This is a genomic window from Streptomonospora sp. PA3 (assembly GCF_009728995.1).
GTDB lineage: Bacteria > Actinomycetota > Actinomycetes > Streptosporangiales > Streptosporangiaceae > Streptomonospora.
Genome location: NZ_VTZW01000020.1, coordinates 115,343 through 173,013, shown reverse-complemented (window position 1 = coordinate 173,013; position 57,671 = coordinate 115,343). Strand labels below are relative to the sequence as shown.

Genomic DNA, 57,671 nt, shown 5'->3' with positions numbered 1-57,671 from the left:
GCTTGGGCCCGAGCCGCCGCGCCCGGTCCCGCGGCATCCCTCTCGGGCGGCGCCGGCACTCCCGCGTCCGCCGAACCCCGCTTCCGGATCACCGACGAGCGCATCCAGGAGTCGAGCGGCCTGGCCGCGTCCCGCCGGCACGACGGCGTCTACTGGACCCACAACGACAGCGGCTCCTACGGGCCGCAGATCTACGCCGTCGACGAGCAGGGCCGGACCGTGGCCACCGTCACACTCGCCGGCGCCGGAGTTCAGGCGCGCGACTGGGAGGCGATCGCACTCGGCCCGGGCGAAGGCGGCGAGCCCGCCGTCTACGTCGGCGACATCGGCGACAATTTCCAGGGCGGCTGGCCCAGCATCCGCGTCTACCGCTTCCCCGAGCCGCGCGACCTCTCCGACACGACGGTGCGGGCCGCCACGTTCACCTTCGTCTACGAGGACGGCGGCCGCGACGCCGAAGCGATGATGGTCGACCCCCGCGACGGCCGCGTCTACATCGTCAGCAAGGAGGTCGCCGCCGGCGTCTACGCGGCGCCCGAGCGGCTCGACCCCGAGCAGGCCAACACCCTCACGCGCGTGGACTCCGCCCCGCTGTACGCCACCGGTGCCGCGTTCTCGCCTGACGGCGCCTACTACGCCGTGCGCACGTACTGGGCGGCGACGGTCTACGACGCCTCGCAGGGGGTGCGCGGCCGCATCGTCGAGCGGGTGCCGCTGCCGGAGTCCGACCAGGGCGAGTCGCTGGCCTTCTCCCACGACGGGCGCTCCCTGCTCGCGGGCACCGAGGGGCCGGGCAGCCCGGTCTGGAGCATGCCGCTCGACCCGGGGCACGCGACCGGCGGGTCCGGCGCGCCCGAGGCGACGCCCGGCGACGGCGAAGGCGCCGCCGGCTCGGGCGGCGCAGCGTCGGGCGGGGCCGGCGGCGAGTCGGGGACCGGAGCGGCGGTGCTGATCTGGACCGGGGCGGGCCTGGCCGCGGTGGTGATCGCCGGCATCGCGCTGCTGGCCCGCCGCAGCTGAGCCGCCGACGTTTTCCACAGTCTTCACGGCTGTTGTCCACAAGAATTCGCCGTTCCTGTGGATAACTCTGTCCAGGGGTGAGTTTATGCAGCGTAGGGGCTATGTCGGTGGTGTGGGTATGCGGGGTGAAAGGCTGCGCACGCGCCGCGTATCGCTGTTCCGCCCACAACCGCCCACAACCGCCCGCAACGGCCGAAAGCCGCGCCCGCGCCGGGTCGGCTTACAGCCCGGCCACGTCGGCGAGCACGGCGGCCTGGGCGAGCTCGGCGTCGCCCGCCGGGCCGTCGCCGATGTTGAAGCGGTCGAACGCCGACTCCACCGCCCGCGCCATCGACCAGGCCGTCAGCCGGTCGGCGGGCTCGCCGAGGATCTCGGCGGCGAGGCCGAAGCGGCGGCGCAGCGCCGGGCGCGGGTCGATCAACCGCAGCGGGGGATCGACCTGCATGATCAGCGGCCACACGTCGTAGCCGGGATCGCCGACCATGGGCTTGGGGTCGATGGCCAGCCACGGGGCGCGCCGGGCGGCGAGGATGTTGCCCGGGTTGATGTCGCCGTGCAGCACCACGCTCCGCTTCGCCGTGCGCGGCAGCGAGCCCAGCAGGTCCACCGCGGTGCGCACCAGGTGCGCATCGGCGCCGGGGCGCAGCCGGGGCCAGCGCTGGGCGACCAGCCCCGACCAGTCGTCGGTGACCTCCTGCAGGGGCTCCAGGTCCATGCCCGGCGCCGGCTCCCTGCTCCACAGCCGCGCCAGCACCTCCAGCCCCGCGGTGAGCAGGTCCTCGGGCTCGCCGGCCGCGTCGCGCAGGGCGCCGCCCGGCTCGCAGGCCTCGAGCAGCAGCCCGAACCCGTCGGGGGTGGAGCGCAGCAGCCGCACGGTCCCCGCGCCGTCCCAGAACCGCAGCGCCTCGGCCTCGCCGCGGGCCTCGCGGTGGGGGAAGGAGACCTTGAGCACGGCGTGCTCGCCGGACGCGGTGCGCGCCGGAGCCGCCCAGGAGCAGCTGCCGCCCTTGAACGGGGACTCCAGCTCCAGGTCCCAGGCATCCTGCAGCGCGGCGAGCGTGTCCGGCAGCGACTCCAGCCACTCCCGCCCGCCGTTGAGCGCCTCGACGTTGCGCGCGACGGGTGCGGGCAGCGGCTCGGGCGCCGCGTCGCCGTGGCGAATGCTCCTCATGCCTCTTCCAGGTAGATCTCGCGGGCCAGGAAGGCGTGGCGCGAGTGGTCGGTGAACACGCCGTCGACCCCGGCGGCGAAGAACGCCTCGTACTCGGCGGCGAACCCGCCGAAGTCGCCGGGGCCGCCCCCGCTGCGCAGATCGGTCGGCAGGAAGCGGTTCTCGCTGCGGAAGGTCCAGGGGTGGACGAGCAGGCCGGCCGCGTGGGCGTCGCCGACCAGCGAGGTGGGCTCACCGAGGTTGCCCTCGTCGTCGCGGGGGACCACCAGGTCCTTGGCCGGGCCGATGGCCTCGGCGAACTCCGCGACCTGCGCCAGCCCATCGGGGGTGAGGAAGGGCCGCCAGTGCTCCTCGGTGCCCAGCAGGAAGACGCGGGGCACGCCCGCGTCGGCGAGCTTGCGCAGGCTGTCGCTCTCGAAGGACTGCAGGAACACCGGAAGCTCGGGCTCGGGCCCGGCCAGCCCGTTGTCCAGCAGCGCGGCCAGCAGGGGCGGCTCCAGGTCCAGGCCCAGGCCGGAGTGGTAGGCCGGGTGCTTGGTCTCGGGGTAGACCCCGATGCGCCGGCCCAGTTCCTTGGTCATCCGCTTGGCCAGGTCGATGATCTCCTGGAGCGTGGGGATCTCGTAGGCGCCGTCGTGCGCCGCGTTGTCCGGGCGGATGTCGGGGATGCGCTCGGTGGCGCGCAGTGCCTTCAGCTCGTCGAGGGTGAAGTCGTGGGCGAACCAGCCGGTGTACTCCCGGCCGTCGACGGTGCGGGTGGTGCGGCGGTCGGCGAACTCGGGCCGGTCGGCGACGTCGGTCGTGCCGCCGATCTCGGCCTCGTGCCGGGCCACCAGCACGCCGTCGGCCGTGGCGACCAGGTCGATCTCCATGAAGTCGCCGCCCACGCGGGCTCCCAGCTCATAGGAGGCCAGCGTGTGCTCGGGGCGGTGCCCGGACGCGCCCCGATGCGAGATGATCTTGAGCTCGGGCTCCTGCTTGTTTCTGCGCACAGCCGCATCCGTTCTCGATCGCCGCGCCGCCGCGGCACCCGCTCGCAAGTGATGGCCTGCCCGGACGCCGCGTCCGGGCAGGCCATCAGGTGTACCGTGTCGCGTCCGATCGCGCGAACCGGCCGCACCCGCGCCGCAGGGCGCACGTGCGGACCGGCGCGCGCCGGTCGCCGCTTAGGCCAGCTTGCCCACGACGTGCTCGATGCACTCGGTGAGCGCCCGCACGTCGTCGGGCTCCACCGCCGGGAACATGCCGATGCGCAGCTGGTTGCGGCCCAGCTTGCGGTAGGGCTCGGTGTCGACGATCCCGTTGGCCCGCAGGGTGGCGGCCACGGCGGCGGCGTCGACGCTGTCGGCGAAGTCGATCGTGCCCACCACCTGGGAGCGCTGCGCGGGCTCGGCCACGAAGGGGGAGGCGTAGTCGACCTTCTCCGCCCAGGAGTACAGCACCGACGAGGACTCCGCGGTGCGGGCGACGGTCCAGTCCAGGCCGCCCCGCTCGTTCATCCACTCGACCTGCTCGGCGAGCAGCATCAGCGTGGCCACGGCGGGCGTGTTGTAGGTCTGGTCCTTGCGGGAGTTGTCGACGGCGGTGGTCAGGGAGAAGAACTCGGGGATGTAGCGCCCGCCCTCGGCGATCTCGGTGACGCGGGCCAGCGCCTTGGGCGACATGATCGCCACCCACAGCCCGCCGTCGGAGGCGAAGCACTTCTGCGGGGCGAAGTAGTAGACGTCGGTCTCGGAGATGTCGACCGGCAGGCCGCCGGCCCCGCTGGTGGCGTCGACCATCACCAGCGCGTCCTCGGCGGCGCCGGGCACCCGGCGGATGGGCATGGCCACGCCGGTGGAGGTCTCGTTGTGCGTCAGCGCATAGGCGTCGACGCCGTCCTCGGCGACGGGCTCGCCGTGGGTGCCGGGGTCGGTGCTGATGACGCTCGGCTCGTCGAGCCACGGGGCGCCCTTGGCCACCTTGACGAACTTCGAGGAGAACTCGCCGAAGGACAGGTGCTGGGACTTGCGGCGCAGCAGTCCGTGGGCGGCGATGTCCCAGAAGGCGGTGGTGCCGCCGTTGCCGAGGACCACCTCGTAGCCCTCGGGCAGGTCGAAAAGCTGCGACAGACCGGATCGCACCCGCGCCACCAAGGACTTGACCGGCTTCTGCCGGTGCGAGGTCCCCATGTAGCCGGCGCCGGACGACGCGAGGGAGGACAGTTGCTCGGGTCGGACCTTCGACGGACCGCAGCCGAAGCGGCCGTCGCTGGGCAGCAGGTTCGCGGGAATCTGAATGTCGGTCACCTGCGCCAGGGTAGTGGCCGACGCGTCGGCGGTGCGGGTAAGGGGGTCGGGTTAGGGGCGTTTGCGCAGCGAGGGCGGCGGTTGAGGGTGCCGCGGGCGGCTGTCAAGGGGTGAAGACGTCGCGGGCGGTGGCGGCGTTTGCGGCGCGTTTGAGCCAGATGTTGAGTTGGTCGAGGTCGGTGCAGGTGAGGACGGTCTCGCGCTGCTCGTCAGTGAGGTGGACCCCCCTGACGTCGAGGACCTGGATGATGGCGTTGGCCTCTCCGCGGGCCTCTCCCTCGGCGATGAATCCCCGCGCGATCTCGCTCTGCCAGCTGTACTGCTCGGTCTGCATCTGTTCCCTCCAGTACCGCGACGCCTCTTTGTCGAGGTGCGCCTCGATGAATTTATGGTACTGCCTCATGTGTTCTTTCGGAACGCTGTCCAGAGCCGCCTGTGTGGCATCCAGAACGCGGTGGTTGTCGTTGTGCATGACAGCGGACAGTACTGACAATCCGGGCAGCCGGCGCGCCTGTTCGATGTCGTCGACCACCGGGGCGTTGTCGGGGCCGAGGACGGATACGTGCAGGCGGAGGCTGTCGTAGACACCGCCGATGGGAGTGCTCGCCCACTCGGCGACCTTGCGGTCGACGCAGATCACCAGCAGATGCACTGGGCAGCCCAGTCGCTCGCGGATCGTGGCGACGTAGAGCGGCCACGTGTAGTGCTTCTCGTCGTCTTTTCCCTGCTGGACCTCGGTGACGATCGCCGTCACCACGGTGCCGTCGTCGGCGCGCAGGACGCTAACCTGGTCCGCCTTGGTCGGCTTGAGCGCGAACGACGTGGAATCGCCGCAGCCGGTATGGGCGTGCGCGTAGTCGGGGAGGTCCATGCCGAACGTGTCTCGCCAGGAGGATCGGGGAGATCTCCGGCTGGTCCTGGAGAAGGAGGACTTGGGCCTCATGGTTGTGTCCGGGCATGGCGTGGACGTTAACCGGATTCGGAACAGGTAGGGAAACTCGCTCTCCGCTTTCCTGTTCCTTTTTTCGGGTTCCGGGTGACTTCAACGAGGCTGTCGCCGGAATCCCATCGGGAGATCAGGTTTTTGTCTCTTTTTGTGACTTCGTCTTTGTGGTGAATCGGGCGAAAGGAAGGATCCGCGATCGCGTCGCCGCGGAGCCTTTTCGGACGTGTGTTCGGGTGTCCGGAGGTGCTGTTCGCCGCCTCACACCCCCTGCGCCAGGGCCTCCCGGGCTCCCGGGACGTCGTGGATGTCGCGGGCGGTGGGGCCGGTGTAGCGGGCGCTGGGGCGGACCAGGCGGCCGGTCTGCTTCTGCTCCAGGATGTGGGCCGCCCAGCCCGCGGTGCGGGCGCAGGTGAACATGGCGGTGAACATCTCGGTCGGGATCTCGGCGCAGTCCAGGACGACCGCAGCCCAGTACTCGACGTTGGTGGCCAGCACCCGGTCGGGCTTGCGCGCGTGCAGCTCCTCCAGGGCGGCATCCTCCAGGGCCGCGGCCGCCTCGAAGCGCGGCGCGCCGAGCTCCTCGGCGGTGCGGCGCAGCACCCGCGCCCGCGGGTCCTCGGCGCGGTAGACCCGGTGGCCGAAGCCCATCAGGCGCTCGCCCCGGTCCAGGGCGCGGGTCACGAAGGTGCGCGCGTCGCCGATGCGCTCGGTCTCGTCGAGCATGTGCAGCACCCGCGCCGGCGCGCCGCCGTGCAGCGGGCCGGACATGGCGCCCACGGCGCCCGACAGGGCCGCCGCGACGTCGGCGCCGGTGGAGGCGATCACCCGGGCGGTGAAGGTCGAGGCGTTCATGCCGTGCTCGGCGGCGGAGGTCCAGTAGGCGTCGACGGCCCTGACGTGCCGCGGGTCGGGTTCGCCGCGCAGCTGGATCATGAACCGCTCGACCACCGAGGAGCCCTCCTCGATGCGGGCGCGTGGCACCTCGGGCAGGTCTCCGCGCGCGGACTGGGCGGTGACCGAGAGCACCGCCGCGGCCGCCCGCGCGAGGTCGTCGCGGGCCTCCTCGTCGTCGGAGTCCAACAGCGGTTTGAAGCCCCACAGCGGGGCCAGGGCCGCCAGCGTGCTCTGCACGTCGACGCGGATGTCGGCGCTGCGCACCACCTGGGCCACCGGCTCGGCGAAGGGCAGTCCGGGGTAGAAGCCGTCGTCGACCAGCAGGCCCCAGACGCGCCCGAAGGCCGTGCGGCCCACCAGGTCCTCGATGTCGACGCCCCGGTAGCGGAGGGCGCCGCCCTCCTTGTCCGGTTCGGCGATCTTGGTCTCGAACGCCACGACTCCTTCGAGCCCGGGTTTGAAGTCCGACATACCGGCGTCCTCCGTAGTGTCGCGGTCCGGCCGGATCCGGGTGAGTCCGGCGGCCCGTGCTGTCAGGTTACGATCGCACGCGGTGCCACTGGTCGGGCGGTTCTCCAGCTAGCGCCTACCCCGCAGACCGTGTGAGGATGCTCCCTTGTGAACGACTGCGATCCGGCGGGGCTGCGGCAGCCCTACGAGGGCCCGCCCCTGCGCAGGGCCGACCTCGCCGCCCACCCGATGGAGCAGTTCCACAGGTGGTTCACCCAGGCCCGCGCCGCGGGGCTGACCGAGCCCAACGCCATGGTCGTGGCCACGGTCGAACCGAGCGGCGCGCCCCGGGCGCGGACCGTCCTGCTCAAGGGCTACGACCGCTCCGGTCTGCGGTTTTTTACCAACTACGGTTCCCGCAAGGGCCGGGCGCTGGACGACGAGCCGCGCGTCTCGGCGGTGTTCCCCTGGCACGCGATGCGCCGCCAGGTGCAGGTCGCGGGCCGTGCCCAGCGCCTCACCGACGCCGAGAACGACGCCTACTTCCACTCCCGGCCGCGCGGTTCGCAGATCGGCGCCTGGGCCAGCGAGCGCCAGTCCCACCGCGTCGCCGACCGCGCCGCGCTGGACGCGCTCTACGCCGAATTCGCGGACGTGTGGTCGGGCGTGGAGGAGATCCCCCGGCCCTCCTACTGGGGCGGCTACCGCATCCTCGTGGAAGAGGTCGAGTTCTGGCAGGGCCGGGCCGACCGGATGCACGACCGCTTCTGCTACACCCTCGCCGCCGGCGGCCCGGCCGAGGGCGATTGGGAGCTGGACCGGCTCGCGCCCTAACCTGGTCCGGGCGGCGAGGGCGATCGCGGACCCGGGTTCCGGTCGCCCCGCCGGGTGTGGTACTCGGCACATTGCGGCGAAGTGGGTTGTCCGTTGCCGGGGTATGATGATGGGCATCGGTGGCCGCTCCCGCGGCCAGGGCGCAGCGGTCGGTTTCCCATCCGGGCATGCTCCGGGGGCAGCCGGAATCCCGTGCGGCCGGTCTGTGTTGAGAGTCTGCCGTCGTCGACTCTCGACGGCCCATGAGGGGAGGGGGAGCCTTGACCGCACACGGGCTTATCGACACGACGGAGATGTACCTGCGTACGATCTTCGAGCTGGAGGAGGAAGGCATCGTGCCCCTGCGGGCGCGCATCGCCGAGCGCCTCCAGCAGAGCGGTCCCACGGTCAGCCAGACCGTCGCCCGCATGGAGCGCGACGGCCTGCTGCGGGTCGAGAACGACCGCCATCTGGTCATGACCGACGAAGGCCGCCGCCTGGCCACCCACGTGATGCGCAAGCACCGCCTGGCCGAGCGGCTGCTGGTCGACGTCATCGGCCTGCCCTGGGAGGACGTCCACGTCGAGGCCTGCCGCTGGGAGCACGTCATCTCCGAGGCCGTCGAGGAGCGCCTCGTCCGCCTGCTCAACGCGCCGTCGGTCTGCCCCCACGGCAACCCCATCCCCGCGCTGGAGGAGCTGGGCCTGGCCGACTACGCCCCCGAGCCCTTCTCCGGCGAGTCCATCGTGCCGATGCTCGACGTCGCCAACGGCACCGAGACCCGGGTGAAGGTCCGGCGCATCAGCGAGCAGCTGCAGAGCGATCCGGAGGTCATGCTGGATCTCAAGCGCGCCGGGGTACAACCCGAGCAGGAAGTGGCTCTCGTCGAGAGCGACAACGGCGTACAGGTGATTGGTGGTACCGGCAAGGATGGCGAGCCCAGCGAACTGTCCCGGCAGATCGCCAGCCACATTTTCGTCACCAAGCCCTGATCGCCCCCGCCCCCTGCGCACGCGGGGGTCGCGGGGCCGAAATGTCACGTTGCTCTGCAGATACCTGCGAGGTCGGGCTATGCTCTGCCAATGGCGCGCGGTTCCCGGCGCGATCGGGGCCGCCGCGCCGGGGCAGAACGGACCGTACGGCGCGGCATCGTGACCGCGGCCGGTGAGGTCGAGGTGGCGGCTGAATGAACCGACGGGGGGAAGCCTTCTACGACGACGACGCCCTCACCGGGGACGCGGTCTTCGAGCAGGCGCAGATCGCCGTCCTCGTGGCCGACCGCGCCAGTCGTCTGCGCTACGTCAACCGCTTCGCGCGCGAGCTTTTCGGACTCCCCGACGACGCCGACCCGCGCGGCATCACGCTGATGGACCTGGGCATCCAGGAGTCCGACCTGGAGCGTGTCAACCAGCTGGCCCGGCGCACGCTGCGGGGCGAGACCTGGGACGGCACCTTCGCCGTCATGCGGCCCGACTCCTCCTGGCTGCACGTGCGCGTGAACGCCGTGCCGATGCGCGACTCCGCCGGCGACGTGCAGGGCTTCGTCGCCTTCGTCGGCGAGGCGCTGCGCAGCGGCCGCGTCGAGGACCTCTACGGCCTGCTGGAGCGCGTCAGCAACCGCCTGGCGGGCTCGCTGGAGTTCGACTCCACCATGAAGGCCGTCGCCGAGATCCTCGTCCCGCAGTTCGCCGACCACTGCTTCATAGACCTCTTCGACCACGACCGCCTCATCCGCCGCACCTCCGTGCACGCCGAGGGCTGGACCCCTCCGCCCGGCACCTGGTTCGACGTCGGCGAGGAGGTCCGCTACCCCGACCGCCACTTCGTCTACACCGCGATGCGGCGCATGGAGACCGTCCTGGTCGGCGACTACTCCTACGCCGCCGAGACCGACGACAAGCGCTCGTCCCGCGTGGCCGAGCAGGTGGGGGTGACCTCGGCCATCGCGGCGCCGCTGCGCGCCCGCGGTGAACTCCTGGGCGTGCTCACGCTCGCCCTGTCCCGGCTGTCCCCGCGCCAGAAGACCCGCTACGGCGACTTCGACCGCGACCTCGTCGGCGCCCTCGCCTCGCGAGTGGCCCTGGCCATCGACAACGCGCGCCTGTTCGAGGAGGAGCGCAGCACCGCGCTGGCCTTCCAGCACAGCCTGCTTCCCCGCTCGTTCCCGCCCTTCGACGGCCTGTCCATCGCCCACCGCTACGTGCCGGCCAAACCGCTGGAGGCGCACGGCCACGGCATCCAGACCCAGGTCGGCGGCGACTTCTACGACGTCATCCCGCTCTCGGCCGGGCGCGTGGGCATCGTCATCGGCGACGTCGAGGGCCGCGGACCGCACGCGGCCGCGGTCATGGGCCAGCTGCGGGCCGCGCTGCGCGCGTTCGCCCAGGCCGACCGCGAACCCGCCGACATCCTGCGCGAACTGGACGAATGGGTGCGCCGGCTGGGCCGGCCCGACGGCTCCGGCGGCACCTGGGTGCCCAGTGTGAGCTGCCTGTACCTGGTCTACGACGCCTGGTCGCGCCAGTTGTCCTATGCCAACGCCGGGCATCAGGCGCCGCTGCTCATCTGCGAAGGCAGCGTGGAGGAACTGGCGCTGGAGGTCTCCGACACCCTGCTGGGGGTCAAGCTCCGCGGCGCCCCCTACGACGACGCCGTCTACCACCAGGCCGAGCTGGAGCTGCCCGCGGGGGCCACCCTGCTGCTCTACACCGACGGCCTGGTCGACCGCCGCCCGATCGGCGGCTCCATCGACGTCCAGCGCTCGCTGGAGCAGCTGCGCACGCGCGTCACGGAGGTCGCCGGCAAGGACGTCGAGCAGATCGCCCAGACCGCCGTCACCGCCGTCCCCGGCGAGATCGACGACGACACCGCGCTGCTGGTCGTGCGCACCCACCCCGGCGAACTCGCCATGGAGGAGGGCTGGTTCATCGCCGAGGCCCCCACCGTCGGCGATGCGCGCCACCTGGCCTCCAGCACGTTCAAGAACTGGGGGATGGACCGCGACCAGGCCGAGCTGGCCTGCCTGCTGGTCTCGGAGATCGTCACCAACGTGGTCATACACGCCACCCCCCACCCCGTGCGCCGCGAGTTCACCGCCGACGGAGTGCGCGACTCCGCGGCGGCGCTCGACCGCGGCGACTTCGGCGACGACGCCGAGGGCGACGACTTCGACGAGGACTGGTCGGACCTGCTGGAGGAGGCCTCCGAGGACGACGGCGAGGGGCCCCAGCCCAGCGAGTTCCTGCTGCGACTGCGCCGGGGCGCCGCCTCGGTGTGGGTCGAGGTCTTCGACCGCGACCTGCGGCTGCCGCGCATCCGCAGCGCCGGCGCCGACGACGAGGGCGGGCGCGGGCTCTACCTCGTCGACCAGCTCGCCACGCGCTGGGGATCGCGGCCCACCCCCGACGGCAAGGCCGTCTGGTTCGAGATCCCGCTGAAGTCGGAGTAGCCCCGGCCGCACCGCCGCCGGGCGGTTCGCCTCAGCGGTTGGACCACGCCCACAGCAGCAGCACGACGAAGATGAAGCACACCACGATGCCGCCCGTGGTCCAGGGGATGTGCATGCGCGGGCGGAGTCTGCGGATGCCCAGTACCAGCAGGATGATCAGGAGTCCGAGGACGATCAGCCCGTCCCACGCGCCGCTCATCGTGACCCTTTCGCCGTGACCCGTCGGAGGGTGGCTACAGGCCCAGCGAGCGCCCCACGATCTCCTTCATGATCTCAGTCGTGCCACCGAAGATCGACTGGATCCTGGCGTCCTGCCATGCCTTCGCCACGGGGTATTCCATCATGTAGCCGTACCCGCCGTGGAGCTGAAGGCACCGGTCGATGAGCCGATTCGCCAACTCCGTCGTCCACCACTTGGCCTTCGCCGCGTCCTCCACGGTCAGCTCGCCGCGGTTGAGCAGGGTGATCGCCCGGTCGACGTAGGTGCGCGCCAGGTCGACCTCGGTGGCCAACTCCGCCAGCACGAATCGGGTGTTCTGGAACTTGCTGATCGGACGTCCGAAAGCGGTGCGGTTCTTGCAGTACTCGATGGTCTCGGCGAGCACCGCCTCGGCCCCGGCGGTGGCCGCGACGGCGATCGACAACCGCTCCTGCGGCAGGTTCTCCATCAGGTGGACGAACCCGCGGTTCTCCTGCCCGATGAGGTTGGCGGTCGGCACGCGCACGTCGGTGAACGACAGCTCGGCGGTGTCCTGGGCCTTCAGCCCGATCTTGTCCAGGTTGCGGCCGCGCTCGAAGCCCGGCGCGCCCCGCTCCACGGCCAGCAGCGACAGCCCGTGCGCCCCGGCGTCGGGATCGGTGCGGGCGACGACGATCACCAGGTCGGCGTTGATCCCGTTGGTGATGAACGTCTTCTGCCCGTTGAGCACGTAGTCGTCGCCGTCGCGCACGGCGGTGGTGCTGATGCCCTGCAGATCGCTGCCCGCGCCCGGCTCGGTCATGGCGATGGCCGTGATCAGCTCGCCGGAGGAGAAGCCGGGCAGCCACCGGCGCCGCTGCTCCGCGGTGGTCAGCCGCACCAGATAGGGCGCGATGACGTCGTTCTGCAGCCCGAATCCCAGCCCGCTGGCGCCGACGCGGCAGATCTCCTCCGAGACCACGGCGTTGAACCGGAAGTCGGTGACCCCCGAGCCGCCGTAGTCCTCGGGGACGCCCAGCCCGAGCAGGCCCATCCCGCCCGCCTTGGTCCACACCTCGCGCGGGACGATGCCGTCCTTCTCCCACTGCCCGTGGTAGGGGACCACCTCGCGCTTGAGGAACTCGGCGACCGACTCGCGGAAGAGGTCGTGCTCGGTCTCGAAGAGCTCCCTGTGCATGGCCGACTCCTTGGTCTTCTAGCAGGCACCGCCGTCCGCGCGCCCGCGCCCCGCGCGCAGCACCACCGTAACCGAACACCATTCGGTCTGGCACCGATGAAAGTTCCGCAAAGTCGGCGGCGCCCCTGCCCGGCGGCGCGGCGGGCGGGGCGGGCGCTGCCTAGGCTGCTGGCCACGATCGATCCCGCACGCAGCATCCCGGGAGCCGAACGGGGGCCTTGGCCGATGGGCAAGCACGCAGTGCACCAGCGCGAGCGCAGGGAGCGGGGTGACGGCGGCGGCGTCGTGGCGGTGATGGCGGCGCTGCTGCTGGCGGTGCTGCCGGCGGGCCTGGACCAGACCGCCGTCGCCGCGACTCTGCCCGCCGTCGTCGGCGACCTCGGCGGGCTGAACCACCTGTCCTGGGTGATCACCTCCTATCTGCTCGCGGTCGCCGCCGGGGTCGCGGTGTGGGACCGGGTCGGCGACCGGTACGGGCGCAAGCGCGTCTTCCTGTGCTGCATCGCCGTCTTCCTCGCCGGATCCGCGCTCTGCGGCGCCGCGCAATCGATGCCGCAGCTGATCGGCTTCCGCGCGCTGCAGGGCATCGGTGCGGGCGGAGTGGTGACCCTGGCCCTGGCCGTCGCCGGCGACGCCGTGCCGCCGCGCGAGCGCGGCCGCTACCAGTCCCTGATCGGAGCCGCGTTCGGCGCGGCCTGCGTCGCCGGGCCGGTGCTGGGCGGGCTGTTCGCGGACCGCCTCACCTGGCGGTGGCTGTTCTACATCAACCTGCCGCTGGGCGCGATCGCCTTCCTCGCTGTGCTGCTGGCCCTGCCCGCCATCCACGCCCGCACCCGGCGCCGCATCGACTACCGGGGCGCCGTCCTGCCGGCGGCCGCCGCCGTGTGCCTTACGGCGGCCGGTGCCTGGGGAGGCCGCTACGGCTGGACGTCGCCGACCGTGCTCGCGCTGGTCGGCGCGGCGGCCCTGCTGGGCGCGCTGTGGTGGCTGAGCGCCTTGCGCACCGCCGAGCCCGCCCTCCCGCCGCGGACGCCGGCCCGCCCGACCGTGGCGGCGGGCGCGGGCGTGCTGGCCTGCGCCGGGTTCGCGATGATGGGGGCGACGGCCTACCTGCCGCTGTTTCTGCAGGCCGTGCAGGGCTACTCGCCGACCGCATCGGGGCTGCACCTGCTGCCCATGGCGCTGGCGATGCCGGCGGCCGCGGTCGCCTCCGGGCGGCTGGCATCGCGCACCGGCCGCTGCAAGCCGCAGGCCGTCGCGGGGACGGCCGCGGTGGCGGCCGCCCTCGGGCTGCTGTCGCCGCTCGGTCCGCAGACCCCGATCGCGCTGATCAGCGTGTCCCTCCTGCTGCTGGGAGGCGGGCTGGGTGCGGCCATGCAGGCGGTGCTCACCGCGATGCGCAGCGCCGCGGGGTTCCCGGGCCTGGGGGCGGCGACCGCGGCCGGCGCCTTCACCCGATCCGCCGGCGCATGCCTGGGCGCCGCGGTCCTCGGTGCGGTGCTCGCCGCACGGCTCGCGCCGGATCTGCGCGAGCGGGCCGAGGACGTCGACCTGCCCCGGGGCCTCTCCGCCGCCCGCCTGGAGGCCGACCCGCGGGCGCTGGACGCGTTGCCGGCGAACGCGCAGGCCGAGCTGCTGCAGCCCTACGCCGCCGCGATCGGCACCGCGTTCCTCTGCGCGGTGCCCGTGGCGCTCGCGGCGGTCGTGCTGGCGCTGCTCCTCAAGGAGACGCCGCTGCGCACCGCGATCTCGGCGCCCGAGCCGGACGAGGTGCTCGCTCCGGCGGCGATTGCGCGCGAGCCGCTGACCCGGGTCGAGAACGCGGCCTACGGTGCGGTCGGCGGCAGGGGGCCGCGGTGGATGTATGAGCGGCTGGCCGCCGCGGCCGGCTTCGGCCTCTCCCCGGCGGCATGCTGGACGATCACCCACATCGCCGCCACGGGCTCGATCACCGGCGCGGACCTGGCGCGGATGTGCCACCGCCCGACCACCGCCCTGGTGCCGCTGCACGAGGAGCTGCACCGCGCGGATCTGCTGTCCGCGGACTCCGAGGCGGCCGGGGGCGTGTGGCGCCTGAACGCCGGCGGGCGGGAGGCGGCCCGGCGGCTCTTCGACGCCCAGGAGGGCGCCGTGCGCGACGCGCTGGCCGGCCTGTCGCCGCGGGAGCACCCGGACCTGGCCGAGGTGGAGCGCCGCGTCGCCCGGAACACGCTCGGCGACGAGGAGGACGCTGAGCTGGCCGCCGAAGGGCCGCAGCTGCGGTACGCCTGACACCGGCGGGCGGCCGGTCCCTCCGCTCCGCCCGGCGAGGGTCGGCCGCGAAGAGCCCCCGGCCCTTGCCTGTGCCCCGAAACCGAATATGGTTCGGTTAAGGATCGACCCGTTGCGGACACCGCAGGCTCCCCAGGAGGGCACAGTGGCTGAGGCATACATCGTCGGGGCCGTCCGGACCCCGGTCGGCACCAAGAAGGGCGCTCTCGCGGGCGTGCACCCCGCTGACCTGGGTGCGCACGTCCTCAAGGAGCTGATGGACCGCACCGGGGCCGACCCGGCGGCGGTCGAGGACGTCGTGATGGGCTGCGTGAGCCAGGTCGGCCCCCAGTCCCTCGACCTGGCGCGCACCGCGTGGCTGTCGGCGGGTCTGCCCGAGACGACCGCGGGCGTCACCATCGACCGCCAGTGCGGCTCCTCCCAGCAGGCCGTGCACTTCGCCGCGCAGGGGGTCATGTCGGGCACCCAGGACCTCGTGGTGGCCTCGGGTGTGGAGAACATGGGCATGGTCCCCATGGGCTCCAACGTCCAGTACGCGATCGACGCCGGCCTGCCCCTGTTCGGCGAGGGCTGGGGCAAGCGCTACGGCGACCAGGAGATCTCCCAGTTCCGCGGCGCGCAGCTGATGGCCGAGAAGTGGGGCTACAGCCGCGAGGACCTGGAGCGCTACTCCCTGGAGAGCCACCGCCGGGCGGCCGCCGCGCGCGACGCGGGCCGCTTCGAGAAGCAGATCGCGCCCCTGGCCGGAGTCACCCAGGACGAGGGCGTGCGCCCCGACACCACCCTGGAGAAGATGGCCGGGCTGGACCCGCTGCGCGAGGGCTGGGCGCTGACGGCCGCCGTGGCCAGCCAGGTCTCGGTGGGTGCCGGCGCGCTGCTGATCGCCTCCGAGCGCGCGGTCAAGCAGCACGGGCTGACACCGCTGGCCCGCATCGTCCAACTGGCCCTGATGGGCGACGACCCCGTGTACATGCTCACCGCACCCATTCCGGCCACCCGCGTGGCACTGCAGAAGGCCGGGCTGGGCATCGACGACATCGACGTCACCGAGATCAATGAGGCCTTCGCCCCGGTGCCGATGGCCTGGATGGACGAGCTCGGCGCCGACCCGGCCAAGACCAACCCCAACGGCGGCGCCATCGCCCTCGGTCACCCCCTGGGCGCCACCGGCGCCGTGCTCATGACCAAGCTCGTGTACGAGCTGGAGCGCACCGGCGGCCGCTACGGCCTGCAGACCATGTGCGAAGGCGGCGGCCAGGCCAACGTCACCATCATCGAGCGGGCCTAGCGCGCGAAGAGCACCGTGCCGCCCGTCCGCGGCGGGCGGGCGGCACCGGGGGTTCAGCGGGGCCGGTTGCGTTCGGCGGTCGCGCGGCGATCCCCCGGCGCGGCGGGCACCGGCCGCTGGCGATGGTCCGTCGGCGGGCGGAGGCGGCGGTCGGCGGCGCAGTAGAGTGGCCGGTGACCTGCGAGCGAGAGGGGGCGGGGTGACGGTCGACGAGCGAGCCGCGGCCGGCGGTGCGGGCGGCTGCGGCGCACCGCGGTTCCGGGACGCCGGCGAGGCGGACGTGCCGGCGCTGGTGGAGCTGGTGAACTCCGCCTACCGCGGCGACGCCTCCCGCCGAGGCTGGACCACCGAGGCCGACCTGATCGGCGGCCAGCGCGTCGACTCCGGGCAGATCGCCGACCTGCTGGCCCGCCCCAAGACCCGGGTGATCCTCGCCGAGCGGGACGAGAGCCTGCTGGCCTGCTGCGAGCTGGCCGACGGCGGCGACGGGACCGCCTACTTCGGCATGTTCGCGGTACGGCCGGGCGCCCAGGGCGGCGGGCTGGGCCGGCGCGTGCTCGCCGAGGCGGAGCGGGTGGCGGCCGCGGAGCTGGGCGCCGCGAGCCTGCGGATGACGGTGCTGCGCCAGCGCTCGGACCTCATCGCCTGGTACGAGCGCCGCGGCTACCGGCGCACCGGCGCCACGACCCCCTTCCCCTACGGCGACGAGCGGTTCGGCCTGCCCAAGCGCGACGACCTGGTCTTCGAGGAACTGGCCAAGCCGCTGGGCGGCTGAGGCCCGCGCCGCACCGTCCCGAGCGGCCGGGAAGCGCAGGATCTTCGGCGGCGGGCGTCCCGCATGTCCGCGGGAAAGCCGGAGACGCGTGCGCCACTACGTCCTGTTGAAGAAGCCGGACACCTCAGCGGCTGCGGCAATGGGGCTGTGACCGCGCTACGCGAGACGCACCCATTGCCGCAACTCGATGGTGGTCGCCCGGGGTGGTACCCGGTGGTTCCTGGAAAGCGGCGCCCGCCGTTCTTAAACACGGCCTAAGCCGGATCGGTGGCCTCAGCCCTCGTAATGCACGCCCGCGGCGAGCCCCAGCCACGCGGCCATGGCCTCCAGCTCGGCGCGGAGTTCGCCGGCGGTCTCGGGCGGCGCGTCATCCTCCAAAGTGGTGCGGCGCACGAGGAGCCGGCCGGTGGGTCGGTCGGCCTTGAGGTCGACACGGGCCACCAGGTCCTCGCCGAGCAGGAATGGCAGCACGTAGTAGCCGTGGACCCGCTTGGCCCGGGGAACGTAGATCTCCAGCCGGTAGCGGAAGCCGAACAGCGCCTCGGTGCGCGACCGCTCCCACACCAGCGAGTCGAACGGGCTCAGCAGGGCGCGGGCACCGACCGCGCGCGGGACGCGGGCGTCGCGGTGCAGAAAGGCGGGCCGCTGCCAGCCGGCGACGCCGACCGGGACGACCTCGCCGGACTCGACCAACTCGGCGAGCGCCGTGCGGGCCTCGGCCGCGCCCAGGCGGAAGTAGTCGCGCAGGCACTGCTCCGTGCCGACTCCGTGGGCCCGCGCCGCGATCGCCATGAGCTCGCGCCGGGCGTCGGCCGGATCGGGGTCGGGGGCGTCGACCACGTCGGCCGGCAGGACGCGCTCGGTCAGGTCGTAGCGCCGTTCGAACTGAGCGGTGCGGCCGTCGGTGGTGATGTCGCCCGACCAGAACAGCAGCTCCAGCGCCCGCTTGACCAGGGACCAGTTCCATCCCCAGTGCTCGCGCGGGCGCGCGGAGTCGTGCTCCAGAGCGGCCTCGATCTGCCGTGCGGTCGCCGGCCCGATGCGTTCGACCTCGGCCCGGACCGCCTTGACCAGGTCGGGGTGGTCGGTGGCCATATGCCGCATGAACCCCCACGCCTCGCTGCGGGCGCGCTCCATGCGCCAGCGCAGCAGCCGGTGGGTGGCGGGCGGGATCAGGCTGGCCTCGTGTGCCCAGTACTCCACGAGCCGACCGCCGCGCCGCGTTGCCGCGCGGTCCAGCAGCGCGGGGTCGTAGCGACCCAGGCGCGCGAAGACCGGCAGGTACTGGCTGCGCGTGAGAACGTTGACGCTGTCGATCTGGATGGCGCCGACCCGGTTGACGACCCGCTGCAGGTGGCGGGCGGTGGGCACGCCGGCAGGAGGGGGATCGGCGAAGCCCTGGGCGGCGAGCGCCACCCGGCGGGCCTGGGCGGCGGAGAGGGTGGAGTCCCGCCGGGGGTGCGGCGGCGCTGATTCGTACACGAGTGCCGAGGCTAGTCGCGACCTGAGACGGTTTGCCACGGCCCGCGGTGCTGCCGGGGCCGCGCGGGGCGGCCGGCGGCGGGGTCAGCCGCCGCCGTGGCGCTCGTGAAGGCGCTGCCACAGCTCCAGGGCCTCGCGTGCGCTGTCGGGTGCGAACTCCTCGGGCGGGTGGTTCGGCGGCAGCCGCGTGGGGAGTTCGGGAGGCGGCACAGGGGCGTCCGGCGCCCCGTCTGGCGCGGTCGGCGCGGGGGCCTGCGGAGCGTCGGGAGGCGGTACCGCGGCGGGAGCCTCGGCCTCCGGGGCGGGCGGCCGCCGCTGGGGGGCCGCGCTGGGAGCCCTCATGCGCACCGGGGGCGCGGTGGCCCGTGCGGGCCTGCCGACGAAATCGCCGAAGCGCTCCGCCGAGGGGTCGATGTCCTCGGCGGTCGCGGCAGGGGCGGTGCCGCCGCCGTGGAGCGCCGTCGCGGCCGTGCCCACGCCGTAGGCGGCCGCGGCCACCATGGCGGCGCCCAGCGCGGCGAGTATCGGCCGCCGCGGGGCGGCGGGGCCGGGAGCGGAGGTGGGCGCCGCCGCGCGGCGGTGTCTCGCGTTCGCGGGCCGGGGCGCGGAGTCGCCGTCGCGGATGGGAGCCGGGGGAGGGGGCGCGGCTGGGCGTGAGGGGAACCACCAGGGCACAGGTGAATTGTGGCAGGGTGTTGCGACATGCGGGCGGAAAGTGACCGATTCCCCGCGCCCCGCGGCGACTCGCCGGAGGCGCGGCGCAGACGCGGCCCCGGGCGGCCCGATCCGGCGACCGGAGGTTCGCGCGGGGTTCCGGCCGAGCGTCAGCCCATCTTGCGGTGGACGTCCTCCTTCTCGGACGGTCCCGGTTCGACCGCCGCGATGAGCGGGCCGGGCGTGGACGGGTCGAGGACGCCCTCCTCCAGCCAGGTGTAGCGGTCGTCCATCACGCGGCGGCTGAGCTTGCCGTCGATGTCGTCGGTGTTGGCCCACAGTGCGGTGAACAGCGAGTCGACCCGAAGCCGGGACTGGCGGCAGAAGGCGTCGGCGAGCTCGTAGGCGCCCTGGCCGCGCTCGGGGAAGTCCTCGCGGTCGCTGTGCGCGCGCACCACCACGGAGCTCATCGCGAACAGCTCGGCGCCGATGTCGACCACCCGGCTGAGGAAGCCCTGCTTGGTCTCCATCCGCCCCTGCCAGCGCGACATCCCGTAGAACGTGGACCGCGCAAGCTTGCGGGCCGCGCGCTCGACGTAGCGCAGGTGCCCGGCCAGCGGGCCGAACTCGCTGTAGGAGCCCGGCCGCTGCCCCTCGCCGACCACCAGAGTGGGCAGCCAGGAGGCGTAGAAGCCGCCGGCCTTGGCGAAGGCGCGGGCCTTGGCCGCGGTGTCGGCCTCCGGGTCGATGATGTCCCCGGCCACGGACAGGTGGGCGTCGACCGCCTCGCGGGCGATGAGCAGATGCATGATCTCCGTGGAACCCTCGAAGATCCGGTTGATCCGCAGGTCGCGCAGGACCTGCTCGGCGGGGACGCCGCGCTCGCCGCGGGCCGCCAGCGACTCGGCGGTCTCGTAGCCGCGCCCGCCGCGCAGCTGCACCAGCTCGTCGGCGACCTGCGAGGCCATCTCCGAGCACCAGAGCTTGGCGATGGCGGCCTCGATGCGGATGTCGTTGCGCTCGTCGTCGGCGAACTGGCTGGCCAGGTCGAGCATGGCGGTCATCGCGTAGGTGGTGGCGGCGATGAAGGAGACCTTCTTGGCGACCTCCTCGTGTTTGCCGACGGGGCGGCCCCACTGGACCCGCTCGCGCGACCACTCGCGGGCGATCTTCGTGCACCACTTGCCCGCACCCACGCACATCGCCGGCAGCGACAGCCGCCCGGTGTTCAGCGTCGACAGCGCGATCCGCAGGCCCTTGCCCTCCTCGCCGATCCGGTTCTCGGCGGGGACGCGGACCCGGTGGAACCGGGTGACGCCGTTCTCCAGGCCGCGCAGGCCCATGAACCTGTTGCGGTTCTCGACCGTGATCCCCTCGGAGTCGCCCTCGACGACGAAGGCCGTGATGCCGCCGCGGTGCCCCTCGCTCTCGGGGACCCGCGCCATCACCACCAGCAGGTCGGCGACCACGCCGTTGGTGGTCCACAGCTTCACGCCGTCCAGCAGGTAGGCCGAGCCGTCCTCGGTCGGCGTCGCGGTACTGCGCAGCCGCGCGGGGTCGCTGCCCACGTCGGGCTCGGTGAGCAGGAACGCGCTGATGTCGGTGGTGGCGCAGCGCGGCAGGAACGCGCGCTTCTGCTCCTCGGTGCCGAACATCCGCAGCGGCTGGGGGACGCCGATCGACTGGTGCGCCGACAGCAGCGCGCCGATGGCGGGCGAGACCGAGCCGACCATCGTGAGCGCGCGGTTGTAGTACAGCTGGCTGAGCCCCAGTCCGCCGTAGGCGCGGGGGATCTTCATGCCGAGCGCGCCCAGCTCCTTGAGGCCGCGCATGACCTCGTCGGGGATGCGCTCCTCGCGCTCGATGCGGGCGGCGTCGACGGTGGAGCAGAACTCGCGCAGCCGCGCGAGGAACTCCTCGCCCTCCCGCACGCTCTCGTCGGCCGGTCGGGGGTAGGGGTGGACCAGGTCCAGCCGGAGCCGGCCCAGGTACAGCTCCTTGCCGAAGCTGGGCTTGCGCCATTCGGTTTCGCGGGCGGCCTCGGCCACGGCGCGGGCCTGCCGCTCGTCGACGTGCTCGGGAGCGGTCTCGCGGTTCACCGCGGTCATGTCTCGGATCACCTCACCAGCACAGCATCGCGCCACGGGTTGGTATGGCCTGCCTCACACTCCTACCCGTGGGTAGCCGCCGTGAAGCATGGCGTCCGACGAGGGCGGTGCGGCGGGCGTGCGGCGGGTCAGTCCTCGCTGTGCAGCGGGATGCGCACGGTCACCGCGGTCCCCTCGCCCGGCACCGAGTGCAGGTCCACGCCGCCGCCGTGCGCGGCGGCGATGGCCTGGACGATGGACAGGCCCAGGCCGCTTCCGCTGCCCGGGGTGCGCGTGCCGCGGTAGAACCGGTCGAAGGCGCGCCGCAGGTCGTCGGGAGCCATCCCGGGGCCGTCGTCGGCCACCTGCAGCACCGCGCTGCCGTCCTCGGCGCCGAGCCTGACGGTCACCCGCGTGCGGGCGGGGGTGTGCTCGCGGACGTTGGCCAGCAGGTTGGCCAGTATCTGGCGCAGCCGCGCCTCGTCGACGTCGCCCCGCAGCTCCTCGGGCGCCTCCAGCGCGATCTCCCGCTCCGGCTCCAGCGCACGCGCGTCGCGGACCGCCTCGTCGGCGACGACGGTGAGGTCGGTCGCGGCCCGCCGCAGCGACCCGGTGCGGTCCAGTCGCGCCAGCTCCAGCAGCTCGGCGACCAGCCGACTCATCCGCTCGGACTCGTTCTCGATGCGCCGCATCGCCCCCGGCAGCTCGTCGGCCGGGATGGCCCCCTGCCGATACAGCTCGGTGTAGCCGCGGATGGTCGTGAGCGGGGTGCGCAGCTCGTGCGAGGCGTCGGCCGCGAACGCCCGCACCCGCTCCTCCGAGGCGCGCTGGGCCGCGAAGGCGTCCTCGATGCGCTGCAGCATGGTGTTGATGGCGGCCGCCAGGCGCCCGGCCTCGCTGTGTGAGCCCGATCCCGGCATCCGCACCGACATGTCCGAACCGATGCTGATGCGGTTGGCGGTGGTGGCCATGTCGTCCAGCGGCTGCAGCCCGCGCCCGATCAGCCAGCGGCCCGCCAGGGTCAGGCCGCCCAGCAGCAGCCCGGCGGTGACCAGCTGGGTCAGCACCAGCTGCCAGGGATACTGCTCGCGGTCGCTCGTGGGCACCCCGGCGACCATGATGGCGTCGGTCCGCAGCCGGACCGTCGCGCGGTAGGGCGCCACGGCCGGATCGACGCCCGTCAGCTCGAAGATCTCCCCGGTGGCGCCGTAGTCGCGCCACCGCTCCAGCGGGATGGCGCGGATGCGGTCCAGGACGACGTCCTCGCGGTAGCTGTCGCCGAAGACCTGGCTGATGCGTCCGGTGTCGTCGTCCAGCAGCACCACGAAGTAGGGGGACGGGCTCGGGGCGTCCACGCCCGCGGGCGGGGTGTCGTTGTCCAGCCGCACCATCGCCCGCTCGGCGGTGAGCTGCAGCTGGGCGTCGATGCGCTCGGTGATGAAACTGCGCAGGGTCAAAAACCCCACGACACAGGTCACCAGCAGGCCGGTGCCGGTCACCGCCAGCAGCCCCACGAGCAGCCGGCGGCGCAGTCCTCCGCGCTGGGTCATCTAGGAGCTGTCCCGGGTCCGCAGTGCATAGCCCACGCCGCGCTGGGTGTGGATGAGGGCGGGCCCGAGCGGGTCGAGCTTGCGGCGCAGATAGCTGACGTAGGTCTCCACGATCTGGGACTGCCCGGCATAGTCCCAGCCCCACACGTTCTCCAGCAGCTGCGCCCGGGTCAGCACCTGCCCGGCGTTGCTCATCAGATAGGCCAGCAGGCGGAACTCGGTCGGGGACAGCTCGATGGGCACGCCCGCCCGCCGCACCGTCCAGGTGCGCTCGTTGAGCTCCAGGTCGTCGACCCGCAGCACGCCCTCCTCGTTGCGGTCGGACTCCGCGCCCGCCTCGTCGCGACGGGCGCGGCGCAGCAGCGCATGCACGCGCGCCACCAGCGCCTCGACCGAGAAGGGCTTGGTCACGTAGTCGTCGCCGCCCAAGGAGAGCCCGGTGACGGTGTCGGAGGGGGTGTCGCGCGCGGTGAGGTAGATGACCGGCACCTCGTCGCCGGAGTCGCGCAGCTGCCGGCAGACCTCGAAGCCGCTCACGTCGGGCAGCAGCACGTCGAGGACGATCAGGTCGGGGCGCTGGTCGCGCACCTTGGCCAACCCCTCGTCCCCGGTCTCCGCGCTGTCCACGCTGAAACCGTGGAAGCGCAGCGCCGCCTGCACCAGGTCGCGGATGTTGGGCTCGTCGTCGATCACCAGTACGTGCGAGCGGGTCGCGGTCTCGCGCATGCATTCCACCTCTGAGCGGTTCCGGAGCGGCCTCCGGCCTGGTCTTCCATGATGCCGCAGGCCGCCGACACGGTGGACACACCGAAAGCCCCGCGCGCGTGTGCGTGCGGGGGCTCGTCGAAAAGGCGGCGGCGCCGGGGGCACGGGCGCATGGCGCGGCGGGGGCGCCGGAGCGCGCCTGCCCGCCGCCCCCGCCGTCGTCTCGCGCCGGCGATCCGGGGGCGCGCCGGCGCGAGACGACGGGCCGCATCCGGTCGCGTCCAAGCGGTCGCCGTGCGGCCCGGCGCCAGCATGCCGCAGCGGGCTGGGATGCCGCAGAGCACAGGCTGGGAAATCGCTGAAACCGCCGGCGGAGTGCCGCCGAGGCGGGCGGCCGCGCCGCGCCTGCGGCGGGCGGATCGGCACGGCCGCCGTCTTGACCGATCTTTTGCCCGGATCGGGCGAACCGGCGGCGCGGCCCGGCCGTCCCATCACGCGACGGGAAACGGACGCCGCGGGGCGTCCACGGCACCGCTTGCGGCGCCGTGCGCGACGAAGGGGTCTCGGTGCGGAGGACGGCCGCACCGAGACCCCTTCCGTTGCCTTGTCTTACCCTTCGCCCGCCCCTCTTCACTCACCGCGAGCCGAGCGCGAGAGGAGGGGGGTTTCCCGCGGGGGCGCGGGGCGCTTCGACGCGCCGTCTTCCCTCCTCGCTTAGGCGTGTTCAGGCGAGCCGCGCTGTCGCACCCGCGCGTTAGCCTGGGCTCGTGCGAATCGCGACGTGGAATGTGAACAGTGTCCGGGCGCGCGGCGAGCGGATCGCCGCGTGGCTGCAGCGCAGCGACGTCGACGTCGCCGCCGTCCAGGAGACCAAGTGCCGCGACGACCAGTTCCCGACCGAGCTCTTCGCCGACCTCGGCTATGAGGTCGCCCACCACGGGCTTTCGCAGTGGAACGGGGTCGCCGTCCTGTCCCGGGTCGGCATGCAGGACGTGCAGATCGGCTTCCCGGGCCAGCCCGGCTGGGGCGATCCGGAGGCGCCCGAGGCCCGCGCGCTGGGTGCCACCTGCGGCGGGGTGCGGGTGTGGAGTCTGTACGTGCCCAACGGCCGCGAGGTCGACGACCCCCACTACACCTACAAGCTGCGCTGGCTGGAGGCCCTGCGCGCCTACGGCGCCGCGTGCCTGGACGAGGATCCCCGCGCCCAGCTCGCGCTGTGCGGCGACTTCAACGTGGCGCCCCGCGACGAGGACGTGTGGGACATGGCCGAGTTCGAGGGCAGGACCCACGTGACCAAGCCCGAGCGCGACGCCTTCACCAGCATCGTCGACTCCGGCTTCACCGAGGTGGTGCGCCCGTTCGCCCCCGGGCCGGGCGTCTACACCTACTGGGACTACAAGCAGCTGTCGTTCCCCAAGCGCAAGGGCATGCGGATCGACTTCGTGCTGGCCTCGCCCGCTCTGGCCGAGCGCGTCTCCGGAGCCGTCATCGACCGCGAGGAGCGCAAGGGCAAGGGCGCCTCCGACCACGCGCCGGTGATGGTCGACCTCGACCGCGGCGCCGGAGAGGAGTCCGCGGCCGCCGACTCCGCCGGGCTGGCCGGGGCGTGATCGCCGCGGCCGCCACCGCGCCGGCCGCGGCGGGAGGCCGATCCGGGCGCGGCCCGGCCGATATGGTCGGGGTGTGAGCTCCTCCAGCACCTCCGCGGCGCCGCCGCGCATCGCGGTCTTCGGCAGCGTGAACATGGACCTGGTCGCCTACGTCGGCTCCGCTCCCGGCAGAGGGGAGACGGTGACGGGGACCCGGTTCCGCCAGGTCCCCGGCGGCAAGGGCGCGAACCAGGCCGTCGCCGCGGCCCGTGCGGGCGCCGATGTCGCCTTCCTCGGCGCCGTCGGCGACGACGCCTTCGGCACCCAGTTGCGCACCAACCTCGTCGATTGCGGCATCGAGGTCTCGGGGCTGCGCACGGTGGGCGGCGCCTCCGGCGTGGCCCACATCGTGGTCGAGGGCGACGGCGCCAACTCCATCATCGTGGTCCCGGGAGCCAACGGCGAGGTCACCGGGCTGCGGGAGGGCGACGAGACGCTGATCCGCGGCAGCGCCGCCCTGCTGCTGCAGCTGGAGCTGCCGATCGAGGGGGTCGCCGCCGCTGCGCGCGCCGGCCGCGCCGCGGGCGTGCCGACCGTCCTGACTCCGGCGCCCGCGCGCGAGCTGCCCGCCGACCTGCTGGACAACGTCGACCTGCTGGTCCCCAACCAGCACGAGGCCGCGGCGATCACCGGCGAGACCGACCCGCGCAGCGCCTTGGCCGCGCTGCTGCGCACGGTGCCCGAGGCGATCGTGACCCTGGGCGAGGACGGTGCGCTCCACGGCGCCCGCGGTACCGATCCCGTCCACGTGCCGGCGCGCCGCGTGGCCGCCGTCGACACCACAGCGGCCGGCGACACCTTCTGCGGCGCGTTCGCGGCCGCCCGAGCCGGGGGCCGGTCCCCCGAGCAGGCGCTGCGCTTCGCCGCGGCCGCCGCCGCGATCTCCGTGCAGCGCCACGGCGCGGCGCCCTCCATGCCCGAGCGCGCCGAGATCGAGGAGCTGCTGGCCGCCGGTTGAGCCCGGGCGCCCGCCGGTGCGGAGCGGGTGCGGGAGGGTGCGGGCGCGCGGTGGCGGATCCGTCGCGTTGGCGCCGCCCGTGGACCCGATGGACCTAAGGCCGAGTCCGGGTTGCCGCTATGCCTTCAGCAGGCTGCTGCGCCCGGCCCGGGGCCGCCGCCGGCCGGGGAGACCGGCGCGAGAGGGGAATGCGTCGTCCGACGCCGCGGTGTCAGGAGACGTGGCCGATCTGGCGCAGGAAGTGGATCGGGTCGGTGTCCTGCACGCGCAGCTCCAGGACGATGTCGACGACGTCGCCGACCAGTCGGCCTCCCCAGGGGACGGGGCCGCCGTCGCCCACCCCGAAGTCGGAGAGGCGGATCTGGGTGTTCCCGGCGAAGAAGTGGCCGTAGGTGTCGTCGGGGTTGGCGTAGTCGGGGGCTTCCCCCGCCCACTGGCACTCCAGGGTGATCGGCAGCGTGGTGCCGTGGACGGTGAGGTCCCCGTGCAGGTAGAAGGTGCGCTTCTGCACGGAGCGCTCCTCGATCCGGGTGCTGGTGAACCGGATCTCCGGGTGGTTCTCCACGTCCAGGAAGTCCGGCGAGCGCAGGTGGTCGTCGCGCGCCTGCACACCGGTGTTGACCGAGGCGGCGCGGATGCTGACGTCCACCTTGGACTGCATGGGGTCCTCGGCCACCATCACGGCGCCCTTGGCGTCGCTGAACGTGCCCTGCACACGGCCGAAGCGCAGATAGCGGGCGACGAAGATGAGGCAGGAGTGGATGGGATCCAGGTACCAGTGGCCTGGCGCGGGACCGAAGTCGTAGCCTCCGGATGGGAGTGGGTTCATGTCTGCTTTCCCCTCGTTTGGATCTCTCTCAGGCTAATATCCAGTTCCGATGCTGTTCCGCACCGCGTCCCCGGTGGGGCGGTCGGAGGTGTCGCCCCCGCCGCCGCCCGCGCGCGGTTTCGCGCCCCCGGTCCGCGACGGTCAAGGGGTATCGGTCCCGGATGAAAGGCCGCTTTCGGTCGCCTTTCACGACCGCGGATGTCGCGTTCCTCACACGCCGACAGGACGTCGCCACCGCCGGTGCGCCCCTCTGCGGAAGGGCCCGATCCGGCCCCCGCCTCCGCATTCGCCGCGAACGCCCGCGATGTACTCTTGTGGAGCCTGTGCGCCATGGGACCCCTGCACCCTACGGAACCCGGCGCCCGGACGCCCGTCTCCGAGAGGTCAGCCATCCGCATGAGCAGCGACACTCCCGACACCGAGCCCGTTCTCACCCGGACCGCTCGGCGCAGGCGGGAGCGGCTGCGCAGGCGCCGCCTCATCGCGGCCGGCGGCCTGACCGCCGGTCTGGCCCTGGGCGGTGTGCTGGCCGCGGGGCTGCTGCTGTCGGGCGGCGGTACCGAGGTGGAGGCCGACGACCCGCCTCCGCCGCCGGGCGGCGTCAGCGCGAGCCCCACGAACGCGCCCGTGGCGGAGGGGGCCGGGGAGATCTCGGCGACGGCCCAAGCTCCCTCGGAGGCGCCTGCGGGGAAGCCGGAGCAGCCGCAGGGCGGATCCGGTGCCGGAGGCGCCGACTCCGCCGGCGGCTCCGGTGCGACCGCCGAGCCCGATGCGGGCGGTGGGCAAAACGGTCGGCCCGGGCTGCCCGACCGCGAGGAGTGGCGCGACTGGGACGGTGACGGGGACCTCCCCGGCGGCCCGCCGCACGGCTCGCGTCCCGACGGGGACTCCGCCCCCGGTGCACCGCCGTGGGAGGAGGGCGACTCGGCCACGCAGGAGTGGAGCGACTCCGACGAACTGCCCGGCGACGACCCTTACGAGGGCTTCGGCGGCTAACGGCGGCGGCGCCTACCGAGCCGCCCCGGTCAGCCGGGCGGCGCAGGTGGCCCGGCGGCCCCCGCGCCGGCCACCGGATGCTGCGCTACATCTGCTCCGGTGCGCGCACGCCGAGCAGGTCCAGGCCCGCGACGAGCGTCTGCAGGGTGGCCGCGATCAGCGCGAAGCGGGACTCGCGCACCGCCGGATCGGCGGCCTGCAGCACCGGGCACTGCTCGAAGAACGCGGTGAACGCCTGCGCGAGGTCGAAGAGGTAGGAGCACAGCCGGTGCGGCTCCAGTGTCGCGCCGACCGCGGCCACCGCCGGGCCGAATCCGAGCAGCGCCAGCGCCAGTTCGCGTTCGGCGGGCTCGGTGAGGACCACCGGGCCCTCCGCGGAGGCGGGGTCGACGCCGCCCTTGCGGAAGATGGAGCGGATGCGCGCGGCCGCGTACTGCAGGTAGGGGCCGGTGTTGCCGGTCAGCGCCAGCATGCGGTCGTAGTCGAAGACGTACTCGGTGTCGTGGGAGACCGAGAGGTCGGCGTACTTGACCGCGCCGATGCCGACGTCGCGGGCGATCGACGCCCGGGTGGCCTCGTCCAGGTCGGGGCGGTTGTCGGCCACCACCGTGGTCGCGCGCTCGACGGCCTCGTCGAGCAGCTCCATCAGCCGGATCGGCTTGCCGCTGCGGGTGCGCAGAATCTTGCCGTCCGAGCCGAGCACGTTGCCGATCTGGACGTGGACCGGGTCGACGCCCTCGGGCAGCCACCCGGCCTTGCGCGCGGTCTGCCACACCATCCGCAGGTGCAGGGACTGCGGGGCGCCGATGACGTAGAGGAGGCGCCGGGCGCCCAGCTGCTCGACCCGGTACTTCACGGTGGCGAGGTCGGTGGTGCCGTAGCCGTACCCGCCGTCGCTCTTGCGCACGATCAGCGGTACCGGCCGGCCCTCGCGGCCGGTGAAGCCTTCGAGGAAGACGCACAGCGCGCCCTCGCTGATCTCGGCGATGCCCGTGCGCTCCAGCTCCTCGCAGATGCCCGGCAGCATGGCGTTGTAGGTGCTCTCGCCGGCGAGGTCGGAATCGGTGAGCGTGACGTCGAGCTTGGCGTAGATCCGGTTGAAGTAGACCTTGGAGAGGTCCACGAGCTCCTGCCAGAGCCGCAGGGTCTCGGGATCGCCCGCCTGGAGGTCGACGACGCGCTTGCGCGCCCGCGCCGCGAACTCCGCGGAGTCGTCGAACTTCTCGCGCGCCGCCTGGTAGAAGGCGTTGGGGTCGGTCTTGACGAGCTCGGCCTCGGGGGAGTCCTCGCCGGCGTCGAGCAGGTGCTCGATGAGCATGCCGAAGGGCGTGCCCCAGTCGCCGATGTGGTTCTGGCGGACGACACGGTGCCCCAGTGCCTCCAGCACCCGGGCCAGGGCGTCGCCCACCACGGTGGTGCGCAGGTGGCCGACGTGCATCTCCTTGGCCACATTGGGCGCGGAGTAGTCGATGGCGACGGTCTCGGGATCCTGCTGCGGAACGCCCGCCCGGGGGTCGCTCAGCAGCGCCTGGGCCTGCGCGGCGATCCAGTCGTCGCGCAGCGTCAGGTTGATGAAGCCGGGACCGCTGATCTCGACCTCTCGGCACAGGTCGTCGACGTCCAGCTGCGCGACGATGTCGGCGGCGACGTCGCGCGGGGCACGGCCGATGCGCTTGGCCAGCGCCAGGGCGGCGTTGGCCTGGTAGTCGGCGAACTGGGACGGACGGATGACGGGGTCGGTCTCGGCGAATTCGGCGCCGAGCGCGGCGCCGAGTGCGGACTGGACCCGTGCTGCGAGGATCTCCTGCGGGTCGGCCATGCCGTAAGCCTACCGAGCCGCCGCACCGCCCGAGTTCGGTTTCCACAGCCCTGAAGAGGGGCGGCGCTGCGCGGAGCACCCCGGGTGCGGGCACGGCCGCCCGGCCGTCCCGGCGACGCCTCACCGCGCCTGCTGCTCCTCGCCCGGGCTGCGGCGGGACAGCCAGGTCGAGCGGGCGGTGGCCTGGACTCTGCTGCGCACCTCCTCGCCGATGCCGCCGGCGGTCAGGTCGTGGGCCAGGCGGCAGGCGCGCTCGATCGCGGGCGCGCGGCTGGCGCCGTGGGCGATGACCACGCTGCCGTTGAGGCCCAGCAGCACGGCGCCGCCGTAGGTGTCGCTGTCCAGCCGCTCCCGCAGCTCCCGCAGCCGCCTGCGCTGCAGCAGCGATCCGGCCTTGGCCAGGGTGCTCGACGTCATCGCCTCGACCACCGCCTCCATGGTGAAGCGCACCGCGCCCTCGACCGACTTCAGCGCGACGTTGCCGGTGAAACCGTCGGTGACCACGACGTCCACCTCACCGGAGAGCAGGTCGTGGCCCTCGACGTTGCCGCGGAAGTCGAGCCGGGAGACCTGCGGCGCCTGGTCGGCCGCCGCCGCCAGCAGCTCCGCGGTCTTGCGGGCCAGCCGGTTGCCCTTGCCGGGCTCGGAGCCGATGGTGAGCATCGCCACGCGCGGGTGCTCCACCCCGAAGGCGCTGCGGGCATAGGCCGCGCCCAGGTGCGCGAACTGCACGATCATCTCCGGTTTGGCGTCGGCGTTGGCGCCGGCGTCGAGCAGGATGGTCGGCCGCGGCCGGGTGGGCAGGGCCACGGCCAGCGCCGGTCGCAGGATCCCCGGCTGGGTGCGCAGGCGCACCGTCGAGGTGGCCACCACGCCGCCGGTGGAGCCCGCCGACACCAGTGCGCTCGCCTCGCCCTGCCGGATGAGCTTGCAGGCCACCGCCACGCTGGAGCGCGGACGGCGCCAGCTCGCCAGCGCGCCCTCGTGCATGGCCAGCGCGTCCTCGGCGTGCAGCACCGGCATGGCGCCCACGGCGTCCTCTTCGGCCAGCAGCGCGGCGACCTCGGCGCGCCGGCCCACCAGGACCACGCGCAGCCCGTGTTCGCGCACGGCCCGGACGGCGCCGCGCACCGCCTCCTGCGGAGCGTGGTCGCCGCCCATGGCGTCCACGGCGATGACCGGTCCGCTCACCCCGGCGCGCGCGCCCGTCTGGGGTGTGCTCACCCCGACCCCCCTCGTTCTCCGCCGGCGGCCCGGACCGGGCCCGCCTCCTCGCCGCGGGCGCCGGCTCGGGCGCCGCCATCGGCGGCGGCGCCCCGTCCACGGGCACCGCTGACCGTACGGGGCTCAGGTTACGCGCAGGAGTGCCCGCCGGCGCGGTACGGACGGGCTGGGGCGAAGAACACCTGCTCAGCGGTTGTTATCGGGAAAGTGGGTAGGAAGGACGGAAGTACGGGTATGACGGTTTTCCGGCCGGTTTGGGCTGATCGTCCTTGCCGGTGCACAACCGCACTGTTCATCTCCGGGGAAGCCCGCCGACCGCGGGCGCCCCGACCGCCGCCTGCCCTGCTCCCCCCGCACGGCGGGCCGATCGCCCCCAGGAAAGGAGACACGTGAGCCTGACGCACGACGCGGCACTGTCCCCGTCCCCGTCCCCGACAAGCGGGCGTCGGTTTCGTGCCTACACGACCAAACACCTGGACGAGCTCACGGCTCGCGCCGGGCTGGGCGAGGCTGAACGCCTCGCGGTCCGAGCGGTCGCCACGGTGCTGCCGTTCCGGGTCAACAGCTACGTCGTCGACGAGCTGATCGACTGGGACGCCGCGCCGGACGATCCGATCTACCGGCTGGTCTTTCCGCAGGCGGACATGCTGCCCTCGGCCGATGTCGCGCGGATGGCCGACCTGCTGCGCCGGGAGGCGCCCAAGGGCGACATCAACCGGGCGGCCAACGAGATCCGTGGGCGGCTGAACCCCCACCCGGCCGGCCAGATGGAGCTCAACGTCCCCACCGCCGACGGCCAGGACCCCCTGGAGGGCATGCAGCACAAGTACCACGAGACGGTGCTGTTCTTTCCCAAGCAGGGCCAGACCTGCCACGCTTACTGCACCTACTGCTTCCGCTGGGCGCAGTTCGTGGGCGAGCCGGACCTGAAGTTCGCCTCCAGCGAGATCGACCACCTGGTCGCCTACCTGCACCGGCACCCCGAGGTCACCAGCGTGCTGCTGACCGGCGGCGACCCGATGATCATGGGCGAGGCGGTGCTGCGGCGCTACATCGAGCCGCTGCTGGGCGTGGAGACCCTGGAGTCCGTCCGCATCGGCACCAAGTCGCTGGCCTACTGGCCGCAGCGGTTCACCACCGACCCCGACGCCGACGACACCCTGCGCCTGTTCGAGCAGGTCGTCGCCGCCGGCAAGAACCTCGCGTTCATGGCGCACTTCTCCCACCCCAACGAGATGGCGCCCGACCTGGTGCAGCAGGCCGTGGCCCGCATCCGCGACACCGGGGCCGTCATCCGCACCCAGGCGCCGCTGATCCGCACGATCAACGACGACTCGGCCACCTGGGAGAGCATGTGGCGCACCCACGTCCGCCACGGCATGGTGCCCTACTACATGTTCGTCGAGCGCGACACCGGGCCGCAGGACTACTTCGCCGTCCCCCTGGCCGAGGCCTACGAGATCTTCCGCGACGCCTACGCCAACGTCTCGGGCCTGGCGCGCACCGTGCGCGGCCCCTCCATGTCGGCCACGCCCGGCAAGGTCTGCATCGACGGCGTCACCGAGGTCGCCGGCGAGAAGGTGTTCGTCTGCCACTTCATCCAGGCCCGCGACCCCGAGCTGGTCGGCCGGCCCTTCTTCGCCCGCTACGACGAGAAGGCGGTCTGGCTCAGCGACCTCGAACCCGCGCTCGGGGCCACCCGCTTCCCCTTCGAGCAGGCGGAGAGCACCGACTCCACCGTGCTGATCGGGACGGCCCACCCCTAGGCGCGCCGGGGTCGTTCGGAGGCGGCCGAGCGCACGGGCTCGGCCGTGCTCCGGCCCCCGCGGCGTTCGCGGGTGTCGCGCACCAGCAGCGCACACAGGAAGGTCGCCGCGAGCGCCGCCACCGGCAGCAGTCCGACGACGTGCGCGGTGTCGACGAACGCGTGCCGGAACACCTGGCCCGCCAGCCGCCCCATGTGGGCGGCGACCTCGTCGGAGACCCCCGGCGGCGGCTGCGGCCGCACCGCCGCGGCGCCGCCGACCTCCACGCCGCGCCGGGCGCCCGCGACCAGCCCGGACACGAACGGCTCACGCACCTCCGGCGGCAGCTCCCCGGCCCGCCGCTCGGCGCGATCGGCCAGCCGCGCGGCGAGCACCGCCTGCATCACCGCGGCCACGACCGCCGTCCCCAGCACCGACCCGAGTTGGCGCACGGTGTTGAGCACCCCCGAACCCGCGCCCGCCATGCTCGGCCGCACCCGGTACATGGCCAGCGTGTTCATCGGCCCGAACACCGAGCCGACGCCGAGCCCCATCACCAGCAGCGGTGGCAGGTAGGTGAGCCAATCGCCCTGGACGCCCAGCAGCCACACGAGCCAGCCGACCCCTCCGGCGAACAGCGCGCTGCCGCCGGCCAGGAAGTGCTTGCCGCCCAGGCGGTCGATCAGGCGGCCCACCACCGGCGCCGTCACCATCGACACCACCGACATCGGGGCCATGGTCAGCCCCGCCTCCAGGGCGCTCATCCCCGCCACCGACTGCAGGTGGATGGAGAACATCAGGAAGAACCCGAGCATGGCCACCGACACCAGCGCCGCGGCCAGGCTCATCAAGCCGAAGTTGCGGTCGGCGAACAGCACGAACGGGATCAGCGGATCCCGCGGCTGCCGGGCGCGCTGCTGCACCGCCAGCACGGCGAACAGCACTGCGGAGGCCGCGAGCAGCAGCGGAATGCTCAGCGGTCCGTAGATGCGCCCCCAGTCGAACCGCTCGCCCTCGATCAGGCCGAACGACAAGCACGTCAGCGCGGCCGTGGCCAGCAGCACGCCGGTCAGGTCCAGCCTGGCGCGCCCGCTCGCCGAGGGGTCGCGCGGGATCAGCGCCCAGGCCAGGGCGAGTGCCACGGCGCCCAGCGGCACGTTCACGAAGAAGATGAACCGCCAGTCGAACGCGCTCACCAGCAGCCCGCCCAGAGTGGGGCCGGCGATGGTGGCAAGGCCCGCGACCGAGCCCCACACGCCCAACGCCGCCCCGCGGCGGTCGGCGGGGAACACCCGCACGACCAGCGCCATGCTCTGCGGCATCAGGATCGCGGCGCCCACGCCTTGCAGCACGCGCGCGGCGATCAGCGTGTAGACCCCGACGGCCAGGCCGCACAGGGCGGAGGCGGCGGTGAACACCGCGACGCCGATGAGGAAGAGCCGCCGCTGCCCGAACAGGTCGCCCAGGCGCCCCGCGGTGATGATCAGCACGGCCAGCGCGAGGGTGTAGCCGTTGATCACCCACATGATCAGGTCCAGCGGCGCGCCCAGCTGCCGGGTCATGTCGGGGATGGCGATGTTGACGATGGTCAGGTCCAGCAGGGTCATGAAGAACCCGGTGCACAGCGCGAGCAGGATCGCCCACGGGTTGCCGCGGAGGCGGTTCACGATCCCGCCCGCACGTGGCGCGCAGCGCCTCCGTCAGGGGTGGCGGCGGCTAGCGGCGCGCTCCTGTGCCCGTCACCCGGCGCCGCCGCCGGCGAATCCCCGTCTCCGTGCGGTGTCCCTCGACCGTTGCGCGGCCGTCGGTCGGTGTGCATGGCAGCGATCCGCCCCCCGCCTAGCCTTGGGCACGTAGTGTTAACCATGGCCCACCCCCTCTACCCCTGCGGGCCGGTATCGCACTCGAGGAGTCCGATGGCTGAGTGGTTCGGCAGCACCGTCGTGGCGACGGGCCGGCTGCCGCTGTTCTGCTTCTTCGTCGCCTTCGTGGTCGGCTTCCTGCTGATCCGGATGAGCGTGCGGATGATCCGCGCAGGGGTCCGCTGGTGGCCGGGCAACCTGCGGCCGGGCGGTCTGCACATCCATCACGTGGTCTTCGGCGTGGGGCTGATGCTGGTCGGCGGAGTGGCGGCGCTGCTGATCCCCGACCGCCAGGGCGTACCGATCGCCGTGGCAGCGGGGCTGTTCGGCCTCGGGGCCGCGCTGGTCCTCGACGAGTTCGCGCTGATCCTGCACCTGCGCGACGTCTACTGGACCGAGCAGGGCCGGGCGTCGGTCGACGCGGTCTTCGTGGCCGTCGCCCTGACCGGACTCCTGCTGACGGGGTTCCGGCCCTTCGGGTGGGACTGGTTCCAGACCGCGGGACCCGGCGGCTGGCAGACGGGAGCCCAGGCGGGGCTGCTGGTGCTGGTGCTGGTGAACCTCGCGGGCTCGGTGGTCAGCCTGCTCAAGGGCAAGATCTGGACTGGCCTCGCCGGGGTGTTCCTGCCCGCAGTCTCGGTGGTGGCGGCCGTGCGGCTGGCGGTCCCCGGATCGCCGTGGGCGCGCTGGCGCTACCCCGCGGACTCGGCGAAACTCCGCGAGGCCCAGCGCCGCGACCTGCGGATCCGGCGCCCGCTGATCAAGGCGAAGATCCGCGTCCAGGAGCTCATCGCCGGGCGCCACGACCTCGAGCCGCCCGCCGACCCGGCCGCCGTCGGAGTGGCGGAGGATCCGGCTGTGCTGACCCGGGCGAGTTGACTCCGGCGGCCGCGGCCCGCCGCAGCCCGCCGCGGGCCGGCTCGTGGCGGCACGTTCCCGTGCTCCCGCCTCGCGCCCGTACTCCGCCCGGAATCCCGCCCGGGCTCCAGGCGTCCCTGGCAGCCCCGAAGGCGCCGCCGGCACGGCGGCCGGCGGCAGCCGCACGAGCGGCGGGAACACCAGGCCGGTGAAGGTTAGCGGCCGCCCCGTTAGAGTGGCCGGACGATGGCTTCTTCGCGTGAGAACGCCGCCCGGATCCATCACCGCGGGCTGGTGATCGGCGTCGACATCGGCGGCAGCAAGATCGCCGCCGGCGTGGTGACGCCCGGCGGCAGGATCCTGGCGCGCTGCCGCGCCGAGACGCCCGACCGCAGCAAGAGCCCGAAGGTCGTCGAGGACACCATCTGCGATGTCGTCGCCGAGCTGCGGCGCGACTACCCGGTGCGGGCCGTCGGCGTGGGCGCGGCGGGCTTCGTCGACGAGCAGCGCGCAACGGTGCTGTTCGCGCCTCACCTGTCCTGGCGCGAGGAGCCGCTCCGCGAGGCGCTGCGCACCCGGTTGCAGCTGCCGGTCGTGGTCGAGAACGACGCCAACGCGGCCGCGTGGGCCGAGGCCCGCGTGGGCGCCGGCCGCGACTGCGCGGACACGGTGGTGGTCAACCTGGGCACCGGGATCGGCGGCGCGGTCGTCATCGGCGGGGAGCTCTACCGGGGCCGCCACGGCATGGCCGGGGAGTTCGGCCACATGACGGTGGTCTCCGGCGGGCTGCGCTGCGAGTGCGGCAACCGCGGCTGCTGGGAGCAGTACGCCAGCGGCAACGCGGTCACCCGCGAGGCGCGGGAGCTGGCCGCGGCCGACTCGCCGGTGGCGCGGGGCCTGCTCAACGCCGTGGCGGGCACGCCGTCGCTGATCACCGGGGCGCTGGTGAGCGAGCTGGCGCGCGCGGGGGACCTGGCGTGTACGGAGCTGCTGGAGGAGGCGGGCGGCTGGCTGGGCCTGGGGCTGGCCAACCTCGCCGCGGCCTTCGACCCGGAGCTGTTCGTCGTCGGCGGCGGAGTCTCCCAGAGCGGCGAGCTGCTGCTGGCCCCAGCGCGTCGGGCGTTCCGGCGCTCCCTGACCGGCCGCGGCTACCGGCCAGAGCCGGGGATCGTGGCGGCCGAGCTGGGCAACGAGGCCGGCCTGATCGGCGCGGCCGACCTGGCGCGCGACGCGCTGCCCCGCTGGCGCCAGGGCCGCCGCCAGAGCCGCATCGGCGGCCCGATCCGCATCCGCGGCCGCTCGCGCTAGCGGGTCGCCGGCAATCCTTCCGGGCCGCCTGCTCGTGCGGCGGCACCGCATGGCCGGTGCGGCTTCGCGGCCGCGGCACCGGGGCGCGGGCACCGCCTGACCGGCGGCGGGAACCCGTGCGCCGAAAAACCGAACCTCGTTCTAGTCGGCGTCCTCCGTGGTCTGTAGAGTGCCGCACATGGAGCTGAATGGAGTTGCCGCCCTGGTTTCCGGCGGCGCAAGCGGGCTGGGTGAAGCCACGGTCAAGGAACTGGTGTCCGCGGGGGCGGCCGTCGTCATCGCCGACCTGAACGCCGAGCGCGGCGAGGCGCTGGCCAAGGAGGTCGGCGGCACGTTCGTCACCACCGACGTCTCCGACGAGGAGCAGGTGCAGGCGGCCGTGCGCGCCGCCGTGGACACCGGCCGTCCGCTGCGGGCGGCGGTGTCGTGCGCGGGCATCGGCTGGGCCACCCGCACCGTCAACAAGGAGGGCGTCCCCCACGACCTGGCCAGCTACAAGAAGGTCATCGACGTCAACCTGATCGGGACGTTCAACGTGCTGCGGCTCGCGGCGGCGGCGATGTCGGCCACCGAGCCGGCCAACGAGGACGGAGAGCGCGGCGTCGTCGTCAACACCGCCTCCGTCGCCGGGATCGAGGGCCAGATCGGCCAGATCGCCTACTCGTCCTCCAAGGGCGGGATCATCGGCATGACGGTTCCGGCGGCCCGCGACCTGGCCGCGGCCGGCATCCGGGTGAACACGATCGCGCCGGGCATCCTGGACACCCCCATCTACGGCCAGGGGCCCGAGTCCGAGGAGTTCAAGCAGCGCCTGGCCGCGCCGGTGCCGTTCCCCAAGCGCCTGGGCACCCCCGCCGAGTTCGGGCGGCTGGCCCGCGCCCTGGTGGAGAACGGCTACATCAACGCCGAGGTCGTCCGGCTCGACGGCGGCCTGCGGATGCCCCCGAAGTAGTGCCTCACGGCGGGCCGGGCGGCGCGGGCGCGCTCGCCGGGTCCGCCCACCGACCCGAGTAAGGAGCGCGATGAGCGACGAGGTGAGCTTCACCGCCGAGGACGGCGTCGCCGTCATCACCATCAACCGCCCGCAGGCCAAGAACGCCGTCAACGCCGCGGTGGCCCGGGGCATCGCCGAGGCGCTGGACGAGCTGGACTCCCGCAAGGACCTCGTCGTGGGTGTCCTCACCGGCGCCGGGCAGACCTTCTGCTCGGGCATGGACCTCAAGGCGTTCATGCAGGGCGAGGTCCCCACGGTCGAGGGGCGCGGGTTCGCCGGGTTCGCCCAGCGGCCGCCGCGCAAGCCGCTTATCGCCGCCGTGGAGGGCTACGCGCTGGCCGGCGGGTTCGAGGCGGTGCTCGCCTGCGACCTGGTGGTCGCCGCCGAGGACGCCAAGTTCGGCATCCCCGAGGTCCAGCGGGGCCTGGTGGCGGGCGGCGGCGGACTGCTGCGCCTGCAGCACCGCATCCCCCGCAACATCGCCATGGAGTTCGCGCTGACCGGCGACTTCGTCGAGGCGCCGCGCATGGCCGAGCTGGGCCTGGTCAACAGCGTCACCGCGTCGGGCGGCGCGCTGGAGGGGGCCCGCGAGCTGGCGGCGCGCATCGCGGCCAACGCTCCGCTGTCGGTCGCGGTCTCCAAGCAGGTCATCACCGAGTCCGACGACTGGCCGAGCACCGAGATGTGGGAGCGCCAGGACGCCATCACCGGGCCGGTCTTCGTCAGCCACGACGCCATGGAGGGCGCGGCGGCCTTCGCCGAGAAGCGCGCGCCGCAGTGGAAGGGCGAATAGCCCCGCCTTCCGGGCGGCAGCGCGGCGGGCGCCGGACTCCCCGGCCGCCCGCCGCGCGCTCGTGCGGTGGTACGCGGGCCGCGGCCGGGGGCGGTCCGCGGCGAGGCGGCGCTTACTCCGGCGGCAGCGGGACGCGCAGTGCGCGCAGCAGGGTGGCCAGGAACTCGTAGTAGCCGACCAGGGTGATCAGCTCCACCGCGCCCGCCTCGCTGAAGTGCTCCCGAACCGCCGCGTGGCAGGCGTCGGAGGCGTCGCGGTCGCGCAGCAGCGAGCGGCTGAACTCCAGGGCGGCGCGGTCGGCCGGGCCGAACGTGTCCGGTGTCGCGTGGCCGCCCAGCGCCGCGATCTCGGATTCGCTCAACCCGGCCGCCCGCGCCAGCGGCCGGTGTGCCGACCATTCGAAGGCGCTGGCGCGGGCGGTGGCCACGGTGAGGATGACGATCTCGCGGATCCGCGGCGGCAGCGAGGTGTGTGCGCCCACCGCCGCGCTGAGCTGCTGCAGGGACGCGCCGACACCGGGCGCGGCCAGCATCGCGTTGAACGGGCCGTGCAGCCGGCCCTGCTCGTCGAAGAGCTCGAAGGGCGGCTCGGTGCCGTACTTGGCCACTACGCCGTCGTAGATCGCCCGCTGTTCGGGGGTGAGCTCGTCGGGGGAGTACCAGTGGATCCGGCCGTGGCGCATCCGACGATTATGCCGCGCGGGGCCCGGCGCCCCTCCCCGTCGGCCCCCGCGCGTCGGGGAGGGCGGGGCGCCGGGTGCGGCCGGCCGCTCAGATGCGCTGCCAGGCGCGGGTGAGCACGTCGCGCAGCACGGACTCGATCTCGTCGAAGTGCTCGGGTCCGCAGATCAGCGGCGGGGAGAGCTGGACGACGGGGTCGCCGCGGTCGTCGGCGCGGCAGATCAGCCCGGCCTCGAACAGGGCGGGGGACAGAAAGCCCTTGAGCAGCCGGGTGGCCTCCTCGTCGGTGAAGGTCTCCCGGGTTTGCTTGTCCTTGACGAGTTCGATGCCGTAGAAGTAGCCGTCGCCGCGGACGTCGCCGACGATGGGCAGGTCGTGCAGGCGCTCCAGCGCCGAGCGGAACACCGGCGCGTTGCGGCGCACGTTCTCCAGCAGCTTCTCGTCCTCGAAGAGGTCGAGGTTGGCCAGGGCGGCCGCGGCGGCGACGGGGTGGCCGCCGAAGGTGATGCCGTGGGCGAACATGCTGCCGGGCTCCCGGAAGGGCTCCACCAGCCGGTTGCGCGCGATCACCCCGCCCATGGGGACATAGCCCGAGGTCACGCCCTTGGCGAAGGTGATCATGTCGGGCACGTAGTCGAAGCGCTCGGCGCCGAAGTACTCGCCGAGCCGGCCGAAGGCGCAGATGACCTCGTCGGAGACCATCAGGACGCCGTGGCGGTCGCAGATCTCGCGGACCCGCTGCAGGTAGCCGGGCGGCGGCGGGAGGCAGCCGCCGGAGTTCTGCACCGGCTCGACGTAGACGGCGGCCACGGTCTCGGGGTCGTTCTGCACGATGGCGTGCTCGATCTGGTCGGCGGCCCAGGCGCCGAAGGCCTCGGGATCGTCGCCGTGCACGGGTGCGCGGTAGATGTTGGTGTTGGGCACCTGGACGGTGCTGGGCACCAGCGGCTCGAAAGGCGTCTTCAGGGCCTGCACGCCGGTGATGGACAGCGCGCCCAGGCTGGTGCCGTGGTAGGCGACCTCGCGGCTGATCACCTTGTGCCGGGTGGGCTGCCCGACGGCCTTGAAGTACTGCCGGGCCAGCTTCCAGGCGCTCTCGACGGCTTCGGATCCGCTGGTGGTGAAGAAGACGCGGTCCAGGTCACCGGGTGCCAGCTCGGCCAGCCGCTCGGCCAGGCGCACGGCCGCGGGGTGGGCGTAGGTCCAGATCGGGAAGTAGGCCAGCTCGCGCGCCTGGGCCGCGATCGCCTCGGCGATCTCCGCGCGGCCGTGGCCGGCCTGGGAGACGAACAGCCCGGAGAGCCCGTCCAGCAGGCGCCGCCCCCGGGAGTCGTAGACGTAGGCGCCTTCGCCGCGGGTGATGACGGGGATCTCAGCGTCGGTGTAGGCCGCCATCTCGGTGAAGTGCATCCACAGGTGGTCCTGGGCCGCCTGCTGGAGCGCGCTGGAGGTGTCGTACTGGCGGGCTGTCACTTGGTTCCCCCTGAACGGGTCGTGATTCGCGGGGACCGTTTGGTCGACCCAGTGAAATAGTCGCAGGCTTAACTACTCTGTCAAGTATCCGCTGAGAAGCATGATCTTTACAACGGAATCCCTTGTCGCTGCCCATGGGGTCTGCCATCGTACGGAAGAGGCACCAGCCGTGCGTCAGTCATTCGACCCGGAGGAACCCCCCGTGCAAGAGCAGTCGAGCCGCCCCAAGCGGTTGCGCAACTTCATCAACGGCGAGTACGTCGACGCCGCGGACGGGCGTACCAGCGACCTGATCGACCCGGCGACCGGCGAGGTGTTCGCGCAGGCGGCGCTCTCCGGCCAGGCCGACGTCGACGCGGCTTTCAGCGCCGCACAGGCCGCCTTCGACGGCGGATGGCGCGACAGCACCCCCGCCGAGCGGCAGATCGCCCTCAACCGCTTCGCCGACGCGGTCGAGGAGCGCGCCGACGAACTGGTCGCCGCCGAGGTCGCCAACTGCGGCAAACCCGTGCAGCTCACCAGGGACGAGGAGCTCTGGCAGGTCACCGACGCGCTGCGCTTCTTCGCCGGCGCGGCCCGCAACCTGGAAGGCAAGGCGGCCGGCGAGTACATGGCCGACCACACCTCCTGGATCCGCCGCGAGCCCATCGGCCCCGTCGGCCAGATCACGCCGTGGAACTACCCCATGGCGATGGCCTCCTGGAAGATCGGCCCCGCGCTGGCGGCCGGCAACACCGTCGTCCTCAAGCCCTCCGACACCACCCCGGTCTCCACGCTGCTGCTGGCCGAGATCGCCGCCGAGTTCCTGCCGCCCGGCGTGTTCAACGTCGTCACCGGCGACCGCGACACCGGGCGCGCCCTGGTCGACCACCCCGTGCCGCGGCTGATCTCGCTGACCGGGTCCACCCGCGCCGGGCTGGAGGTCGCCCGGGAGGGCTCCAAGGACCTCAAGCGCCTGCACCTCGAGCTGGGCGGCAAGGCGCCGGTCATCGTCTTCGACGACGCCGACGTGGAGAAGGCCGCCGAGGGCATCGCCGAGGCCGGCTACTTCAACGCCGGCCAGGACTGCACGGCCGCCACGCGCGTCATCGCCGGCCCCGGGGTGCACGACGACCTCGCGGCGGCGCTGGCCGAGCACGCCGCCAAGACAAAAACGGGCTCCCCCGACGACACCGACGCCGCCTACGGCCCGCTGAACAACGCCGCGCAGCTGGAGCGCGTCACCGGGTTCGTCGAGCGCGCGCCCGAGCACGCACGGGTCATGGCGGGCGGGCGGCGCGTCGGCGCCCAGGGCTACTTCTACGCGCCCACCGTGGTCTCCGACCTGCGCCAGGGTGACGAGATGGTCACCGACGAGATCTTCGGCCCGGTGATCACCGTGCAGCGCTTCAGCGACGAGGACACCGCGGTGCAGTGGGCCAACTCCGTCCGCTATGGTCTGGCGTCAAGCGTGTGGACCCGCGACCACGGCCGCGCGCTGCGGGTCTCGCGCCGCCTGGACTTCGGGTGCGTGTGGATCAACACCCACATCCCGCTCATCGCCGAAATGCCGCACGGCGGATTCAAGCACTCCGGCTACGGCAAGGACCTCTCCCTCTACAGCCTGGAGGACTACACCCGGATCAAGCACGTCATGAGCTACATCGGCCGTGACTAGCACACCCGTGAGGAGCCGCCCCATGGCCACCGCCACCGAGGAGTCGCGCGCCCGCCAGGGTGCCGGCGCCCCCTCAGGCGCCGCCGCCATCAGCCTGGAGCAGATCGTCAAGACCTACCGCTCCGGCGGCGAGGACGTGCAGGCCGTGCGCGGCGTGGACCTGCGCATCGAGCAGGGCGAGTTCTTCTCCCTGCTCGGCCCGTCGGGCTGCGGCAAGACCACGACGATGCGCATGGTCGCGGGCTTCGAGGACCCCACGTCGGGGACGGTGCGCCTGCACGGCGACGACGTCACCGGGATTCCGCCCCACCGGCGCGACGTGAACATGGTCTTCCAGAGCTACGCCCTGTTCCCGCACATGACGGTCTTCGACAACGTCGCCTTCGGGCTGCGGCGCAAGGGCGAGGCGGCGGGCGAGATCCGGCGCAAGGTCGCCGAGTCCCTGGAGCTGGTGGAGCTGAGCGGGCGCGAGCGCACCAAGCCCGGCAGGCTCTCCGGCGGCCAGCAGCAGCGGGTGGCCCTGGCGCGCGCCCTGGTCAACCGGCCCAGCGCCCTGCTGCTGGACGAACCGCTGGGCGCCCTCGACCTCAAGCTGCGCCAGGCCATGCAGATCGAGCTCAAGCGCATCCAGCGCGACGTCGGCATCACCTTCGTCTACGTCACCCACGACCAGGGCGAAGCGCTGACCATGTCCGACCGCATCGCGGTGATGAACGGCGGCCGCGTCGAGCAGCTGGGCACGCCCGCCGAGATCTACGAGCGCCCGGCCACCCGGTTCACGGCGGGGTTCATCGGCACGTCCAACCTGCTGAGCGGGACCGTCGACGGACACCGCGGCGGCTTCGCGGAGATCGGGATCGACGGGGCCGGCGAGATCCTCGCCGAGTGCGACTCCCCGGCCGGCTCACGGGTCGACCTGACCGTGCGCCCGGAGAAGATCGCACTGGATACCGCCGAGCCCTCCGCCGACCGGGCGCGGCTGCCCGGTGTGGTCGCCGAGGTGGTCTACCTGGGCTCGACGACCCACTACACCGTCCGGCTGGGCGACGGCACCGAGATCGTCGTCTTCCGGCAGAACTCCTCCGACGCCGCGAGCGCCGCCGACCGCGGCGACACCGTCTGGGTGTCGTGGCGTCCCGAGCACGCCTACGCCCTGCCGGGTACCTAGGAGCGGGAGCGGCGCCGCTCCGGGACCCGGTGCGGCGACCGCGCCCCGCACGGCTCACCACCACCCGCGGCATCCGATCCCTGCCGGTGACGCTGCCGCCGCACCCCCCGTCCCGACCCCCCACAGCAGGAAGAAGCCAACCGCCGTGACCCGACGCCTCACTCCCGCGCAAGCCGCATTCGCGCGCGGGCTCACCCAGCCACGACTCAGCCGACGCTCCATGCTCGGGCTCTCCACGATGACCGCCGCCGGCCTCGCCCTCTCCGCGTGCGGAGTCGAGGGCCAGGGCGGCGAGTCCGCGACCGCGGAGGGCTTCTGGGACGGCAAGGAGAGCAACGGCCGACTCACCTTCGCCAACTGGCCGCTGTACATGGACCCCGACAAGCCCGAACTCAAGGCCTTCACCGAGGAGACGGGCATCAAGGTCGACTACGACGAGGCCATCCAGGACAACCCGTCCTTCTTCGGCAAGATCCAGCCCATGCTCGCCCAGTCCGAGCCCATCGGCTACGACCTGATGGTGCTGACCAACGGCATCGAGCTGAACAAGCTCATGGAGCTCAACTACCTGGCGCCGCTGGACCACGCCAAGCTGCCCAACTTCGCCGAGCACGCGGCCGACATCTACAAGAACACCAGCTACGACCCCGGAAACCGGTACACGATCCCCTACGCCTCGGGCATCACCGGCATCGCCTACAACCCCGAGTACGTCGACCGCGAGATCACCAGCATCAAGGACCTGTGGGACACCGCGTTCAAGGACAAGGTCGGCATGTTCGCCGACCCGCAGGAGCTGGCCAACTTCGGGCTGTTCTACAACGGGGTCAAGCCTGCCGACTCCACCGAGCGCGACTGGATCGACGCCGCCGACGCCCTGCAGGAGCAGCGCGACAAGGGCCTGGTGCGGCGCTACTACTCCCAGGACTACATCCAGCCGCTGAGCAACGGCGACATCTGGATGTCCATGGCCTGGTCCGGCGACATCTTCCAGCAGAACGCCGAGCAGGGGACCAACCTCCAGTTCGTCGTCCCCGAAGAGGGCGCCACGCTGTGGAGCGACAACATGATGATCCCGTTCACCGCGAAGAACCCCGTGGACGCGCTGATGCTGATGGACTTCTTCTACGACCCGGAGATCGCCGCCGGTCTGACCGAGTACATCAACTACATCACCCCGGTTCCGAAGTCGCGCGAGGTGCTGCGCGACAAGGCGGCCAAGGCCTCCGGCGAGGACAAGGAGTGGCTGGAGCGCGTCATCGACAGCCCTCTGGTCTACCCCACTGACGAGGACTACGAGAAGCTGCACAACTACGTGCCGATCACCAGCAACAACGAGGAGAAGTTCGCCCCGCTGTTCCTCTCCGTCTCCCAGTCCTGACCATGGCGGCGACACAAGCGGGCAAGCGCGGGCGCACCGGCCGGTTCGCGCCCTACGCCCTGGTCCTTCCCGGATGGGTGTGGCTGGCGCTGTTCTTCGTGGCACCGATCGCCAGCGTGGTGTCGATGTCGCTGATGACCGGCAGCCTGGGCGCGGGGTACTCGTTCACCTTCGAAGTGGGCAACTACACCCGCGCCCTGGGCCTCTACTGGGAGCAGATCCTGCGGTCGCTGCTCTACGGCGGACTGGCCACGCTGCTGTGCATCGCCATCGGCTACCCGGTGGCCTACTGGATCGCGTTCAAGGGCGGGGCCTACAAGACCACCTACCTGCTGCTGGTGCTGCTGCCGTTCTTCGTGTCCTTCGTGCTGAGGACGATCTCGTGGGGGTTCATCCTCTCCGACAACGGCGTCATCCTCGGCGCGCTCAAGGGCCTGGGTGTGCTGCCCGCCGACTTCGGGGTGCTCAACTCGGCCACGGCGGTCGTCTTCGGGCTCGCCTACAACTTCCTGCCGTTCATGGTGCTGCCGATCTACGCGGTGCTGGAGCGCATGGACCACCGCGTGGTGGAGGCGGCCCACGACCTCTACGCCGGCCGCGTGCAGGCGTTCGTTCGCGTGGTGCTGCCCATGTCGCTGCCGGGCGTGTTCGCCGGCGTGATCATGGTGTTCATCCCGACCAGCGCCGACTACGTCACCGCGACGGTGCTCGGCGGCACCGGCAACACCATGATCGGCAAGGTGATCCAGACGCAGTACCTGGTCAACAACGCCTATCCGCTGGCCGCCGCGATCACCTTCGTGCTCATGGCGGTGCTGCTGATCGGGATCTTCAGCTACGCCAAGGCGCTGGGGACCGAACAGGTGATGGAGGTGCAGGCCCGATGACGACCGCGACCGAGACCGGCCGCACCCCGGGCGGTGCGGCGGCCGAGCGCTCCGCGCGGCGCCGGGGCGGCGAGCGGCGCCGGCCGGACTGGGGCAAGTACTTCACCTGGGCGGTGCTGTGCTGGCTCTTCGCGCCCATCGTGTTCATGGTCGTGTTCAGCTTCAACGACATCAAGGGGCGGCACAACGTCACCTGGGAGGGCTTCACCCTCCGCTGGTACTCCGACGCCTTCGCCTACCCCGACCTCAACGTCGCGCTGCTGAACACCATCACCATCGCGGTGCTGACCATGCTCATCGCCGGGTTCCTGGGGACCCTGCTGGGCCTGGCGCTGGGGCGCTACCGGTTCTTCGGCCAGTCGGCCACCAACCTGGTGATGTTCTCGGCGATCTCGGCGCCGGAGGTCGTGCTGGGCGCCTCGCTGCTCTCGATGTTTCTGACCATGAACATCGCCGTGGGCTACTGGACGATCCTCATCGCCCACGTGATGTTCTCGGTGTCGTTCGTTGCCATCACCGTGCGGGCGCGGGTGCTGACCATGGACCCGAGCGTCGAGGAGGCGGCGCGCGACCTGGGAGCCACGCCACTGGCCACGTTCCGCCTGGTCACGCTGCCGCTGCTGGTGCCGGCGATCACCTCGGGCGGGCTGATCGCCTTCGCGCTGTCGGTCGACGACTACATCATCACCTCGTTCGTCTCCGGCAGCACCCAGACGTTCCCGCTGTGGATCTGGGGTGCCACCCGTGTGGGGATCCCGCCGCAGGTCAACGTGATGGGAACGCTGATCTTCGGCATCGGCGTCCTGCTGGCCGCGGGCAACATGGTCCTGGCGCGCCGGCGCAGCCGCTGACCCGCCCGGCGGGGCCGCCGCGCGCCGTCCCCGCCGGGCGGGCCCCGCCCCCGGGCGCCCCTGCGCGGCCGCCCCCGCACGAGCATCCCCGTCCGCTACGAACGGAAGTTGGTCACCGTGTCCGCGTCCGCTCCCGGCCGCCCGCACCCGGCCGCACCGGCCTCCCGGGCGCTGGCCGGTGCCCGCCCCCGCACCTTCTGGCTCGACCCCGACGTGGTCGGCCACGACGTCCCCGAGGCCGCCCCCGCGCTGGAGGGAGCCGAGCGCGCCGAGCTCGCCGTCGTCGGCGGCGGGTTCAGCGGGCTGTGGAGCGCACTCATCGCCAAGGAGCGCGACCCCGGGCGCGACGTCGTCCTGCTGGAGGCGCGCACCGCCGGCTGGGCGGCCTCCGGCCGCAACGGGGGATTCTGCGCCGCCAGCCTCACCCACGGCCACGGCAACGGCGCCGAGCGCTGGCCCGAGGAGATCGCCGAACTGGAGCGGCTGGGCCGACAGAACCTCGACGCCATCGAGGACACCCTCCGCCGCCACGGGATCGACTGCGAGTTCGAGCGCACCGGCGAGCTGGCGGTGGCCACCGAGCCCTGGCAGGTCGACGACCTGGCCGACACCGCGGCCGCGCTGCGCGGGCTGGGCCAGCGCGTGCGCACCCTCACCGGGGCGCAGACGCGCGCCCTGGTCGACTCGCCCACCTACCTGGGCGGGCTGCTCGACCCCGACGGCGTGGCCATGGTGCACCCGGCCAAGCTGGTGTGGGGGCTGCGCGAGGCCTGCCTGCGGCTGGGCGTGCGCATCTACGAGAACAGCCCCGTGCGCGGCATCCGCCGCGAGCACGGCGGGCTGCGGCTCCAGCTGCGCACCGGATCGGTGCTGGCCGAACGCGTGGCCTGGGGCAGCGGCGCCTTCCCCGGCCCGCTGCGCCGCATCCGGCACTACGTCGCGCCCGTCTACGACTATGCCCTGGTCACCGAACCGCTGACCGCCGAGCAGCTGGCCTCGATCGGCTGGCAGGGCCGCCAGGGTCTCAGCGACTCCGGCAACCGGTTCCACTACTACCGGCTCACCGCCGACAACCGCGTCCTGTGGGGCGGCTACGACGTCGTCTACCACTACGGCGGCCGGGTGCGCCCCGCCTACGACCAGAACCCCGAGACCTTCCACCGCCTCGCCGGCAACTTCTTCGCGACCTTCCCGCAGCTGGAAGGGCTCTCCTTCACCCACAGCTGGGGCGGGGTTATCGACACCTCCAGCCGCTTCTGCGCGTTCTTCGGCACCGCGTTCGGCGGCCGGCTGGCCTACGCCGCCGGCTACACCGGCCTGGGCGTGGGCGCCACCCGCTTCGGCGCCCAGGTGATGCTCGACCGCCTCGACGGCGCCGACACCGAACGCACCCGGCTCAAGCTGGTCCGCAGCCGCCCCGTCCCCTTCCCGCCCGAGCCGCTGCGCTACGCCGGAATCGAACTCACCAAACGCTCCCTCGCCGCCGCCGACCGCAACGGCGGCCGCCGCAACCTCTGGCTGCGCACCCTGGACGCCGTGGGCATGGGCATCGACAGCTGATCGTTCGGACCGGAAACCGGGTCCGGCGAGGTATGACACCTGTCATGGGCGGGGCCGGGCGGATCTCACGGGCGGGCGGTGACATCGGGGTCTGGGGGCGCTGCGGGGCCGGGCGGGAGAATCGGGGGTATGAGCACAGCAGAACCGCCGGCGGCCGAGCCCGGCGAGCACGCGATCAGTGTCCGGGGCCTGCGGCAGAGCTACGGCGACTTCGAGGCGGTCAAGGGCATCTCCTTCGAGGTGGCCAAGGGAGAGTTGTTCGCGCTGCTGGGCACCAACGGCGCGGGCAAGACCACCACCGTCGAGACCCTTGAGGGGTTCCGCCGGCCCACCGCGGGCACCGTGCGCGTCCTGGGCAGCGACCCCTACGGCCGCCCCCGCGAGCTGCGCGAGCGTGTCGACGCCGTGCTGCAGCACAGCGGGCTCTTCCCGGAGCTGACCGTCGCCGAGAGCATCGACCTCTCCCGCGACCTGGCCGCCGACCCGATGGACCGCGGCGCGGTGCTGGAGCTGACCGGCCTCGCAGACAAGGCCGGTGTCCAGGTCCGCCACCTCTCCGGCGGGCAGAAGCGCCGCCTCGATTTGGGACTGGCGGTGCTCTCCCAGCCCGAGGTGCTGTTCCTGGACGAGCCCACCACCGGCATGGACCCCGAGGCCCGGCGCGCCACCTGGAGTGCCGTCGCCGAACTCGTCGAGCGTGGGATGGCCGTCCTGCTCACCACGCACCACCTGGAGGAGGCCGAGTTCCTCGCCGACCGGCTGGCCATCATGCACCGCGGCGAGACCCGGATCGAGGGAACCCTGCGCGAGGTGGTCGTCGAATGGGGCGACCGCATCGCCTTCCGGCTGCCCGCCGACGTGCGCTTCGCCGACCTGCCCGAGCTGCCCGGCTCCACCGCCGCGGTCGAGATGCGCGGCGGCGAGGCCTGGGTGAACTACACCGTCGGCGGCGACGACGCCGACGGGCGCGCCTACCGGGCGATGGGGCCGCTGCTGGACTGGGCGCGGCAGCGCGGCACGGCCCTGGAGCGCCTGGAGCTGCGCAGCGCATCGCTGGAGGACGTCTTCCTCAGCGTCGCCGAGGGAGCGGCCGAGGTCGTCTCCGGCCGCCCGGACGCCGGATGAGCCGCCGGGCGGCCCGCCGGGCGCGCAGCCGCCGGCGACCGCCCGCCACCGCCCCTCACGGAGGCGCTGTGCGCCCCCTTTCCACTCGCCGCCATTCGCAGAGGAACCGACGATGAGCCCCACCACCGAGCAGGCCGCCGAACGGCGGGACGGGATCGGGCAGGCCCCGCCGCGCAGCCCTGTCAGTACCGTCCGCCAGGCGCTGCGGCTGACCCGCACCGAGTTCACGCTGATCCACCGGTACCGCACCGCGCTGTTCTTCGTGCTGTTCCCGCTGTTCTTCGTCGGCATCGCGGTGATCTCCCAGGGGGAGTCGCCGGTCCCCGGCGTCGACCTGGCGGAGCTGTCGCTCGCCGGCACCCCGGCCGTCATCGCGATGATGATCGGCGTCATGCACGTCTCCAACATCTACGCGGCCCGCCGCGAACAGCTGATCCTCAAGCGCTTCCGCGCCAGCGGGGTCGCTCCCGCCGCCCTGTTCGGGGCGACCACGCTGTCGGTGGTGGCGGTGGTCGCGGTGCTGACGGCCGTGGTCGCCGCGGTACTGGCCGCCGGGTTCGACCGGCTGCCGGCCGACCCGGTCATGGTCGCGGCCACCGTCCTGGTGACGACCGTGACCATGGCCCTGCTGGGCGCCGCCTCCACGCGGTTCGCGCGCAACGCCGAGAGCGCCCAGATGATCAGCATGCTCCCCTTCCTGGTGCTCTACCTCTCCAGCGGCCTGATGCTCCCCTTGGAGGTGCTGCCCGAGGGCCTGGCGACCGCAGCGCGGCTGCTGCCGATGGCCCCCGCGGTGGAGTTGCTGCGCGCGGGCTACCTCGGCCTCGACGTCTTCGGCGGAGTCCCGGGGGCGGATCCGGCCTCCGGCATCGAGCTGTGGACGGCGGCGCTGCCGTCCGCGGCGGTGGTCCTGGTCTGGGCGGCGCTCGCGGTCCTCTCGCTGCGCTATTTCCGCTGGGATCCCCGCCAGCCCAAGTGAGCGCCGCGCAGACTCCGCAGGCGGGCGGACGGGCGCGCACCCGCCTGCGGAAAGCGCGGCGGCCGGCCGGCCACCCGGCCGTCCGCCGCGCACCGCCGTCCGCGCGCCGCACGACGCTTAGTGTGTTCGGGTCGGAGGGAGGGCGGCGCGTCGAAGCGCACCGCAGGCCCTTCCAGGCCGGCACGCGGAGACCGGCACGGCAGGCGAAGGGGGTGGGCGCGTGACCGGAGACGGCACCGCCGCGCTGGGCGACACGGACCGGATGCGGCGCAGGATCGACCTCGCGCGGCGCATCGTGCTGCTGATGTCGCTGTGCACTCCGCTGTTCTGCGTGCTCAGCGCGTTGATGGCGGTGGTGGCGGGCATCGATATGCAGACCTCCGAGCTGGCCTCTTTCGCCAGCCGGGCGCCCGGGGCGCTGAGCGGCGTGCTCGCGGCCGCCGGCGTGGCGTGCTCGGTGCTGCTGGCCTACCTTTCGATGCGGGTCATCCGCACCCGCATCGACCGGCCGGATACCGGGCTCCGCCGCGACGTCGTGCTCTCCTACCTGGCGCTGCTGGCCATGGTCGGGCTGCTCGGCCCCAACCCGTTCGCGCTGGGCGCGACGCAGTTCTGGGCCGCCAGCGTCGCCGTCACGGGCCGGCGCCGGCACAAGGCGGGCTATGCCGCGCTGATGATCGCGGCCGGCCTGCCGCCCTTGCTGCTGGCGACGCGGGACGCGCCCACTCCCGTGCAGGTCTTCCTCGCCTGCTGGCTGGCGGGCGTCCAGCTGATCGTCTGGCTCGTCATGCTGGCCAGCAACGCCGCCGTCATCCTGCTCTGGGACGTCGTGACCGAGGCGCACGCCGCCCGCGAGGCCCAGGCGCGCCTGGCGGTCTCCGAGGAGCGGCTGCGCTTCTCCCGCGACATGCACGACCTGCTCGGCCACAGCCTCTCCGCGCTGGCGGTCAAGAGCGAGCTGGCCGCCCGGCTGGCCGCGAAGGACCCCGAGGGCGCCGCTCGGGAGATGAGCGCCGTGCAGCACCTGGCCCGCGACGCGCTGCGCGAGGTGCGCGCGGCCGTCACCGGCTACCGCGACGTCGATCTGGCCGCCGAGACCGCCGGCGTCCAGGCCGTCCTCACCGCCGCGGGGGTGCGCTGCACGGTCTCCGGCGCCGACGTCGACGTCCCCGCCGAGCAGCGCGCCATCGCGTCCTGGGTGGTGCGCGAGGGCACCACCAACGTGCTGCGGCACAGCTCGGCCCGGCGCTGCTCGGTCGCCCTGCGGCGGGACGGCGCCACGCTGGTCACCGAGGTCTTCAACGACGGGGCCCAGCGGTCCGGCGAGGCCGCCGCGTCCTTCGGCAACGGGCTGAGCGGGCTCTCCGAGCGGGTCGCCGCCGCCGGGGGAGCGCTCACCGCCGGCCCCACCGCCGGCCAGGACGGCTTCCTGCTGCGGGCGGTGCTGCCGCTGCCGGAGGGGCCCGTACGCGAGGGGGAGCACGAGCCGGCCGGCCTGCCGGGCAGAGAGGACGTGACCGCGTGATCCGAGTCGTTCTCGCCGACGACGAGCACCTGGTCCGCGGCGCGATCGCGGCGCTGCTCGGGCTGGAGCCGGACCTGGAGGTGGCCGCCCAGGTCGGGCGGGGCGACGAGGTGGTGCCGGCGGTCACGCGGGAGAACGCCGACATCGCCGTCCTCGACATCGAGATGCCCGGCAAGGGCGGGCTGGACGTCGCCGCCGACCTGCAGCGCGAGGCTTCCGGGTGCGGCGTGCTGATGCTGACGAGCTTCGGCAGGCCCGGCTATCTGCGCCGGGCCCTGGCCGCCGGCGCGCGCGGCTTCCTGGCCAAGGACGCCCCGGTCGACGAGCTCGCCGGCGCGATCCGCAAGGTGCACGGCGGCGGCCGCTACATCGACACCGAGCTCGCCGCCGCGGCCATGGCGTCGGGAGAGAACCCGCTGACCGCCAGGGAGACCGAGGTGCTGCGCGCGGCTTCGGAGGGAAGGCCGGTGGGCGCCATCGCCCGGGCGCTGCACCTGAGCGAGGGCACCGTGCGCAACTACCTCTCCAGCGCCATCACCAAGACCGGCGCCGGCAACCGCCTGGCGGCCATCCGCACCGCCCAGGAGATGGGCTGGCTCTAAAGGCCGGTTCTGCGGAGGGCGCGCGACCGCGAACCGCGCCCCTTCACAGGAACCGCAGCACCAGCATCGCCGTGTCGTCGGTGTGCCCGCCGGGGGCGAACTCCTCCAGGTCGCGGTCGATGCGCACGATCACGGCCTGGGCCGTCAGCCCCGAGCAGTTGGCGAAGATCTTCATCAGTCCTTCGTCGCCGAGCATCTCCGTGCCGTTGCGGCGCTCGGTCACGCCGTCGGTGACCGCCAGCAGCACGTCGCCGGAGCCGATCTCCAGTGTCTCGGTGAAGAAGTCCACGTCCTCGAACGCGCCCAGCAGCGGCTGCGAGGTGCCCATGGAGTCGACCTCGCCCTTCTGGTTGAGCCGCAGCGGCAGCGGGTGGCCCGCCGAGACCAGGCGCAACCGCATGCCCTGCCCCGGCGCGCCCAGCGGCGTCAGCTCGCCGTAGAGCATCGTCAGGAACCGGGTGCTGGTGTTCTCGTCGAGGATGGCCTTGTTCAGCCGGTCCATGATGTGGGCCGGGGAGAACCCCTCGCGGGCCAGCGCACGCAGGGTGTGCCGGGCCAGGCCGGTGACGGCGGCGGCCGCGGGGCCGGTGCCGCACACGTCGCCGATCGCGAAGCACCACCGGCCGTCGGTGGCGAAGACGTCGTAGAAGTCGCCGCCCACCACCGTGCGCTCGTCGGCCGAGCGGTAGAACACCGCGTGGTCGACGCCGGGGATGGCCGGCTCCTTCTCCTTGGCCGGCAGCAGGCTGCGCTGCAGCGCCTCGCTCATCGAGGTCTGGCCCGCATACAGCCGCGCGTTCTCCATGGCCGAGGACACCCGGCGGGCGAGGTCGTCGACCACGTCGACGTCGTCGCGGGTGAAGTCGGCGTCGGCGTCCTTGCCCAGCGTCAGGCGGCCGAGCGTCTGGCCGTGGGCCACCAGCGGCACGCTTATCGCCGGTCCCTCGGCCAGCTCCATCAGCAGTTCGTCGACCAGCCCGGCCGCCGAGAGCATCTCGCGGCTCCACAGCGGGCGGGGTTCGCGCTGGACGGGCGGCGGCAGCTCGGTCAGCAGCGTGCGCAGCACGTCGTTGTAGTTCTCGTTGCGGTGGATGGTGTGCATCAGCCGCGTGGAACCCAGTTCGCTGGTGGAGTGCACCGCGCACCAGCTGCCCAGCCGCGAGGCCACCAGCTGGGCGGCCAGCGCCGCGGTCATCTGCTCGTCGAGCGTTCCGGTGAGCAGGTCGCTGGCCTCGGCCAGGAAGCTCAGACTCGCGCGCCGGGCCAGCTCGACCTCGGCCAGCCGCGCCCGCTCGATGGGCAGCGCGATGCGGTCGGCCCCGTCCTGCAGGCGCTTGGCGGCGGTGTCGCCGAAGTGCCGGATGCGCCGCGAGGCCACGCCGATCAGGCCGGTGATGCGGCCGTCGACGATCAGCGGCGCCGTCACCAGGGAGCGCATCCCGGCCTGGGCCAGCTTGCCGCGGTGGGCCCGCGCGATCATCAGGTCGTCGTTGATGATCGCCCCGGGCGCCGGTGCCACGGAGGGGAAGGTCTCCTCGGTGCGGCTGCGGAAGGGCCGCCAGGGCTCGTCGGTCAGCCCCGTGGCGGCGCGCAGGTCCCACTCGGTCTCGTCGGTGGTGGCCAGCGCGATGTAGGCGGCGTCGCCGCCCAGCGCCGAGCGCGCGTACTCCACGATGCGGTCGAGTAGTTCGGGCATCGGCAGCCGCGCGGACAGGGCCGCGTCCAGCGCGGCCCAGGGGTTGGGCCGGCTGGGGCGCCGCCGGGTCGGGCGCACCGGCGCCGGCGGCTCCAGCGCGCCCCCGGAGGCGTCCGGGCTCTCGGCGGTCTCGTCCTGGATGCGGAACCAGACGGCCTTGTCGTCCTTGCTGTAGCTGACGCCCCAGCTGGTGGCGATCGCCGCGGCCAGCGCCAGGCCCAGCCCGCCGCTGCGGCCGGGGTCTGCGGCGGGGGAGGTGTCCACCGAGAGCGAACCCGCCTGGGGGACGGCGCGCTCGGGGACCCGGTCGGCGACGACCACCTCGACCGCCTCGGGCAGGCGGCGCACAACCAGCTCCAGCACGCTCTCGGCGTGCACCACCGCGTTGGTGACCAGCTCACTGACGAGCAGGACGATGTCGTCGGCGGACTGGTCGGCGCCCCATTCGCTGAGGGTGTCGCGCACGAAGCCGCGGGCCTCGCCCGCGGTGCCGGGGGTGGGCGAGAACTCGCGCCGGGCGACCTTCATCGTCTCATCTGGCATCGTGAAGCCGTACGGTTGGGAAGTCGAGGGAGGCGGCCCGCGAAGACGCGACCACCGCGGTGCCGGCCCCCCGGCCGTTCGGCCGGCGACCGCCCGCGGTGTCCGCAGGAGCCCCCTGGAGCGGGCACAGTGGGAAGAGCAACCAAGTCATGATCTCAGAACGTTCGTCTAGTGAGCGGTCGGGCCGCATAACCTGGAGCATCGCGGTCCATCTCGGCTGACGTCTGGTACGGCCATCGTCCATCACGGTACGGTGCGTCGATGACCACGGGCGACGATCCTGCCACCTGGGATCACGCCCCGACCAGGCGGCCCCGGTCCCCCACCGGCCGAGATGCCCGTAGTGAGCAGTATGAGGAGGGGATCAATGCCCGAGGCCACGCGGGCGCCGGACAGGCACGAAGCGCAGCTCGACGAGCTGCTCCGCGCGCTCTACAGCATGCGAGACGGCGATTTCAGTGTACGGCTGGACTCGCGCGGCGAGGGCCGCTCCGGTGAGATCGCCTCCGTATTCAACCAGGTCCTGGACCACTGCGAACAGCTCAGCAGCGAACTGCAGCGGGTGGGCGGAGTCGTCAGCACCGAAGGGCGGCTGAACGAGCGTATCGCGGTCAGCCCCGCACGCGGCGCCTGGGGCAAGAGCGTCCGGGCGCTGAACCAGCTGCTCGACGAGGTCAGCGAGCCGGTGACATCCGTCGCCCAGATCCTGGACGCGGTCGCCGGGGGCGACCTGTCCCAGCGGGTCGACCTCACCAGCCGGCACGGTTCGCTGCACGGCGACCTGCTGCGCCTGGCCACCTCGGTCAACCGGATGGCCGACCAGATGAACGGGTTCACCAACGAGGTCACGCGGGTGGCGCGCGAGGTGGGCACCGAGGGCAAGCTCGGCGGCAGCGCCAAGGTCGACGGGGTCTCGGGCGCCTGGCGCGACGTCACCGAATCGGTCAACCAGATGGCGTCGCGGCTGACCGCGCAGGTGCGCAACATCTCCGAGGTCACCACCGCGGTCGCCGAAGGCGATCTGAGCCGCAAGGTGACCGTGGACGTCCAGGGCGAGATGCTGCAGCTCAAGGACACCGTGAACGGCATGGTGGACCAGCTGTCGACCTTCGCCGACGAGGTGACCCGCGTGGCGCGAGAGGTGGGCACCGAGGGCAAGCTGGGCGGCCGCGCCAACGTCAAGGGCGTGTCGGGCATCTGGAAGAACCTGACCGACAACGTCAACTCCATGGCCGACAACCTGACCAACCAGGTGCGCGACATCTCGCAGGTGACCACGGCCGTGGCGCGCGGTGACCTCAGCCGCAAGGTGACCGTGGACGTCCAGGGCGAGATGCTGCAGCTCAAGGACACGGTCAACACCATGGTCGACCAGCTCGACTCCTTCGCCGACGAGGTCACGCGGGTGGCGCGCGAGGTGGGCACCGAGGGCAAGCTGGGCGGCCGCGCCAACGTCAAGGGCGTGTCGGGCATCTGGAAGGACCTGACCGACAACGTCAACTCCATGGCCAACAGCCTCACCTACCAGGTGCGCAACATCTCCCAGGTCACCACCGCGGTGGCCAAGGGCGACCTGTCCAAGAAGATCACGGTCGACGCGCAGGGCGAGATGCTCGACCTCAAGGACACGGTCAACACCATGGTCGACCAGCTGGAGTCCTTCGCCAACGAGGTCACCCGCATGGCCCGCGAGGTGGGCACCGAGGGGACGCTGGGCGGCCAGGCGCACGTGCGCGGGGTCTCGGGGGTCTGGAAGGACCTGACCGACAACGTCAACTCCATGGCCAACAACCTGACCCACCAGGTGCGCCAGATCTCCATCGTCACCCAGGCGGTCGCCCGCGGCGATCTCACCAAGAAGGTCACCGTCAACGCCAAGGGCGAGATCCTGGAGCTGAAGGACACCATCAACGTCATGGTCGACCAGCTCTCGGCATTCGCCGACGAGGTGACCCGGATGGCCCGCGAGGTGGGCACCGAGGGCCAGTTGGGCGGGCGCGCCGACGTCAAGGGCGTCTCGGGGATCTGGAAGGACCTGACCGAGAACGTCAACTCGATGTCGCAGAACCTCACCACCCAGGTGCGCAACATCTCCCAGGTCACCTCGGCGGTGGCCAACGGCGACCTGAGCAAGAAGATCACGGTCGACGCCCAGGGGGAGATCCTGGAGCTGAAGGACACCGTGAACATCATGGTCGACCAGCTCTCGGCGTTCGCCACCGAGGTCACCCGCGTGGCCCACGAGGTCGGCAGTGAGGGCCAGCTGGGCGGCCAGGCCAAGGTCGACGGCGTCTCGGGCACCTGGAAGCAGCTCACCGACAGCGTCAACGAGCTGGCCGGCAACCTGACCACCCAGGTGCGCGCGATCGGCGAGGTCGCCAGCGCGGTCACCCGCGGCGACCTCACCCAGAACATCCAGGTCGACGCCCGCGGCGAGATGCAGAAGCTCAAGGACAACATCAACCTGATGGTGAGCAACCTGCGCGAGACCACCGCCGCCCAGCGCGACGAGGACTGGCTGAAGAGCAACCTGGCGCGCATCTCCGGCCGCATCCAGGGCCACCGCGACCTCAACGAGCTCGCGCGCCTGATCATGACCGAGGTGACGCCGCTGGTCGAGGCCCAGCACGGCGCCTGCTACCTGCCCGAGGAGAAGGACGACGAGGAGGTCTTCCTGCTCTTCGGCAGCTTCGGCTACCAGCCCGACGAGTCGCGCCGGCGCGTGCGCTCGGGCACCGGCCTGGTCGGCGAGGTGATCGCGCAGAAGCGCGAGATGATCATCCACGACGTCCCGCCGGGCTACGTGAGCATCGGCTCCGGGCTGGGCGAGGCCGCGCCGCTGACCATCGCGATCTTCCCGATCATCTCCGAGGACCGGGTCCTGGGCGTGGTGGAGCTGGGCTCCTACGGGCGCTTCCGCGAGGTGCACCTGGACTTCCTGCGCCAGCTCATGGCGCAGTTGGGCACCACGGTCAACACGATCCTGGCCAACTCCAAGACCGAGTACCTGCTGCTGCAGTCCCGCCAGCTGACCAACGCGCTGCAGGAGCGCTCCAACGAGCTGCAGCGCCAGCAGGAGGAGCTGCGCCGCAAGAACGCCGAGCTGCACAGCAAGGCCGGGCAGCTGGCCAGCCAGAACCGGGCCATCGAACTGCAGAACCGGCAGATCGAGCGGGCTCGGCGCTCGCTGGAGGACCGCGCCCACCAGCTCCAGGTCTCCTCCAAGTACAAGTCGGAGTTCCTGGCGAACATGTCGCACGAGCTGCGGACGCCGCTGAACAGCCTGCTCAT

45 protein-coding genes (2 of these 45 running past the window's edge) are annotated in these 57,671 nt (G+C 72.7%); 26 read left to right on the top strand and 19 right to left on the bottom strand.

The window, feature by feature from the left end; all coding sequences use genetic code 11:
- Positions 1 to 1,020, top strand: the 3' portion of a protein-coding gene (locus tag FZ103_RS23105; protein ID WP_156004126.1) for a hypothetical protein. The gene continues 54 nt to the left of window position 1, outside the view; only the last 1,020 of its 1,074 coding nucleotides appear in the window; the start codon falls outside the window, past its left edge; its stop codon occupies positions 1,018 to 1,020.
- Between the two features lie 220 nt (positions 1,021 to 1,240).
- On the opposite strand, the gene FZ103_RS23100 is transcribed toward FZ103_RS23105, so the two are convergent.
- The 5 genes from FZ103_RS23100 to FZ103_RS23080 all read right to left on the bottom strand — a co-directional run bounded on the left by FZ103_RS23100 (position 1,241) and on the right by FZ103_RS23080 (position 6,790).
- Complete coding sequence (locus FZ103_RS23100) at positions 1,241 to 2,191, bottom strand: aminoglycoside phosphotransferase family protein (RefSeq protein ID WP_156004124.1); 951 nt, start codon at positions 2,189 to 2,191, stop codon at positions 1,241 to 1,243.
- Positions 2,188 to 3,183, bottom strand: a complete 996-nt coding sequence (locus FZ103_RS23095; protein ID WP_186356744.1) for a glycerophosphodiester phosphodiesterase family protein — start codon at positions 3,181 to 3,183, stop codon at positions 2,188 to 2,190. Before FZ103_RS23095 ends, FZ103_RS23100 begins: the two co-directional genes overlap by 4 nt.
- Positions 3,184 to 3,357: 174 nt before the next feature.
- Positions 3,358 to 4,488 (bottom strand): phosphoserine transaminase, encoded by a 1,131-nt coding sequence (gene serC / locus FZ103_RS23090; RefSeq protein WP_156004120.1) that lies wholly within the window; start codon positions 4,486 to 4,488, stop codon positions 3,358 to 3,360.
- Between the two features lie 94 nt (positions 4,489 to 4,582).
- On the bottom strand, positions 4,583 to 5,350 hold the full coding sequence (locus tag FZ103_RS23085; RefSeq protein ID WP_156004118.1) for a hypothetical protein: 768 nt from the start codon (positions 5,348 to 5,350) through the stop codon (positions 4,583 to 4,585).
- A 333-nt stretch (positions 5,351 to 5,683) separates the two neighbouring features.
- Complete coding sequence (locus FZ103_RS23080; protein ID WP_156004116.1) at positions 5,684 to 6,790, bottom strand: citrate synthase 2; 1,107 nt, start codon at positions 6,788 to 6,790, stop codon at positions 5,684 to 5,686.
- A 147-nt stretch (positions 6,791 to 6,937) separates the two neighbouring features.
- Here FZ103_RS23080 and pdxH point away from each other — a divergent pair, with 147 nt between their 5' ends.
- The 3 genes from pdxH (at position 6,938) to FZ103_RS23065 (ending at position 11,030) form a co-directional block, all read left to right on the top strand.
- Positions 6,938 to 7,603 carry a pyridoxamine 5'-phosphate oxidase gene (pdxH, locus tag FZ103_RS23075; protein WP_186356743.1) on the top strand — a complete coding sequence of 222 codons (666 nt, stop codon included), beginning with the start codon at positions 6,938 to 6,940 and terminating at the stop codon, positions 7,601 to 7,603.
- 260 nt (positions 7,604 to 7,863) lie between these two features.
- Entirely contained in the window at positions 7,864 to 8,574 is a 711-nt protein-coding gene (locus FZ103_RS23070) for a metal-dependent transcriptional regulator (RefSeq protein ID WP_156004114.1), read from the top strand.
- Positions 8,575 to 8,768: 194 nt separating this feature from the next.
- A complete protein-coding gene (locus FZ103_RS23065; protein ID WP_156004112.1) occupies positions 8,769 to 11,030 on the top strand; it encodes a SpoIIE family protein phosphatase in 2,262 nt (753 codons plus the stop codon).
- Positions 11,031 to 11,061: 31 nt separating this feature from the next.
- Here FZ103_RS23065 and FZ103_RS25015 read toward each other — a convergent pair whose 3' ends face one another.
- Positions 11,062 to 11,229: a hypothetical protein gene (locus tag FZ103_RS25015; protein ID WP_186356741.1), complete on the bottom strand. Its 168-nt coding sequence runs from the start codon at positions 11,227 to 11,229 to the stop codon at positions 11,062 to 11,064.
- A gap of 34 nt (positions 11,230 to 11,263) precedes the next feature.
- Complete coding sequence (locus FZ103_RS23060) at positions 11,264 to 12,406, bottom strand: acyl-CoA dehydrogenase family protein (RefSeq protein ID WP_156004110.1); 1,143 nt, start codon at positions 12,404 to 12,406, stop codon at positions 11,264 to 11,266.
- A gap of 225 nt (positions 12,407 to 12,631) precedes the next feature.
- On the opposite strand from FZ103_RS23060, the gene FZ103_RS23055 reads away from it, so the two are divergent.
- The 3 genes from FZ103_RS23055 to FZ103_RS23045 all read left to right on the top strand — a co-directional run bounded on the left by FZ103_RS23055 (position 12,632) and on the right by FZ103_RS23045 (position 16,740).
- On the top strand, positions 12,632 to 14,677 hold the full coding sequence (locus FZ103_RS23055; protein WP_156004108.1) for an MDR family MFS transporter: 2,046 nt from the start codon (positions 12,632 to 12,634) through the stop codon (positions 14,675 to 14,677).
- 145 nt (positions 14,678 to 14,822) lie between these two features.
- Positions 14,823 to 15,965, top strand: coding sequence for an acetyl-CoA C-acetyltransferase (locus FZ103_RS23050; protein WP_186356740.1), 1,143 nt, complete (start codon positions 14,823 to 14,825; stop codon positions 15,963 to 15,965).
- Positions 15,966 to 16,164: 199 nt separating this feature from the next.
- A complete protein-coding gene (locus FZ103_RS23045) occupies positions 16,165 to 16,740 on the top strand; it encodes a GNAT family N-acetyltransferase (RefSeq protein ID WP_186356739.1) in 576 nt (191 codons plus the stop codon).
- Positions 16,741 to 17,013: 273 nt separating this feature from the next.
- On the opposite strand, the gene FZ103_RS23040 is transcribed toward FZ103_RS23045, so the two are convergent.
- The 5 genes from FZ103_RS23040 to FZ103_RS23020 form a co-directional block, all read right to left on the bottom strand.
- Positions 17,014 to 18,222, bottom strand: coding sequence for a DNA glycosylase AlkZ-like family protein (locus FZ103_RS23040; RefSeq protein WP_186356738.1), 1,209 nt, complete (start codon positions 18,220 to 18,222; stop codon positions 17,014 to 17,016).
- Between the two features lie 84 nt (positions 18,223 to 18,306).
- Entirely contained in the window at positions 18,307 to 18,897 is a 591-nt protein-coding gene (locus FZ103_RS23035; protein WP_156004104.1) for a hypothetical protein, read from the bottom strand.
- 149 nt (positions 18,898 to 19,046) lie between these two features.
- Positions 19,047 to 20,984, bottom strand: coding sequence for an acyl-CoA dehydrogenase family protein (locus FZ103_RS23030; RefSeq protein WP_156004102.1), 1,938 nt, complete (start codon positions 20,982 to 20,984; stop codon positions 19,047 to 19,049).
- Positions 20,985 to 21,112: 128 nt separating this feature from the next.
- The gene (locus FZ103_RS23025; RefSeq protein WP_156004100.1) at positions 21,113 to 22,513 is read right to left on the bottom strand and encodes a cell wall metabolism sensor histidine kinase WalK; all 1,401 of its coding nucleotides are present in this window, start codon (positions 22,511 to 22,513) and stop codon (positions 21,113 to 21,115) included.
- A complete protein-coding gene (locus tag FZ103_RS23020; protein WP_156004098.1) occupies positions 22,514 to 23,239 on the bottom strand; it encodes a response regulator transcription factor in 726 nt (241 codons plus the stop codon).
- Positions 23,240 to 23,985: 746 nt separating this feature from the next.
- On the opposite strand from FZ103_RS23020, the gene FZ103_RS23015 reads away from it, so the two are divergent.
- Positions 23,986 to 24,828, top strand: coding sequence for an exodeoxyribonuclease III (locus FZ103_RS23015; protein ID WP_186356737.1), 843 nt, complete (start codon positions 23,986 to 23,988; stop codon positions 24,826 to 24,828).
- Positions 24,829 to 24,901: 73 nt separating this feature from the next.
- Positions 24,902 to 25,825 (top strand): ribokinase, encoded by a 924-nt coding sequence (gene rbsK / locus FZ103_RS23010; protein WP_343233667.1) that lies wholly within the window; start codon positions 24,902 to 24,904, stop codon positions 25,823 to 25,825.
- 211 nt (positions 25,826 to 26,036) lie between these two features.
- On the opposite strand, the gene FZ103_RS23005 is transcribed toward rbsK, so the two are convergent.
- Positions 26,037 to 26,654 carry a YceI family protein gene (locus tag FZ103_RS23005; protein ID WP_156004096.1) on the bottom strand — a complete coding sequence of 206 codons (618 nt, stop codon included), beginning with the start codon at positions 26,652 to 26,654 and terminating at the stop codon, positions 26,037 to 26,039.
- 396 nt (positions 26,655 to 27,050) lie between these two features.
- On the opposite strand from FZ103_RS23005, the gene FZ103_RS23000 reads away from it, so the two are divergent.
- Entirely contained in the window at positions 27,051 to 27,650 is a 600-nt protein-coding gene (locus FZ103_RS23000; RefSeq protein ID WP_156004094.1) for a hypothetical protein, read from the top strand.
- Between the two features lie 85 nt (positions 27,651 to 27,735).
- Here FZ103_RS23000 and argS read toward each other — a convergent pair whose 3' ends face one another.
- Both argS and plsX read right to left on the bottom strand, forming a co-directional pair.
- The gene (argS, locus tag FZ103_RS22995) at positions 27,736 to 29,469 is read right to left on the bottom strand and encodes an arginine--tRNA ligase (RefSeq protein WP_156004093.1); all 1,734 of its coding nucleotides are present in this window, start codon (positions 29,467 to 29,469) and stop codon (positions 27,736 to 27,738) included.
- Positions 29,470 to 29,589: 120 nt separating this feature from the next.
- The gene (gene plsX, locus FZ103_RS22990; RefSeq protein WP_343233666.1) at positions 29,590 to 30,693 is read right to left on the bottom strand and encodes a phosphate acyltransferase PlsX; all 1,104 of its coding nucleotides are present in this window, start codon (positions 30,691 to 30,693) and stop codon (positions 29,590 to 29,592) included.
- Between the two features lie 389 nt (positions 30,694 to 31,082).
- Here plsX and FZ103_RS22985 point away from each other — a divergent pair, with 389 nt between their 5' ends.
- A complete protein-coding gene (locus FZ103_RS22985) occupies positions 31,083 to 32,459 on the top strand; it encodes a lysine 2,3-aminomutase (protein ID WP_186356736.1) in 1,377 nt (458 codons plus the stop codon).
- Here FZ103_RS22985 and FZ103_RS22980 read toward each other — a convergent pair.
- Positions 32,456 to 34,105: a DHA2 family efflux MFS transporter permease subunit gene (locus FZ103_RS22980; RefSeq protein WP_186356735.1), complete on the bottom strand. Its 1,650-nt coding sequence runs from the start codon at positions 34,103 to 34,105 to the stop codon at positions 32,456 to 32,458. The genes FZ103_RS22985 and FZ103_RS22980 overlap by 4 nt on opposite strands.
- A 249-nt stretch (positions 34,106 to 34,354) precedes the next feature.
- Between FZ103_RS22980 and FZ103_RS22975 the strand changes: the two genes are divergently transcribed.
- The 4 genes from FZ103_RS22975 (at position 34,355) to FZ103_RS22960 (ending at position 38,253) form a co-directional block, all read left to right on the top strand.
- On the top strand, positions 34,355 to 35,179 hold the full coding sequence (locus tag FZ103_RS22975; protein ID WP_156004092.1) for a hypothetical protein: 825 nt from the start codon (positions 34,355 to 34,357) through the stop codon (positions 35,177 to 35,179).
- A 225-nt stretch (positions 35,180 to 35,404) separates the two neighbouring features.
- A complete protein-coding gene (locus tag FZ103_RS22970; RefSeq protein WP_156004090.1) occupies positions 35,405 to 36,466 on the top strand; it encodes an ROK family glucokinase in 1,062 nt (353 codons plus the stop codon).
- A 178-nt stretch (positions 36,467 to 36,644) separates the two neighbouring features.
- Positions 36,645 to 37,418, top strand: a complete 774-nt coding sequence (locus FZ103_RS22965; protein ID WP_156004088.1) for an SDR family NAD(P)-dependent oxidoreductase — start codon at positions 36,645 to 36,647, stop codon at positions 37,416 to 37,418.
- 70 nt (positions 37,419 to 37,488) lie between these two features.
- Positions 37,489 to 38,253 carry a crotonase/enoyl-CoA hydratase family protein gene (locus FZ103_RS22960; RefSeq protein ID WP_156004086.1) on the top strand — a complete coding sequence of 255 codons (765 nt, stop codon included), beginning with the start codon at positions 37,489 to 37,491 and terminating at the stop codon, positions 38,251 to 38,253.
- Positions 38,254 to 38,365: 112 nt separating this feature from the next.
- On the opposite strand, the gene FZ103_RS22955 is transcribed toward FZ103_RS22960, so the two are convergent.
- Positions 38,366 to 38,935, bottom strand: coding sequence for a carboxymuconolactone decarboxylase family protein (locus tag FZ103_RS22955; protein ID WP_156004084.1), 570 nt, complete (start codon positions 38,933 to 38,935; stop codon positions 38,366 to 38,368).
- Between the two features lie 88 nt (positions 38,936 to 39,023).
- On the bottom strand, positions 39,024 to 40,406 hold the full coding sequence (locus FZ103_RS22950; protein WP_186356734.1) for an aspartate aminotransferase family protein: 1,383 nt from the start codon (positions 40,404 to 40,406) through the stop codon (positions 39,024 to 39,026).
- Between the two features lie 202 nt (positions 40,407 to 40,608).
- On the opposite strand from FZ103_RS22950, the gene FZ103_RS22945 reads away from it, so the two are divergent.
- The 10 genes from FZ103_RS22945 (at position 40,609) to FZ103_RS22900 (ending at position 52,141) form a co-directional block, all read left to right on the top strand.
- Complete coding sequence (locus FZ103_RS22945; protein WP_343233665.1) at positions 40,609 to 42,063, top strand: gamma-aminobutyraldehyde dehydrogenase; 1,455 nt, start codon at positions 40,609 to 40,611, stop codon at positions 42,061 to 42,063.
- A 22-nt stretch (positions 42,064 to 42,085) separates the two neighbouring features.
- Positions 42,086 to 43,231, top strand: coding sequence for an ABC transporter ATP-binding protein (locus FZ103_RS22940; protein ID WP_156004078.1), 1,146 nt, complete (start codon positions 42,086 to 42,088; stop codon positions 43,229 to 43,231).
- A gap of 220 nt (positions 43,232 to 43,451) precedes the next feature.
- Positions 43,452 to 44,612 carry a PotD/PotF family extracellular solute-binding protein gene (locus FZ103_RS22935; RefSeq protein WP_156004189.1) on the top strand — a complete coding sequence of 387 codons (1,161 nt, stop codon included), beginning with the start codon at positions 43,452 to 43,454 and terminating at the stop codon, positions 44,610 to 44,612.
- A 2-nt stretch (positions 44,613 to 44,614) separates the two neighbouring features.
- Positions 44,615 to 45,499 (top strand): ABC transporter permease, encoded by an 885-nt coding sequence (locus FZ103_RS22930; protein WP_156004076.1) that lies wholly within the window; start codon positions 44,615 to 44,617, stop codon positions 45,497 to 45,499.
- Entirely contained in the window at positions 45,496 to 46,350 is an 855-nt protein-coding gene (locus FZ103_RS22925; protein WP_156004074.1) for an ABC transporter permease, read from the top strand. The genes FZ103_RS22930 and FZ103_RS22925 overlap by 4 nt, the downstream gene beginning before the upstream one ends.
- Positions 46,351 to 46,467: 117 nt before the next feature.
- Entirely contained in the window at positions 46,468 to 47,910 is a 1,443-nt protein-coding gene (locus FZ103_RS22920; protein WP_186356733.1) for an FAD-dependent oxidoreductase, read from the top strand.
- A 129-nt stretch (positions 47,911 to 48,039) separates the two neighbouring features.
- Positions 48,040 to 49,035, top strand: a complete 996-nt coding sequence (locus FZ103_RS22915; protein ID WP_156004070.1) for an ABC transporter ATP-binding protein — start codon at positions 48,040 to 48,042, stop codon at positions 49,033 to 49,035.
- A 112-nt stretch (positions 49,036 to 49,147) separates the two neighbouring features.
- Positions 49,148 to 50,014 (top strand): ABC transporter permease, encoded by an 867-nt coding sequence (locus tag FZ103_RS22910; RefSeq protein ID WP_156004068.1) that lies wholly within the window; start codon positions 49,148 to 49,150, stop codon positions 50,012 to 50,014.
- A 220-nt stretch (positions 50,015 to 50,234) separates the two neighbouring features.
- Positions 50,235 to 51,539 (top strand): histidine kinase, encoded by a 1,305-nt coding sequence (locus FZ103_RS26115; protein ID WP_156004066.1) that lies wholly within the window; start codon positions 50,235 to 50,237, stop codon positions 51,537 to 51,539.
- Positions 51,536 to 52,141 carry a response regulator transcription factor gene (locus tag FZ103_RS22900; protein ID WP_186356732.1) on the top strand — a complete coding sequence of 202 codons (606 nt, stop codon included), beginning with the start codon at positions 51,536 to 51,538 and terminating at the stop codon, positions 52,139 to 52,141. Before FZ103_RS26115 ends, FZ103_RS22900 begins: the two co-directional genes overlap by 4 nt.
- 43 nt (positions 52,142 to 52,184) lie before the next feature.
- Here the strand turns inward: FZ103_RS22900 and FZ103_RS22895 are convergent, their stop codons facing one another.
- A complete protein-coding gene (locus tag FZ103_RS22895; RefSeq protein ID WP_156004185.1) occupies positions 52,185 to 54,365 on the bottom strand; it encodes a SpoIIE family protein phosphatase in 2,181 nt (726 codons plus the stop codon).
- A gap of 382 nt (positions 54,366 to 54,747) precedes the next feature.
- Here FZ103_RS22895 and FZ103_RS22890 point away from each other — a divergent pair, with 382 nt between their 5' ends.
- Positions 54,748 to 57,671 carry the 5' portion of a HAMP domain-containing protein gene (locus FZ103_RS22890; RefSeq protein WP_156004064.1) on the top strand. Its footprint extends 1,378 nt past the window's final position, so the window shows 2,924 of its 4,302 coding nt (coding positions 1–2,924); its start codon is at positions 54,748 to 54,750; its stop codon lies off the right edge, out of view.

What these genes read in the sequence shown, in the direction of transcription:
- FZ103_RS23100 (WP_156004124.1), bottom strand. Translation starts at nt 2,191, where the DNA reads ATGAGGAGCATTCGCCACGGCGACGCGGCGCCCGAGCCGCTGCCCGCA.
- FZ103_RS23085 (WP_156004118.1), bottom strand. Translation starts at nt 5,350, where the DNA reads ATGGACCTCCCCGACTACGCGCACGCCCATACCGGCTGCGGCGATTCC.
- FZ103_RS23080 (WP_156004116.1), bottom strand. Translation starts at nt 6,790, where the DNA reads ATGTCGGACTTCAAACCCGGGCTCGAAGGAGTCGTGGCGTTCGAGACC.
- FZ103_RS23065 (WP_156004112.1), top strand. Translation starts at nt 8,769, where the DNA reads ATGAACCGACGGGGGGAAGCCTTCTACGACGACGACGCCCTCACCGGG.
- FZ103_RS25015 (WP_186356741.1), bottom strand. Translation starts at nt 11,229, where the DNA reads ATGAGCGGCGCGTGGGACGGGCTGATCGTCCTCGGACTCCTGATCATC.
- FZ103_RS23060 (WP_156004110.1), bottom strand. Translation starts at nt 12,406, where the DNA reads ATGCACAGGGAGCTCTTCGAGACCGAGCACGACCTCTTCCGCGAGTCG.
- FZ103_RS23055 (WP_156004108.1), top strand. Translation starts at nt 12,632, where the DNA reads ATGGGCAAGCACGCAGTGCACCAGCGCGAGCGCAGGGAGCGGGGTGAC.
- FZ103_RS23030 (WP_156004102.1), bottom strand. Translation starts at nt 20,984, where the DNA reads ATGACCGCGGTGAACCGCGAGACCGCTCCCGAGCACGTCGACGAGCGG.
- FZ103_RS23025 (WP_156004100.1), bottom strand. Translation starts at nt 22,513, where the DNA reads ATGACCCAGCGCGGAGGACTGCGCCGCCGGCTGCTCGTGGGGCTGCTG.
- FZ103_RS23020 (WP_156004098.1), bottom strand. Translation starts at nt 23,239, where the DNA reads ATGCGCGAGACCGCGACCCGCTCGCACGTACTGGTGATCGACGACGAG.
- FZ103_RS23005 (WP_156004096.1), bottom strand. Translation starts at nt 26,654, where the DNA reads ATGAACCCACTCCCATCCGGAGGCTACGACTTCGGTCCCGCGCCAGGC.
- FZ103_RS23000 (WP_156004094.1), top strand. Translation starts at nt 27,051, where the DNA reads ATGAGCAGCGACACTCCCGACACCGAGCCCGTTCTCACCCGGACCGCT.
- argS (WP_156004093.1), bottom strand. Translation starts at nt 29,469, where the DNA reads ATGGCCGACCCGCAGGAGATCCTCGCAGCACGGGTCCAGTCCGCACTC.
- FZ103_RS22975 (WP_156004092.1), top strand. Translation starts at nt 34,355, where the DNA reads ATGGCTGAGTGGTTCGGCAGCACCGTCGTGGCGACGGGCCGGCTGCCG.
- FZ103_RS22970 (WP_156004090.1), top strand. Translation starts at nt 35,405, where the DNA reads ATGGCTTCTTCGCGTGAGAACGCCGCCCGGATCCATCACCGCGGGCTG.
- FZ103_RS22965 (WP_156004088.1), top strand. Translation starts at nt 36,645, where the DNA reads ATGGAGCTGAATGGAGTTGCCGCCCTGGTTTCCGGCGGCGCAAGCGGG.
- FZ103_RS22960 (WP_156004086.1), top strand. Translation starts at nt 37,489, where the DNA reads ATGAGCGACGAGGTGAGCTTCACCGCCGAGGACGGCGTCGCCGTCATC.
- FZ103_RS22955 (WP_156004084.1), bottom strand. Translation starts at nt 38,935, where the DNA reads ATGCGCCACGGCCGGATCCACTGGTACTCCCCCGACGAGCTCACCCCC.
- FZ103_RS22940 (WP_156004078.1), top strand. Translation starts at nt 42,086, where the DNA reads ATGGCCACCGCCACCGAGGAGTCGCGCGCCCGCCAGGGTGCCGGCGCC.
- FZ103_RS22935 (WP_156004189.1), top strand. Translation starts at nt 43,452, where the DNA reads ATGCTCGGGCTCTCCACGATGACCGCCGCCGGCCTCGCCCTCTCCGCG.
- FZ103_RS22930 (WP_156004076.1), top strand. Translation starts at nt 44,615, where the DNA reads ATGGCGGCGACACAAGCGGGCAAGCGCGGGCGCACCGGCCGGTTCGCG.
- FZ103_RS22925 (WP_156004074.1), top strand. Translation starts at nt 45,496, where the DNA reads ATGACGACCGCGACCGAGACCGGCCGCACCCCGGGCGGTGCGGCGGCC.
- FZ103_RS22915 (WP_156004070.1), top strand. Translation starts at nt 48,040, where the DNA reads ATGAGCACAGCAGAACCGCCGGCGGCCGAGCCCGGCGAGCACGCGATC.
- FZ103_RS22910 (WP_156004068.1), top strand. Translation starts at nt 49,148, where the DNA reads ATGAGCCCCACCACCGAGCAGGCCGCCGAACGGCGGGACGGGATCGGG.
- FZ103_RS22895 (WP_156004185.1), bottom strand. Translation starts at nt 54,365, where the DNA reads ATGAAGGTCGCCCGGCGCGAGTTCTCGCCCACCCCCGGCACCGCGGGC.